The organism is Agromyces albus, from assembly GCF_004134825.1.
Classification (GTDB): Bacteria; Actinomycetota; Actinomycetes; order Actinomycetales; family Microbacteriaceae; genus Agromyces; species Agromyces albus.
On sequence record NZ_SDPN01000005.1, the window covers coordinates 1 to 55,280 of the forward strand.

The window sequence follows — 55,280 nt, forward strand, 5'->3', positions numbered from 1 at the left end:
TGGTGCGGGGGTGGGCTGGGGTGGGGTGTTGGCTGGTGCGACTAGCCCTTCGTCGCACCCAGGGTGAGGCCCTTCACGAAGTAGCGCTGGGCGAAGGGGTACGCGAGCAGGATCGGCCCGATCGTGATGACGGTCATCGCGAGCCGCATCTGGTACACCGGCGCTGAGACGGTCGAGCCGAGGTCGGCGGCGTTCGCGACGCTCGAGATCAGGTTCTGCAGCACCAACTGGAGCGGGTAGAGATCGGTGTCGCTGATGAACAGGAGCGCGTGGAACCACTCGTTCCAGAACGTGACCGCATAGAACAGGGCGATCACCGCGATGACGGGCTTCGAGATCGGCAGGACGATCTGGAAGAAGATGCGCAGCTCGCCAGCCCCGTCGATGCGTGCCGCGTCGAGCAGCTCCTGCGGCGTCGCCCTGAAGAAGCTCACCTGCACGAAGACGAGGAACGGGGCGATCACGAGCGGAAGGATCACCGCGAACAGCGAGTTGCGCAGCTGCAGCACCTGGGTGACCAGGATGTACATCGGCACGAGGCCGCCGGTGAAGAGCATGGGGATGTACGCGAAGATCGCGAGGGGGCGGCTCACGAACGCCAGCCCTCGCGCGATCACCCAGGCGATTCCGGATGTCGCGGCGACGGCGATCGCCGTTCCGACGATCGTGATGAACAGCGTCGCACCGTACGACAGCCACACCCGGTTGCCGCTGAAGATGGTGGCGTAGGCGTCGAACGACAGCGGATCGGGCCAGAAGGAGTAGCCGCGCTGCGACAGCGTCGACTCGGCGGTGAGCGAACCCGCGACCACCATCCAGAAGGGGATCAGGCAGGTCAGGCCGAATGCGATCACGCCGAAGTAGCTGACGACGGTGAACGCCTCGGGTCGCTGACGGCTGCGGCGCCGGGCCGGACCGCCGGTGGTGGGAGTGCCGATCGATGCGGGAGATGCCGGAGTGGCGGCATCCGTCGGCAGGGTCGTGGTCGTGAGCACGGTCGTCGTGGTCATAGGAGTGTCGTTTCCTTCGCGTAGCGCCGCTGCACCATGGTGGCGACGACGACGAGAACGAAGCCGACCATGGACTGGAAGAGCCCGATGGCGGCGGTGGTGCCGAAGTCACCGAACGTTCGGAGGGCTCGGAAGACGTAGGTGTCGATGACGTCGGTCGTCGAGAACAGGGTGCCGTTGTCGCCGACGATCGCGTAGATGGTGCCGAAGTCGCCGTAGAAGATGCGGCCGACACCGAGCACGAGCAGGATCGCGGCGGTGGGCTTGAGGAGCGGCGTCGTGATGCGCAGGGCCATCTGCGCCCGGCTCGCACCGTCGATCATGCCGGCCTCGTAGACCTCTTCAGGGATCGAGGTGATCGCCGCGAGGAAGATCACGCTCATGTACCCGCCGAGCTGCCAGACCTTCACGATCGTGAGGATCCAAGGCCACGGGCCCGGCTCGGTGTACCAGGAGACAGAGGGGAACCCGAAGACGTTGAAGAAGTCGTTCACGAGTCCCCCGCGCCCGCCGGGGCCGGCGAGGAACGCCTGCAGGAAGATGCTCACGACGATGGGCGAGACGAAGTACGGGATGAAGATGACCGACTGGAAGAACCGCTTCGTCACGCGTCCGCGGATCTCGTTGAGCATGAGGGCGAGCAGGATGCCGACGCCGAGCGTCGCGGCGAGGAACAAAATGTTGAGGAACAGCGTGTTCCAGAGGATGCGCCCAGCGTTGCCCGAGGTGAAGAAGAACTCGAAGTTCTGGAAGCCGGCCCACGGCGAGCCGAAGATGCCGTCGGCGATGTTGAAGTCCTGGAAGGCCACCACGAGGCCGGCCATCGGGCCGTAGGAGAACACGAGCAGGAGGATGACGGCGGGAGCGGCGAGGATGACGAGCCCGTAGTCGCGCCCCTGCCGAGTTCGGCGCCGTGCGGGTGTTCGGAGATTCACCACAGCCTCTTCCCCGTTGAAGTTTCGATTGGTACGTGAAGCACCGTATGTGCCCTGGATCTGAGATGTCAAGCCGGAACGGAAAGCGCGTTCCATTCGTCCCGAAATCCGTTCGCTCGGCAACACCGGCTCAATTGCCGCGAACTCTGGGACATGGAACCGGAGAACCGGTCGACCTGAGTTTCAGGAACGAAACGTCTGGAAACAGTTGTTGCAACGCTGCATGCGCATTCCAAATACGCACGGCCTCGGCGTCATCCGAGTGTCAGATCTCGGAGCCGGATGTCGGCCGCCGGTGGCAGGCTGAGCACATGGCGATCGAGGTGCGCCCCGCGACGGTGTTCGTCGACGTGAAGGCGATGGTCGGGCCCAAGCGGCCCGATGCCAACGTGTGCTGGTGCCTGAGCTACCGCATCCCCTCGAAGGAGAACCTCGAGCTCAGGGGCCAGGCGCGCGGAGAACTCGTGCAGCAGTTCGTGGGGCAAGACCCGCCACCCGGCGTGCTCGCCTACGACGGCGACGAGGTGGTGGGCTGGGCCGCCGTGCACCCGCGTGCCGACACGAGCTTCGCGCGCAACCGCAAGATCCCGCACGTCGACGACCTCGATGTGTGGTCGGTGTGGTGCATCCGCGTGCGACCGGGTCATCGCGGCGAGGGCATCTCGCACCACCTGCTCGAAGGCGCCGTCGAGTTCGCCCGCGATCACGGCGCACCCGCGATCGAGGGCTACCCGCTCGACAACGGCGGCAAGAAGATCGACCTCACGATGGCCTACGCCGGCACCCGCAAGCTCTTCGAGAAGGCCGGGTTCACGAAGGCGGCCGACACCGACTCGGTGCTCAACGGCTTCCCACGCGTGCTCATGCGGCTCGACTTGCGCTGACCTGCGCGACGCAGACCAACGCGGACCGGCGCGTCAGCCCTGGAAGTCCTCGGGATCCACCTCGTCGAGGAATTGCTTGAACTTGTCGACCTCTTCCTCTTCGGCCGGCTCGGTGAACTCGGCGGGGATCCCAGCCTCGTCGAACACCTGCTCGGCGACGAAGAGCGGCGCCTCGGCACGCACCGCGAGCGCGACGGCGTCAGACGGGCGCGCGTCGATGATGCGTATGCCCGAGGTCGTGGTGAGCGTGATCTCGGCGTAGAACGTGCCCTCCTCGATGCGGGTCACCTCGATGCGGTCGACCGTGGCATCGAGGGTGTCGAGCAGCGTCTTCATGAGGTCGTGCGACAGGGGCCGGGGCGCCTGCTCACCCTCGACGGCAATGAGGATGGAGGTCGCCTCCTGGGCGCCGATCCAGATCGGCAGTACGCGCCCGCCGACCCCATCGTCGAGCAGCGGCTTGAGAAGGACGATGTGCTGTTGCGCGGCATCGAGCGCAATGCCGAGTACTCGGACCTGGATCATGGCGACTCCCGTCGAAGGATCGGGCGTGACACCCATCGTAGATCGGGTCGCTGACGGCCGCCTCCTCATCGTTCACCGACTACCACAACGAGCGGGCGAGGTGCCGCGGAGGTCACCCTGCCGGAGCCGCGGGCGCGGTGCCCTCGAGCCATGACAGCAGGCTGGGCAGGGCTCGGTACGGGATGCGACCGTGGTCGGTGTCGTCGATCACCTCGCTCGTGACATCCGTGCCGAGGCCTCGCTGCAGGTCGACGAACGCCTGGGTCAGCTCTGGGCGTATGAGCGTGTCGGCAGCTCCTTGCGCGACGAAGAGCGGCGCGTCGAATTCGGCGGTGCCGGGCGTGTTCTCGGCGATCAGGCTCGCCCACGGCTCGGTCGACCTCGGGTCGGCGGCGAGGAAGCGGCCGACAAGGGTTCGGCTGAGGTCGTCGAGCTCGGTGTCCTGGTCGAAGGCGCAGAGCTCCGCCAGGCGGGGAACGGCCGCCGCGGCATCCGGAGTCAGGATCGTCTGCAGCTCGGGTGCCGGTGACGCCGCGTACACCGACGCGTAGGAATCGAGGGTGTAGGCCGCGAGCCTGAGGCCTGAGGGGTCGGCCACAGCCGTATCGAGCAGTGCCGCGAGGTCGATGGCCGGCGCCGCCACCGCGACCGCCTGCACCTCGAGCTCGGGAGCATACGGCTCGGCCTGCTGGGCGGCGAAGAGCACGGCGTGCCCGCCCTGGGAGTACCCCCACAGCGCGACGCGGTCGCTCGCTCCGATGTCGAGCTCGCGAGCCGCCCTCGCCGCGTCGAGCACGTTGCGTCCCTCCGTCTCGCCGACGAGGTACGAGTCGGGTCCGGGAGCGCCCATGCCGGCGTAGTCGGTGGCGACGACGACGTAGCCGGCGCGGACGAGCTCCTCAACCCCTGCGATGGTGCTCAGCGGCTCGGCGCTGAGCGACGGCCCGCAGCGCTCGGCGGCGCCGGTCGTCGGATGCCCCCACGAGACCACCGTGCGCCCGCCCGGCGGCGACGGCTCATCGGGTGCCGCGACCAAGCCGGAGACGACGATGTCGTTGCCGTCGAGATCCGTCGAACGATAGAGCACGCGCCAGGCCGCGATGCCCTCGGCCGCACCCTCGAGCCGCTCGCTGCGTACCAGTTCGCCGGGAGTCTCCGAGGGAGGCGGCGATGACGGCCCCGCGGTGAGCTCGCCCGCCCCCTGGCCGTCGTCGCCGAAGCTGCAGCCGCCGAGCGATCCCACCGCGAGTGTCGAGGCGACGGCGGCGGCGGCCATCCAGCACGCCACTTTCGGGCGGCGATCGGCGAGGGCTGGGCGAAGCAGGGACAGGTTCAGGCGATCCGTTCTCGTCATCTCGTCCTCTCCGTATACGACACCATCTCCAACGGTAGACGCGTGTCAGGATTCGTTCGAACGAACTGGTGGATGATGGTCATCATGCTCGAGTCCAGCCAACGCGAGTCCCGAGCGTCGCCGCGCGTGCTCGGGCCGGTCGTCGACGAGATGACGCGGTGCGTGCACTACCGCACCGAGGTCGACATCGTCGCGATCAGGTTCGCGTGCTGCAACGAGTACTACCCGTGCCACCTCTGCCATGCCGAGACGGCCGGCCACCCCGCCGAGCAGTGGCCGCTCGACCAACGCGACCAGGAGGCCGTGCTCTGCGGAGCCTGCGGCACCGAGCTCACGATCGCGTCGTACGTCACGACGAACGAATGCCCGACCTGCGGGTCTCCGTTCAACGAGCGCTGCCGCCTGCACACCCACCTCTACTTCGAGACCGCGGACTGACGGCCGGCGCCGGCGCCGGCGCCGGCGCCGGCGCTACGCGATCATGAATCGCGAGATGAGCCCATCGACGTCGAGCTGGAACGTGAACGTGCCGGGTCCGTTGTAGCCGTTGCCCGACACGGTCACCGTCAGCAGGTACTGGCGTTCGACCCTCCCCGGCCGGATGCCGTGCACCTCGAAGTGCGACTGCTTGCCGATGTTGTCGGTCTCGTTCCAGCTCGCGACGCCCTCGCGGCCGTGGAACTCTCGACCCCAGTCGTTGAGGTATGCGTCGGCGCTGAAGGCGGCGACGAACCCCTCGGAGTCGCCTCGGTTGGTCGTGTCGACGAACGCCTTTATGGCCGCCGGCATGCTCTGTTCGGACATGCTCGCCACCCTACTCAGCCGCCCAGTCATCCGTCGGTCACGAACCGAATGGTGCGTCGCTCAGCCCAGGCGGGCGTCGAGACGTTCGCGCCGGAACTGGCCGACGAGCACGAGGATCACGGATGCCGCGGCGAACACCCCGCACATGATCAGACCGAGCGGCCCGGCGATCCACGCCGCAGGGATGGGCGAGCCCGCCGCGACGAGCAGTGCGCCCATGCCCGCCGACGCGTTGAAGGCGCCGTGGCCGAACACGGCCGGCCACACCGAGCCGGTGCGCAAGCGGGTCCACCCGAGCAGTATGCCGAGCAGCGCGCACGAGGAGATCATGAGCAGCACGCCGGTTACGTCGGTGAGCCCGAAGTTGTATCCGAGCAGGATCAGCGGCGTGTGCCAGAAGCCCCAGAATGCCCCCGAGACCAGCAGCGCCGGCCAGGTGCCGAGGGGGCGCAGTGCGGGCAGCAGCCAGCCGCGCCATCCGACCTCCTCACCGAAGGCGAACGGTGCGTTGATGATCGCGGCGATCGGGATCGTGACGAGCTGCAGCGCCACCAGCAACCCGACCGGCGGCGCGAGTGCACCGGCCGGCACGTCGGCACCGACCTGCGCGGCGAAGCCGGAGAAGCCCACGAGGTCGAACTCGGCGAGTCCGAGGAGGCCGACCACGAGGAGCCCGGCCGCGACGAGGAGTGGCATCGCGATGATGGCGGCCACGGTGATGCCGACGGGGCGCCGGGCGGGCCGCAGCGGCCACATGCCCAGTTCGCGCAGGATGACGCGGACGCCGCGCCTTCCGAGCTGCCGCCGTTCAACGAGCAGCGCGGCGATCGTCGCGATCGCGGGAGTGAACATCATGACGACCGCGAAGACGAGCAGCAGCGGGTCGGACATCCCCTGGCCGCGGATCCAGAGCGGCGCGGCGACGAGCCACGCGAGGCCGCAGGAGGTGATCGCGAAGACGGCGACCGCCGCCCAGGGCACGTGCTGTGCACTCGCCCGTGCGACCTGCGCCGGTCCTGTGCCGGCCGTCGTCGACGTGGCCACGTCGGTGCGTTCATCGCTCATGGGAGCCAAGCTACCGGCGCGCGACCGGGCGCGGATCAGCCGGGCGACGGAGTCCACTCCCCCGTCCGGCGGATCAGTCCTGCTCGGAATCCTGCCCGGAATCCTGCACGAGACGACGGAGCAGGAGCGCGAGCGTCGCCTGCTCTTCACGGCTGAGCCCGCGCAGCTCCTCGGCCTCGCGATGGGCGAGTCGCCGCATGGCGTCGTCGACGCGCGTCGCCCCTTCGGAGGTGAGGCGAATGAGCACGCTGCGCCGGTCTGTCGGGTGAGGGAGTCGCTCGACGAGGCCGCGACGCGAGAGGTTGTCGAGTCGATTCGTCATCGCCGCGCTGCCGATCATCGTGGCCTCGATCAGTTGGGCGGGGCTGAGCTCGTGCGGCGATTCCGCCCTCCCGAGCGCCGCGAGCACGTCGAACTCCCAGGCCGCGAGCCCGGCCTCGCTGAAGGCGCTCGCCCGCAGCCGGCCGAGCCGATTCGCCACACGCCGGAGGCGCGACATCACGTCGAGCGGCGTCAGGTCCACATCGGGAAGACGTCGTGACCAGGCGTCGATGATCAGGTCGACCTCGTCATCGCGCTCACTCGCGCTGGGCGGCATACCTCGACGGTATCCCGATTCGGGTCGCGGGCGACGGTTCATGAGATCAGCCGCTGTCACGAGGAACCAGACCGCTTCCGCCTCGGACTCCGCCGCAAAGCCGACCCGGATGCCGCATATTCCGCGAGCCGACCGAACACGAGTGCCCAGGCGACCGAGAGGAACTCGGCCTGCGTGCGGTCTTCGGCGGCCTGGTGCACTTCGACGCGGCATCCGTATGCCGTCGGACGGAACCGCAGGTACCCCTCGAGCTGCCGGCCGGGAACCGGTACCGCCTGGTCTTCGAAGTCCCAGCGCAGTGCGATCAGCTCGGGCGGAACGACCACCTCGTAGGCACCACGCACCTTCGTGCCCCACTCGAGTTCGGTCGAGAACCGGCCGTCATCGATCGACACGGGCACGCCGAGGAACGCCGAGAACGTTTCGGGGTCGACGAACGCTTCGAACGCGGCATCCTGCGACAGCGGCACCTCGACCATGACGTTCACCCACGGCTGTATCGCCGCGTTCGCCAGCGTGCGCTCGGGGATGTCGTCGGCGATGGTCCACTTCTCGTCGGATGAGCCGAGGAGCGGCAGCACCGCTTCCATCGCCGTGCGGTCGGCACGGTAGCGGCGGAAGTTGCCGTCGCGACGCTGGATCACCAGCCCTGCGTCGCGCAGGACGGCGAGGTGGCTCGAGATCGTGCCGGCGGTCACGTCGAATGCCGCCGCGATGTCGCCGGCTGCGAGCTCGGCATCCCAGACCATCCACACGATCTCGCGTCGGATCGGCGACGACAGCGCATCGATGAGCGTCTGCGCGGATCCGTCGCCGGCGCTCCGGGGTGCCTTGGGCGTGCCCATGGAGTCATCCTCGCATCCTGCTCCGTTTTGGATTCCGACCCTTGAGGTGCGTCCACCGTCGGAGTATTTTGATCACCATCAAAATAGTGGATGGAGACACCGATGTCGAAATATCTGTTGCTCTACCGGTCGGCAACCTCTGCTGAAGACCAGATGGCGAACTCCTCACCCGACGAGGCTCAGGCCGGCATGGATGCGTGGACGGAGTGGGCGAACCGGGCCGGCTCTGCGCTGGTTGACTTCGGTTCTCCAACGACCGCGGTCGGTACGGTCGGTGAAGCGGGTTCAGCGGGCGGATCGTCGGGGTCGGCGGGCGGATTCGTCGGTGGCTACTCGATCATGCAGGCCGACTCGACCGACGAGCTCAAGAACATGCTCGAAAGCCACCCGCATCTCATGCTCGACGACTCGTCGATCGAGATCTACGAGCTGCTCGACCTGCCCGGTCAGGGGTGAGCGACTCCCGGGGATGCCGCATACGGCGATTGCTCGGCTGATCTGCGTCAGACTGGAAGCAGTCGCCCCGGAGATCCGCCTCCGCGTGCGGCATCCTGGGAGGAACCGTGACCCTCGACCGAACGACCGCCATCGACGAACTGCTGCCGACGACGCTTCGCGAGGACTTCCCGTACCTCGACCAAGAGCTCAACGGGCATCCGCTCGCCTACCTCGACTCGGGGGCGACCGCGCAACGCCCGATCGCCGTGCTCGATGCCGAACGCGCCTACCTCGAGCACTCGAACGCCGCCGTGCACCGCGGAGCGAGCACGCTCGTTGGCACCTCGACGAGCGCGTTCGAAGAGGCCCGTGAGACGGTGGCCGGCTTCGTCGGCGCCGGGCCGCGCGAGATCGTGTGGACCGAGAACGCCACCGATGCGATCAACATGGTCGCGCTCGGAATGGCGGATGCCGCGGCCGGCCTCGGCGGCCCCGAAGCCGACGTGTTCCGGCTCGGCGCCGATGACGAGATCGTGGTGACCGAGGCCGAGCACCACGCCGACCTCATCCCGTGGCAGCGGCTCGCGGCGAAGACCGGCGCGACGCTCCGCTGGATCCCCGTGCACGACGACGGCACGTGGAGCATCGACGACGCGGCATCCGTCATCGGGCCGCGAACGCGCCTCGTCGCATTCGGGCACGTCTCGAACGTCACGGGATTCGTGGCGCCCGCCGCCGAGGTCGTCGAGCTCGCTCACCGCCACGGCGCGCTCGTGCTGCTCGACGCGTGCCAGTCGGTGCCGCACCGGCCCACCGACTTCGCGGCGCTCGGGGTCGACTTCGCCGCGTTCTCGGCGCACAAGATGCTCGGGCCGACGGGCATCGGCGTGCTGTACGGGCGAGAGCACCTGCTCGACGCGCTGCCGCCGGCGCGCACCGGCGGATCCACGATCACGACCGTGACGATGGAGTCGGCGTCGTTCCTCCCCTCGCCGCAGCGGTTCGAGGCCGGCACGCAGCCGGTGTCGCAAGCCGTCGCGCTCGCCGAGGCCGTGCGTTATCTCGACACGCTCGGCATGGAGCAGGTGCACGCGCACGAGTCGGCGCTCGCCGAGCTGCTCGTCGACGAGACGGCGCGGATTCCCGGCATCCGCCTCATCGGGCCGGCTGCCGGCGTCGAGCGCGCGGCCCTCGCGAGCGTCGACGTGCCGGGAGTGCACGCCCACGACGTCGGCCAGTTCCTCGACTCGCAGGGCATCGCCGTGCGCGTCGGCCACCACTGCGCGCAGCCGCTGCACCGACGCCTCGGGCTTCGGGCGACCACGCGTGCGAGCGCCTACGTGTACACGACCACCGACGAGATCCACCGGTTCGCCGCGGCACTCGCCGAGGTGCGCAGGTTCTTCGGAGTCGACGCATGAGCGACCTGTCGGGCCTCTATCAAGAGCTGATCCTCGACCACTCTCGCCGCCGGCTCGGCGACGGCGAGCTCGCCGAACCGCACGCCACCCACCACGAGCTCAATCCCACGTGCGGCGATGAGATCACGATGGGCATCCGCCTCGACGCATCCGGAACCGTACTCGAAGCCATCGGCTGGACGGGCGACGGATGCAGCATCTCAATGGCCTCGGCGTCGGCCCTCACCGAACTCGCGACGGGCGCCGACCTCGAACGCGTGCGAACGCTCGTCGACGAGTTCCGCTCGATGATGCGCTCGAAGGGAGCGGGCGAGGCGAACGAAGAGCTCCTCGGCGACGCGATCGCCTTCCATGGCGTCTCGAAGTACGTCATGCGGGTGAAGTGCGCGATGCTCGCGTGGGTCGCGCTCGAGGCCTGCGTGGCGTCGGCGTCGGCGAGCGCCTCGGAGGCCGCGGAGCCGGCATGACGTCACTCGATCAGACGACTCGGCACGCGTTCGTCGAGGTCGGCGGCATCCGCACCTTCTTCCGCGAGGCCGGCCCGGTCGACGCGCCGGTGCTGCTCCTCCCCCATGGCTACCCCTGCTCCTCGTACGAGTTCCGCAATCTCCTGCCCGCCCTCGGCGATCGCTGGCGCCTCATCGCCCCCGACGCGCCGGGGTTCGGCTACTCGGGCACTCCGTCGGTCGAGCAGTTCCCGTACACCTTCGCGGCGTACTCGCGGTGGCTCGAGAGCTTCGCAGAGACGCTGGGCCTGTCGCGATTCGCCCTGTACCTCCACGACTACGGCTCGCAGTTCGGGCTGGAGCTGGCCGTGCGTCACCCCGAACGCGTGACGGCGCTCGTGATCCAGAACGGCGACATCTACGCCGACGAGCACGGACCGAAGTACGCGGCGCTCAAGGAGCACTGGGCGAATCCCACACCCGATGGGCGAGAGAAGCTCGCGGCGAACGTCACCGAGGAGGGCTTCCGCGACGAGTTCGTGGGAGAAGTCCACGCCGATCTGGTGGAACGGATCACTCCCGACCTCTGGACGCTGCACTGGTCGTTGATGAACACTCCGGATCGCCGCGAGAACGTGGTGCGCCTCTTCGAGGACCAGTCCACCACGCTCAACCGGTTCGGAGCCCAGCAGGAGTACTTGCGAACGCACCGCCCGCCGACGCTGATCCTCTGGGGCGTCGAAGACGGCTACATGCCCGAGGGCGCCGCTCGCGCATACCTACGCGACCTTCCGGATGCCGAGCTGCACCTCTTCGACGGCGGCCACTGGTTGCTCGAGACGCACTTTCCTGATGCGGCGGCGAGGATGCGGGACTTCCTCTCACGGGTACTGCCCAGCTGAACCCATCAGCGGCGCATAAGCTCGATCCACCGCATCCCACCCGAAGAGGAGCCCGCCTGCAATGAGCGACGCCGCCGCCCTGGACGTATTCGACCGCCGTGAGTCCGAAGTGCGCGGATACATCCGTGCGTTCCCCACCGTGTTCGATCGCGCGGTCGGCTCGACCCTGATCGACGCCGACGGCCGTGAGTACCTCGACTTCTTCGCGGGCGCCGGCGTGCTGAACTACGGGCACAACAATCCCGCGTTCACCCGCGCGCTCATCGAGTACCTCGAGCGCGATGGCATCATCCACGGGCTCGACATGGCGACGTCGGCCAAGAAGGCGTTCATCGAGACGTTCGAGCGCCTCGTGCTCGAGCCGCGCGGTTTCGACCACAAGCTGCAGTTCACCGGCCCCACGGGCACGAACGCGGTCGAGGCGGCGCTCAAGGTCGCCCGGCAGGCCACCGGCCGCTCGACCGTCGTCGCCTTCACGAACGCGTTCCACGGGCTCAGCCTGGGCGCGCTTGCGGCGACCGGCAACAGCCACTACCGCGGCGCGGCCGGCGTCGGCCTCGACGACATCGTGCGACTCCCCTACGACGGTTACCTCGGCCCCGACGTCGACACCCTCGACCTGCTCGAGAAGATGCTCGACGACCCGGGCAGCGGGCTCGACCTGCCCGCGGCCGTCATCGTCGAGGCGGTGCAGGGCGAGGGCGGCATCAACGTCGCGAGCGTGCCGTGGCTGCAGCGGCTCCGCGAGCTCACGGCCGCCCGCGGCATCCTGCTGATCCTCGATGAGATCCAGTCGGGCATCGGCCGAACCGGCGCCTTCTTCGCCTTCGAGGCGTCGGGCATCGTGCCCGACATCGTGACGGTGTCGAAGTCGATCTCGGGCTCGGGCCTGCCGATGTCGCTCGTGCTGCTGCGCCCCGACGTCGATGTCTGGAAGCCGGGCGCGCACACCGGCACGTTCCGCGGCAACAACCTCGCGTTCGTCTCGGCGCGCGTCGCGCTTGAGACCTACTGGGCCGACTCCGCGCTCGTCGACGGCGTCGCCGCGAAGTCGGCGCTGCTCGCCGCCGAACTCGAGCAGATCGCCGCCGCGCACCCCGAGCTCGGCTTCGTCGTGCGCGGGCGCGGGCTCATGTACGGCCTCGCGTGCGACGGCGACCGCGGCCTCGCCGGCCGCATCTCGGCCGAGGCATTCCGCCGAGGCCTCGTCATCGAGACCTCCGGCGCCTTCGACGAGGTGCTGAAGTTCCTGCCCGCGCTCACCATCACCGAAGACGAGCTCGCCCGCGGCCTCGCGATCGTGCGCGAGAGCCTCGACTCGGTACTCGCCGGCTGAGCTCCGCGGGGTGAGGAGAGGCAGATGCCGCAGCTGCAGCATCCGCAAATCCGACCTGCTCGCGCTTGCCATTGTCGCCTCTGGAAGCGGACCTCGTTCGTAACATTCCTGTCCCCCAAATGGGTACCCGGATCGTATACGATGCGCTGTGTCGCGTCACCGGACTCACTGTGAATGCGGGCGCGGCGTTGACGAGAGAGGACCCAAGCGAATGACTCTGCTCCCCCGCAGATCTCGATCGACCCCGGAGCGACATGTGAGGAAACGGCACTTCTCGCTGGCAGTGGCACTGGCACTCGCCGTCGCCATCAGTGCTCCGTCCACGGCAATGGCCGCTCCGGACAATGTGACGGTTCCTTCGGTCGTCGGTCAGCAGAAGTCCGCCGCCCGGGTGGCCCTGCAAGCCGACGGTCTGAAGTCCGCGAACAAGATGGTGACGTCGTCGCTGCCAGCGGAAAGCGTGGTCGCCACCGACCCCGCTGCCGGCACGATCGTGCCGGCAGGGACGCAGGTCCTCGTCTACTGGTCGGATGGAAAGGGGACGTCGGCGACCTCGAGCCCGACTCCCACGAGCAGCCCGACACCCGCGAGTAGCCCTACTCCCACGAGTAGCCCGGCTCCCGCGCCGACGGCATCTGCGGGCAGTGCAGCGACCAAGTCGGGCGGCTATGCCGATACGCGAGAGGGTGGGGTGACCGGCGGGGGGAACGCGGGTCCGATCACCGTTCGCACCGCATCCGAGATGCAGGCCGCGATCGACCGTTACGACGGCGCGTCCGGGCTGGTGATCCGCTACACCGGCACGTTCGACTTCGGAAGCATCTCGGATGTCTGCGCTCAATGGCAGAAGCCGGCCGGCACGATCGTGTCGATCAAGGGCAAGAGCAACGTGACGATCGAGGGGGCAAGCGGTTCCGCCGCCAACTTCGGGCTGAACGTTGCGGGGAACTCGCAGAACATCATCATTCGCAACATGACGATCGGTCTGCTTCCGGGATCCATCGACGCCATCGGCATCGAGGGGACCAGTTCCGGGAAGCCTGCTGACATCTGGGTGGACCACAACACCCTGTTCAGCGCACTCGTCAAGTGCAGCGGAGCCGGCGACCTCTCGTTCGACGGCCTCCTCGACGTCAAGAGAGGAGCACACGACGTCACCGTGTCGTACAACCACATCCACGACCACACCAAGGTGGGGCTCGTCGGGGCATCCGACTCCGACCTCTCCACCACGCACCTCACGTTCCACCACAACTACTACGAGAACGTGGGCGCCCGAACCCCGTTGCAACGGAGTGGCCGCGCGCACGTGTACAACAACCTCTACAGCGGTGTGAGCACGTCCGGCATCAACGTGCGAATGGGGGGCTACGCCCTCATCGAAGGGAACCACTTCGAGAACGCCACGAACCCGGTGACCTCACGCGACAGCCCGAAGGTCGGCTACTGGGAGCTGAACGGGAACAACATCACCTCCCCGTCCGATTTCGCGACCTACGGAATCAAATGGGGATCGTGCAGCGGGACATGCCTGAAGAACGCCACTGACTGGAAGACGACGGCGCAGTTCCCTGAGGCGATCCCATATGCCTACGTTCTCGCGAAGCCCGGCTGCGTCGAGCAGAGCCTGCCCGCGGTCGCGGGAGCCGGCAAGGGACTCGCCACGCTCAGCTGCGCGCCAGCACAGTAAGTCGCTTCGGCGAACCGGGACCCCGGTCGAGCACGCGTTCCGCACGCGTTGCTCTCGACCGGGGTCGCGGCCTGCGTCGAGGCCGCGTGCGGCGGCGCCGTTTCAATCACAGGACAGCACCGGCCGACAAGTGTTGTGCATGCACGGCCAAACCGGCGCACCCGGATCAGCACGAGACTTCCCCCGTCAGAGGACCGAGCTCGCACGAGTGAGCCCGGCATCAGCTGGAACGGATGTCCCTGCAGGGAAAGGCTCGAGAATGAGAAGAATGCACGTCCACGTGTCGGCGATGAGGCCGCGCATCGTGGCTGGAGCACTATTGCCGTTGGCTCTCACGGCAGCACTTGTTTCTGTCCCAACCGTATCCTTCGCGTCGTCGACCGCAGCTGCGGCGGCAGAGGCAGAGGGCTTGGCGGTGCCCGCCGCGGCACTGACGGAAGTCGATGTGCCCGGCACGACACCGCTCGGAGCCGCCGCCGTCGATCTGGCGGCACTGGGCTACACCGAGCGGGAGTTCTACGCGGACGGTGTGGCGAATCGCTATTCGGGTGCGGAGACCGGTGCGTTGCAAGCCGCGCAGATCATCGATGGAGACCGGCCGTACCGCACGCGCGTGCTGGTCAGGACGCCCCAGCCCGAGGACTTCAACGGCACCCTCATCGTCGAGTGGGCCAACGTGACGATCGGGCAGGACGGGGAGTTCCTGTTCGCCGAGGTGTACGAGCATCTGCTGCGCGAGGGATACGCGGTGGCCGCGGTTTCGGCTCAGCGGGTCGGTGTCGAACACCTCAAGCGATGGAGTCCGGAGCGGTACGGGAGTCTCTCAGTGGACGTCAACGCCTGTGGCACTGACGGAACATCCCTCTGCACGGGCGATCCCCTGTCGTGGGACATCATGTCGCAGGTGTCCAAGGCGCTCGCAGACAACGTCGGCGACGTCGAGCCGCTCCCCGGCCTCGAAGTTGAGAACGTCATCGCAGCGGGGCAATCGCAATCAGCGGCGCGCCTGACCGTGTACTACAACACGATCCAGCCGCTCTACGAACTCTTCGACGGCTTCGTCTACGAAGACGCGGCCGGCCAGTTGCGATCCGACCAGGCCGTTCCGGCGATCAGCGTCAACTCCGACGCATTCGCCTTCGGATTCCCGCGGACCACGTCGGAGTACACGCGGGTCTGGGAAGTCGCCGGCGGTACCCACGCGTCACTGTACGGGTCGCAATACATGGACGAGGTCATCGTTCGTGACCAGTCCCTGCTCGGCCCGAACGGACCGATCTCCTTCACCGACTGGATCGAGCCATCGTGCGTGGCACTTCCGGCGTTCAGCACGGTCGACACCGGCCTGGTCCTGAACGCCGCCATCGAGTCCGTTCGCGAGTGGATCCTGACCGGGAACCCGGCGGCGCCTTCGAAGCTCTTCGATCGGGATGCCGCCGGCGTACCCGTGCGCGACGCCGACGGAAATGCGCTGGGGGGAGTCCGGCTCGCACAGCTCACGGCTCCCACCGCCTTCCTCACGCCACGCAACGGGACGGCGTTCCCCTGCTCCGTGTCGGGCCAGCATCGCTACTACACCGACGAGGAGCTGAAGTCGCTCTACGGAACGCACGACAACTACGTCAAGCAAGTCCGCAGCACGATGCACGAGGCTCAGAATGACGGGTACATCCTGAAGTTCGATGAGAAGGCTGCTGTCGAGGCCGCGAAGGCCTCGAACGTCGCTCGCTGAGAACGTCGGGGCCCGATCCCGTCAGGCCAAGCGGGACTGCGCATCACCTCTCCAGTGGGAAGGTGGTGCGCAGTCCTCGACGCGTGTGGACGGTCGCTCAGATTCCGGTGACGAGGTAGCCGCCGTCGACCGGCAGTACGGCGCCCGTGATGAAGGACGCCGCATCCGAGGCCAGGAAGGCCACCGCGGTGCCGACTTCTTCAGGGTTGCCGTACCGCCCGAGCGGCGTCCGTGAGAGCAGCCGATCGCCGATCACCGGATCCTCCTTGAGTGGAGTGAGGAGCGGGGTGTCGATCCAGCCCGGAGCGATGGCGTTCACTCTCACGCCGTCGGCGGCGTAGACCTCGGCCAAGGACTTCGTCAGCTGCACGACGCCGCCCTTCGCCGCCGAATACGCGGCGATCGTGCCGCCACCGAAGTACGCGTACATCGAGGCGATGGTGATCACGCTTCCGCCGGCGCGAGTGAGCAGGGGATGAGCGAGCTGGATGGTGCGATACACGGCGAGCAGCTGGATCGAGACCACGCGCTGGAAGGCCTCCCATTCGAGCTCTCGCTCGCCCATGCTGATGCCGGCCGCTGGCACGAGGATGTCGAGGCGATCGAGGTGCGCGAACAGGTCGTTGAGCGCGTCGTCGTCGGTGACGTCGAGCTCCCGGACCCGGATGAGCGGATCCTCGAATATTCGAGGATCCGCTCCGAGGCCGACCGCGTGAACCTCGGCGCCCAACTGAGCGAGAACGCGTGCGGTCGCCGCACCGAGTCCCGATGTTCCTCCGGTCACCACGGCGACTCGGCCGGCGAACAGCCCCGGTCGGAAGGTCATGTCACTCACGTGAGCGGAGGCCATATCGCGATCATGGCTAGCCGTTGATGATCTGGGGCACCGCGACCGACTTGAGCCCCTCGACGCCGAACTCGAGCCCGTACCCGGATGCCTTCACGCCACCGAACGGCGCCATCGGATGCAGTGTGCCGTGCTGGTTGATCCACACCGTTCCGGCCTCGAGTCGGGCGGCGACGTCGCGGGCCTCGGCCGGGTCCGCAGACCAGACGGATGCACCGAGCCCGGTGTCGAGGCGATTCGCGCTCGCGATGGCGTCCTCGACATCCGAGTACCGGATGACCGGGAGAGCCGGACCGAACTGCTCCTCGTCGACGAGCGGGTCGCCGTCGTCGAGGTCGGCGATGATCGTGACCGGGTAGAACAGGTCGCCGAGTTCCGTGGCGGCGGTGCCGCCGGTGATCACTCGGCCTCCGCGGGCCTTTGCGTCCTCGACCAGCCCCGACACGATGTCGAACTGCTTCTTGTTCTGCACCGGGCCGAGCACGTTCGACTCGTCGAGACCGTTGCCCATCGGCATCCGTGCGGTCACGTCCTTCAGTGCAGCGATCACCTCTTCATAGATCGAGTCGTGGACGTAGAGGCGCTTGAGGGCCGCGCACGTCTGACCGGTGTTGATGAAGGCGCCCCAGAACAGGTTCTCGGCAATCGCCGCCGGGTCGGTTCCGGGCAGCACGATTCCGGCGTCGTTGCCGCCGAGCTCGAGTGTGAGCCGGGCGAGGTTGCTCGCCGAGCTCTTGATGATCTCCCGTCCGGCAGCGGTGGAGCCGGTGAACATGACCTTGGCGATGTGCGGATGCGCCGCAAGCCGAGCACCGACGTCACGGTTGCCGGAGATGGCGACGAGCACCCCGGGTGGCAGCACCTCGTTCATGATCGAGACCATCGCCAGGACGCTGAGCGGCGTGAACGACGACGGCTTGACGACGACGGTGTTCCCCATGCGCAGCGACGGGGCGATCTGCCAGATGCCGATCATCAGCGGCCAGTTCCACGGGCCGATGGCGCCGACCACTCCGAGCGGCTTGTAGGTCAGTTCGGCTTTGGTCGCCCCGTCGTCGACGACGACCTCGCTCTCGAGCACGGTCGCCGCGGTGGCGCGAAGCCACGCGGAGCAGGCCCCGACCTCGAACCGCGCGTTGGGGCCGTTCAGCGGCTTTCCCTGCTCGCGTGAGAGCAAGTGCGCGAGCGACTCGGCCTGCGCATCGATGCGATCGGCGGCGGCGTTGAGCAGTTCGCTGCGTTTCGCATGCCCGAGGGCCGCCCACGCGGGCTGCGCCGCCTTCGCGGCGGCGATGGCCCCTTCGAGGTCCTCCACCGTCTGCTCTCGGACGAGACCGATGGTCTCGCCGGTCGCGGGGTCGGTGACCTCGCGGCCCGCGCCGGCGGGCGCCGCGACGCGGGCCAGCAGCTCGACGTATTCCGACATGACTTCCTCCTCGATGAGTGCGCGTGATGCAGCCATCCCAGCTTCACGAGGAGGGAGGGAAATGCGGTTGACCGTGGGCGCACGCCGTGTGTCCCTCAGCGCAGGCCGGGAGGGCTGTGCGCCCTCGGGCAAGCCCTCTTCGCCTCGGAACAACAGCCTTTCGATGTCACGGATCGATCCTGAGAACTGCACCGCACATCGGCGGACCTCGCCCTGAGCAGTTGCCCGTCTCCGTGACGCCCGTACGAAGGAGTACCACGACATGAGTGCAATCACAGCCAAGAGCGCCCTCGCGCTCGCCACCGGAATACTGCTCGCCGCAACGCTGAGCGCATGCGTCGCCGACGAGGGCGGCGGCGCCAATGCCGGTGGCAATACGAGCAAGGACGAACTGCAGTGCGGGCTCGCGACCGGCGAGCCCGCGACCGGCGACCCGATCAAGGTGGGGGCCATCGCGACCGCCAGCGGCGGCGTCGACTTCTCGTCTGCACCGAAGGCGGCCGCGGCCTACTTCGACTGCGTCAACGAGAACGGCGGCATCAACGGCCGTCCGATCGACTACTCCTACCAGGACGATGCGCTCGACCCGACGAAGACGGCCCAGCTCGCGGCAGGCTATGCGGCAGACGACAGCGTCGTGGGGCTCGTGGGCGATGCGACCTTCATCGGCTGCGACGTCGCAAACGCCGAGTACGCCAAGGCCGACCTCTACTCGATCACGGGCGTCGGCGTGCCCCAGGCCTGCTTCACCTCCAGCAACATCGCGCCGGTCAACGCCGGACCGCGACAGAGCGCGATCCAGCTGTTGCAGTGGCTCGAGCAGGAGGGCAAGGCCGACGCCGTCTTCCAGGTCGGTCTCAACACGCAGGGCAACGGCGACTGGGTTGCCGCGGGCATCCTCGAGTACGCGGAGGCCAACGGCATCAACATCGTCGGCACCGAGCTCACCGATCCCACCGAGACCAACTGGCTCCCGCTCATCCAGAAGATCAAGGACTCCGGCGCCACATCGGTGATCATCGTGGACCCGGGCCCCATCACCGCGGCGATCCTCGCAGCGGTCGAGCAGCAGGATGCCCGCGGCGACATCATCTGGACGTGCACGGCCTCGTGCTACGACGCCCAGTTCGGATCGCAGATCGGTGCGTACTGGGAGGGCTTCGTCGCGAACTCGGAGCTGCAGCTCGTCGACGCCGACGGCGAGGACAACGAGCTCTGGAAGTCTGTCATGGACGCGTACGCTGCTGGCGACGCGCCCCGCGACACGTTCAGCCAGGCCGGATTCCTCGCAGCCAAGATGTTCACCACCGCAGTGCTGGAGCTCGACCCTGAGAACATCACGCGGGAGTCGGTGTCGCAGGCGATGCTCGGCATCAAGAACGCCGAGTCCGACCTGCTCTGCCGCCCCTGGTACTACGGCGAGGCCGACGAGCACAACGCCAACCACTCGACCCGCACGGCCGAGATCACGGACGGCGTGTTCACAAAGCTCACCGACTGCATCGATTCCGGTGATCCGGCGCTCGCGTCGATCCTCGAGAACGAGCAGTCCCTGGGCCTGGTCGGCTGACCATCCGAGTGAGAGAGTCGTTGCTCCCGTGATCCTCCCCTTCATCGTCGCCGGGCTCGTCCTCGGTTCGCTGTTCGCACTGAGCGGCGTCGGGATGCTCGTGCTGTACCGCACGACCGGCGTGCTCAACTTCGGCTACGGCGCACTGGGCGCGGCATCCGCGATGCTCGCCTGGCAACTCGTCGAGCTCAGGTTGCAGCCGGTGCTCGCGTACGCGATCGGAATCCTGGCCGCGACGGCTCTCTCACTCCTGTTCGGTTTCCTTGCCGGGCCCTTCCTCGCCACGGTGAACACCCTCACCAAGGCGACGGCGACCCTGGGCCTTGCGCTCTTCATCCTCGGGATCATGCTCTTCATGTGGGACGACAAGGCCCGCACCCTGCGCCTGCCTACCGACACGATCGGCTTCAGCATCGGAACGCGCATCACGGTGACGCAGCTCATCTGCCTGGCTCTCGCGACGGCGATCGTGATCGCCACGTCGATCTACCTCCAACGCAGCCCAACCGGCACGGCGATGCGTGCCCTGGCGTCAGATCGGGAGCTGGCTTCGATGCTCGGCATCCGAGTGCGGCGCGTCGAGCTGCTCGCGTGGGCGGTCTCGGGAGCCCTCGGCGGCATCTCGGGCTTGCTGCTCTCGAGCCAGACCCGGCTCGAGCCCGTGTTCCTGACGTTCATCGTCATCCCGGTGCTCGCGGCAGTGGTCGTCGGGCGTTTCCGATCCCTCGTGGGCACCCTCGTCGGGGGCTTGGTCATCGGCGTCGTCCAGGCGGTCTCGTCGGCCTTCCCCTCGACCTCGCCCTTCAGCAACGCCACACCGTTCGTCGTGGCCACTCTCGTGATCCTCTACCTTCAGCGCCGCAAGGTCGTCACCATCGAGGTCGCCCGATGACCGCCGTGCCGCAGCGGTCCAGCCGGATCGCCGTGTGGAGAGCCGAGAAGCTCTTCACGGTGCGGAACGTCGCACTCGCGGTCGCGCTCATTGCGCTGTTCACCGCCGGGCCGCTGGTGCTCGGTGCCTACTGGACCCGCATCGTGACGGTCTCGATGATCTTCGCGATCGCCGCGGCCGGCATCGCCCTGCTCTATGGCCGGCTGGGTCTCGTCTCGCTCGGACAGGTTTCGCTGATCGGGGTGGGCGGGTGGATCACCCTCCGCGTCGGCCATGCGACCGAGCTGCCGTTCGAGCTGGTCCTCGTGGTCGCCGCGATCGGCACGGGTCTGATCGGAGTACTCGTCGGCCTGCCGGCACTGCGCCTGTCGGGTCTCAACCTCGCGATCGTGACGCTCATGCTCGCGGGCGCCTTCGAGGTCGTCTTCAACGTCACCGGCTTCCCGAACGGCGGCGACGGATTCCTCGGTCGCGCACAGGGCGGGGTGCTGCAGCAACCGCTGCCCCGTCCGGTGCTCGGCACGACGGATCCCGACTACTTCCGCTACGTGCTGGTCGTCTCGATACTCATGTTCCTCGTCATCGCGCTGCACCTGTCGAATCGTCCAGGGAGAGCGTGGGCGGCGATCCGGCAGAGCGAGGCCGGTGCCCTCGCGGCCGGCATCGGCACGGTGCGGTATCGCCTGTGGGCCCTCGCGGTCGTCTCCGCCACCACGGGCGTCGCGGGCGGGCTGCTCGCCGCCAATGCGGGGCTCCTCGATCCGATCTCGTTCAAGGCGTCGCAGTCCATCCTGCTCTTCGCGACGGTGCTCATCGGCGGCGCGTTCTCGCTCCTGGGCGCGGCGATCGCCGGGTTCCTCTCCCAGGGGCTTCCACCCCTGCTGGATGCCTGGGGCGTCAACGGCAACCTCATCTTCGTGATTCTCGGGCTCGGCATGATCCAGGCGATCACGACCGCCCCGCAGGGGATCGCGGGTCAGTTGAAGGGGCTCGCCACTCGCCTCCGGAATCGGTTCACTCAAGGGAGGTCGCGATGAGCGGCGCGCTGCTGGTGGAAGGGCTCACCGTGCAATACGGCGGAGTGAAGCCACTCGACGAGGTATCCCTGACCTTCGAAAGCGACGTGTGCGGCCTCATCGGCCCGAACGGCGCAGGAAAGACCACCTTCTTCAACGCGCTGTCGGGGTTCGCAGCTCCGGCATCGGGGTCGCTCACCATGGCGGGAACCGACCTGCTGGCGATGAATCCGGCGAAGCGCGCGCGCTGGGGGCTGCGGCGAACGTTCCAGCAGGAGCAGGTCATCCACACGCTGAGTGCGTGGGACAACATCCGCCTGTCCTCCGAGCACACCGGAGGGGGCCGCACTGCCGTCGAGCGCGCGGTGGACTTCGTCGGACTCGAGGGTCTGGATCGAGCCGGTTCAGCGCTCTCCATGCTCGAGCGGCGGCTCGTCGAGATCGCCAAGACGGTGTGCGGTGAACCGCGACTCATCCTGCTCGATGAGCCCGGTGCCGGGCTCGATGCCGGCGAAACGGAGCGATTGATCGGATTGATCCGTCGGATCCCCGAGGAGTTCGGTGCGCTCGTGATCCTCGTCGACCACGACATGGACCTCGTCTCCACCGTGTGCGGCACGACGGCCGTGCTCGACTTCGGCCGCGTCATCGCGGTGGGTGTGACGGCGGAGGTACTCGCTTCCGCCGAGGTTCGCCGAGCCTATCTCGGCACCGTCGAACTCGAGGAGACCGCGTGAGCAACAACGGACGACTGGTCATCGAGGGGATCGCGATCGAACGCGGCGGCCGCGAGGTCGTGCACGGGGTCGACCTCGTGGCGGAACCTGGCGCCATCACGGCGCTCCTGGGGCCCAACGGTGCAGGCAAGTCCTCACTCGTCCTGGCGCTCGCCGGCACCATCAAGGCCTCGCGCGGATCGGTCCGACTCGACGGCGCCGACCTCGTCGGCAAGAGCCCGACCGCCATCCGAACTGCTGGGATCGCGACCGTGCCCGAAGGCCATCGCGTGCTCAAGGACATGACCGTTGCCGACAACCTGCGGGTTGCGTCCCTTCTCGTGCCACGCATTGAACGCCCAGCCGCCGTGGATCGCGTCGAGTCGCTGTTCGAGGAGCTCACCCCGCTGCGCGGTCGCCTCGCCGGATCGCTGTCGGGCGGACAGCAGCAGATGCTGGCGATCGGCCAGGCGCTCGTCTCGCAGCCCCGATACCTGGTGGTCGACGAGATGTCGCTCGGACTCGCCCCGATCATCGTGCGCCGGCTCGTGCCGGCGCTGCGCCGCATCGCGGCGGCCGGTGTCGGCGTGATCCTGATCGAGCAGTTCACCCAGGTGGCGCTCGATCTCGCGAGCGACGCGTACGCGATGGCACAGGGCCGCGTGGTCGTGCACGCTCCGGCCGCCGAGCTGAGGGAGGCGCCGGAGCGGCTCGAACAGGCATACCGCCTTGCTTGAGCCGCATCCGTCGAGGGTGGTCAGCGCATCGCCACGAGAACTTCAGCGGTGTCCGTGATCTGCTCGAACTTTACGGCCCTGCCGTCTTGCACCCGCCAGACGTGCGCGACGCGAGTGCTGACCGACTTGCCCGTCGCCTTGTTGGTGCCGGTATAGGTGCCGAGTCCGACCACGGTCTCCCCGTCGACCACGAGCTCGTCGATAGCGACCGACCAGCCGTCCCATTCCCTGGCGAGGGCGATGAACACGTTGTCGCGCACGGAGTCCACGCCGACGTAGGTGCCGGCGACCGGGAAACCGGCGGCTTCGGTCCAGACGATGTCCGCTGCGAAATCCGCCATCATGCCGGGCAGGTCTCCTCGCTCTCCGGCGGCGTAGTGCGATTCGATGACCTCGCGGGGGCTCTTCATGGCGACTCCTTGGGATTGATGGGATGCGGCGCGTCAGTCGGCGAGGACCAGCACGGCCTTGATGACGTCGTCGCGCTTCTCACGCACGACGTCGTACGCGTCACGCACCTGCTCCAACGGGAACCGGTGCGTGACGAGAGCTGCATACGGATAGGCCGCGTCGGCGAGCGCGGCGATCGCGGGCTCGTAGCCGCCCGCCGAGAGGAACGAGGGCAGCACATCGATCTCGCGGGTGAGCAGGTCGCGGTCGGCACCGAACGTCACGTCGGCCCCCCACCCGCACGCGCCGGCCAGCACCACTCGGCCACCACGGCGCACGAGCGTCACCGCGAGCGATTGCGCGGCGGTGACTCCGGCGATCTCGATGACGACATCGGCCAGTCCGCCGAGTTCCTCGGCGACGGCGTCTCGCACATCGTCGACCGACCGGGAATCGATGGTCGCGTCCGTGCCGAAGCGGCGAGCGAGGTCCAGCCGGTTCGGTCGGGTGCCGACCATGACGACGCGCGCCGCACCGGCGATCTTCGCGGCGGCGGAGATCAGCAGGCCGACCGGCCCGGGCCCGATGACGACCACCGTGTCGCCTTCGGCCACGCGACCGCGTTGCACCGCCCGGAACGACACGGCGAGCGGCTCGACGAGCGCGGCGGTGTCCCACGGAATGGAATCCGGGAGCCGATGGACGATCGCTTCCGACGGCACGTGCAGATAGTCCGCGTAGCCACCCCAGAGGCCAGGTGCTGCCGTGCGCGGGATGTTGACGCCGTACTCCCGGCCGACCGGCGCTCCGCCCGCCGGATCATCGCGATCGCACAGGTTGTACCGGCCCTCCGCGCAGCGCGAGCACGCTCCACACGGCAGCAGCATCTCCACGGCGATGCGATCGCCGACCGCAAGCCCACGCCGACGCGCGGCTTCGCCACCGATCGCGGCGACCTCGCCCACGAACTCGTGGCCGGGCACCAGGGGGAACGGATCTCCGATGTGCCCCTCGAGGAGGTGCAGGTCGGTGGCGCAGATGCCCACCCGCCGTACTCGCATGAGCAACTGGTCGGCTGCCGGCGACGGCACTTCGATCGTGGTCACCTCGATCACACCCCGTTCGGGGAAGACGGCTTGCCGGGAGATCGTCGGGGCGGCGGCAGTGACCATGGAGTGCTCCTTCACAGCGTGCAGCGCGGGCTCGCGTCGGACGCTGCTCCCAGCATTCCCAGTCGCGGTCCCGGCGCGGTTGTCGCGGGCCGAACGCCCGTTGACTCAGAGTGAACGGAGGCCCGTTCCGCATGGTGGTCACCTCGAGCGCCGTGGCACTGTCGTGCCATGGAAGAAAGACCCGATGTCATCGTGGTGGGTGGCGGCTCCAGTGGAGCCGTCATCTGCCGTCGTCTCGTGGATGCCGGGCGGCGCGTGTTGCTCCTCGAAGCGGGCGGCCCCGATGAGAACCCCGCCATCCACGATCCCGCTCGCCTCGGAGAGCTCTGGCACAGTCCCGATGATTGGGACTACTTCACCGTGCCGCAGGTCCACGCGGCCGATCGACGACTTCACCTGCCGCGCGGCAAGGTGCTCGGGGGATCGCACTCCCTCAACGCGATGATCTTCGTGCGCTGCGCGCCACAGGACTACGACCACTGGGAGTCCCTAGGCAACCCGGGCTGGGGTTGGAAGGACGTGCTCCCGGTCTTCACGGCGATCGAGAACTACGACGGTGCCCCGTCGGAACTTCGCGGCACCGACGGTCTGCTCGACGTCACGGTCGACTACGAGCTGCACCCCATCCAGCAGTCGATCATCGACGCATCGGCGGAAATCGGGATCGAGCAGAATCCCGACTACAACGGCGACCAGCTGGATGGCATCTCGAAGATGCAGTTGAACATCCGGGATGGCAAGCGGCTGAGCACCTGGCGGGCCTATGCGGAGCCGGTGCGCGAGTCGCCGCTCTTCACGGTGCTGACCGGCGCCTGGGTGCACCAGTTGTTGCTCGACGGCACGCGCGTCACTGGCGTCGAGGTCGAGGTCGAGGGCCGGATCGAGCGGTTCGAGGCCGACCAGGTCGTGCTCGCGGCCGGCGCGCTCGACTCGCCTCGCATCCTGATGCGCAGCGGCATCGGACCGGGCGCCGCGCTCCGCGACCTCGGGTTCGAGGTCGTCGTCGACCTGCCGGGCGTCGGGCAGAACCTGCACGACCACTTCCTCTCGCCCGTGATCTTCGCCACCGATGCGCGCCCCATCGACCCGCCGGCGCCCGGTACGGGCATCACCCAGACCCACTCGTTCTGGCGGAGCCGGCCGGGACTCGAGGTCCCCGACACCCAGCCGATCAACTTCAGCGTTCCGATGTACGAGCCGTGGATGACCGGGCCGGCATCGGGCTTCTCGCTCATGGCAGGCATCGTATCGCCGAAGAGTCGTGGCAGTCTCACGCTGGCGGGCGATGACCCGCACGCTGCGCTGCTCATCGATGTCGCCGCCCTCGCCGAAGAAGAAGATCTTCAGGCGCTGGCGGCGAGTGTTCGGCAGTGTCGTGAGATCGGCGGTGCATCGGCACTCGCCGACGGCTGGGGTGCGCGCGAGCTGTACCCCGGTCCCGATGTCGACGACGACGCTGCGCTGCTCGACTATGTGCGTCGCACCGTCATCACGTACCACCACCAGGTGGGCACCTGCAAGATGGGCGTCGATGACCTCGCCGTGGTCGATCCCACCTTGCGCGTGCATGGCGTCGAGGGACTCATGGTCGCGGATGCCTCGATCATGCCGCGCATCACGACCGGCAACACCAACGCGCCCACGATCATGATCGGCGAGAAGGCCGCCGGATTCCTCCTGCACTGACCGATTCGAGAGAAGAGAAGGAAGACGATGATGTCTGAACAGAACCCCGGAACCATACTCCGTGAGGAGTCACCCCAGTGGCTGAACATGGACGACTTCTCAGCCGGCATCGATGCCAACCGGGTCGCACCGAGTCATGACCTGGCGGGACGCTCGCTCGTCATCCGCGGCGCCGATGGCGCACTGAGCCTCGCGTTCGGCGATGACGGAACCGTGACGTGGAGCGCCGAGGACTTCACCTGGGCGGGCTCGGGCACGGACCCCTATGAGGAGGTTCCGGTCGGCGAGGGCGCCTACTGGATCGACTTCTCGCTCGGAGAGCGACGCGTCGAGACCCTCACCGTGGCGCTCCACCCTGAGCGTGGGTGGGCGCTCATCGTGCACTCGCGCATCCACGACGAGGGTGCGGATGTCGAGACGCGCGTCATGCAGTCGTTCCATGCCGCACAGGTGGAAGGTATCCCCCGCTCGACCGCGACACCGGCCCCGACTCGCGATCTGATCGGGAAGCGCACGCTGTTCCGCTACAGCCCGAATCACCTCTACGAGCACATCTACCTCAGCTCGCGGCGATTCGTGTGGCAGAACCTCGTCGGCGAACAGCGCGGCCACGCCGCCGCTGAGCTCGCCACGACGTACAAGCTCGACGACGGTCTCTACCTCTTCACTTGGCGCGAGGAGAAGATCCCGGTCGGCACGGTGTTCGTGTTCGACTACGCGGGCGGCCGCTCCACCGGCAAGTTCATCGGGCTCGAGGGCGACGGCACCGTGGCGAACTCGCCCGGCGGCGCGCTGATCATCCCGTTCGGCGCGTCCGACTACTCACAGCACCAGGAGCCGGTCTGATCCGATAGAGCCACACGCTGCGAGCGCTCAGTTGCCCACGCTGCGCGCTCGCAGTTCGCTCGGCGACATCTCGTAGGCGGCCTTGAACACGCGCGAGAAATGCGCCGCCTCGACGAATCCCCAGCGTGCCGCGATCGCACCGACGGAGAGGTGGGCGTTGAGCGGGTCGATGAGCTCGCGTCGGCAGTTCTCGAGCCGTCGTTCGCGGATCCACGTCGACACGGTGGTGCCCTTCTGCCGGAAGAGTCCGTGCAGGTGTCGCGTCGAGATGTAGTGTGCGGCGGCGATCTCCGTCGGGCTGAGCTCGGCCGAGCCGAGATTCGCCTCGATGTAGTGGCGGATCTGCTGCATGAGCAACTGGTGGCTGTCTCGCGGGTCCGCCTCGAGGTCGAGTTCGTTCGCGAACATCGTGGTGATGAGATCGATCGCGGTGCGCACCAGCCGCGGTCCGGTGAGGCCGCCGACCTTGTCCAGGTTCTGCGAGACGTTCTGCAGGAACGGGATGATCATCGCGCCGAGTCCGGTGGCGCTGGAGAACCGGTGCGCGGTCAGCTGTCGCATCATGTCTGACGGCAGGCCGAGCTGCTCGCGAGGGAACATGAGCACGAGCATCCGCATGTCCTGCTCGAAGACCACGGAGTAGGGGCGGGCGGTGTCATAGATCGCGAGATCGCCCGGCTGCAACAGAGCCTCGCGGCCGTCTTGGATGAGCAAACCCGTGCCCGACAGCTGAAGGCTCGCCTTGTAGAAGCGCTGGTCGCTGGCGGCGACGAGCTCCTCGGTGCGCTCGACCATGTGTTGCGAGGCGGTCACCTCGTGCACGTGTGCGTCATCGAAGTCGACACTGCGCAAGCGCCCCCAGAAGGGGTCGGCGCTCACGCGAGAGACGTCGAGCGGGACGAACGAGTTGACGACGGCCTGTCGGTAGTCGCGGAAGCTGTGCGACACGGAGGTGTGCACCCGGCCGGCGGGCTCGGGGGGAAGGCGAACGTCCACGTATTACCACCTTGTAATAGCGAGAAACTCTCGGGTCGCGGGGATCGACTCGGTGAATGGAAGCATACCTACCGCTTGCCATTCCCCTAGATTGTATATGATTTCAGATACCGGGCTCAACGAAGGAATCTCCCTTCGGTGAGCTCGGCAGACCGGGCAGAGCGGATGCCGCAGCATCCGTCAGCCTCTAAGGCGTCCACCACGGTCGCAGCGGCAGGTCGCCGGCACCGGCACCGGCGCCGGCCTCGCCGCCGTCACCAGGCTTGACCGCGAGCACCTGGTGCAACTGGATCCCGCCGGTCTCGAAGGCGAGCCGCGACCCGGCCATGTAGAGACCCCACACCTTCGCGGTGGGCAGCCCGACCTCGGCCACCGCTTCATCCCAGTGCTCGACGAGGTTGGCGCACCAGTCGCGCAGGGTCATCGCGTAGTGGGGGCGCAGGTTCTCCTCGTGCAGCACCTCCAAGCCGGCATCCTGGGCCTCGCTGATGATGCGGCCCGAGCCGGTGAGCTCGCCGTCGGGGAAGACGTAGCGGTCGATGAAACCGCGCGTCGACGGTTCCGACCGGTTGTCGGGTCGGGTGATGCAGTGGTTGAGCAACAGCCCGCCAGGGCGCATCCGAGACTGCAGGAACGTGAAGTACGACGGATAGTTGCGCACGCCGATGTGCTCGAGCAGCCCGATCGACGACACCGCGTCGAAGCCGGACTCCGCGATGTCGCGGTAGTCGCCGAAGCGAACCTCGGCCAGATCGCTGAGACCCTCCTCGGCGATGGCCTCCTGCGCCCACGAGGTCTGCTCCTCCGAGAGCGTCACGCCCGTGGCCCTGACGCCGCGTCGGGCGGCGTAGCGCACCATGCCGCCCCAGCCGCAGCCCACGTCGAGCAGTCGGTCGCCCGGCTTCAGCCGCAGTTTCTCGAACACGAGGCGGTACTTGTTCTCCTGCGCTTCGTCGAGGGATGCGTCGGGGCGCGGGTAGCACGCGCACGTGTACGTCATCGACGGCCCGAGCACCCACTCGTAGAAGGTGTTCGAGACGTCGTAGTGGTGGTGGATCGCCTCGGCGTCGCGGGACTTGCTGTGCCGCAGACCCGTGGCGATGCGGCGCCAGCGGGGCGGCACCTCCTCGGGCGGCGGCGCGATCGGCCGCAAGTGCTCGACGCCGATCGACCGGAAGATGTGTGCCATCACCCGCGGCGACGGCAGCTTGAAGACCAGGTCGCCCGAGAGCGCCTTGAGCAGCTCGTAGGGGTCGCCGGGGTGCACGCCCTCGGCCTCGAGGTCGCCGGCGATGTACGCCCGGGCAAAGCCGAGGTCGCCACGAGCGGTCGCGAGGTAGGTCGTTCCGCGCGGCGTCTTCAGGTCGAGCCCGAACGGGGCGTCGGGCGGTCCGGCCGAGCTCCCGTCGTAGGCCGTGAACCTGAGCGGGAGTCGCCCGGCGGTGAGGATCTCGAGGATCTCGGCGAGGGTGAGCTTGCCCGCGGCATCCGCTCGCTCGGAAGCATCCGCCTCCGCCGTCTCCGCTTGTTCCGCGCGTTCCTTGAACGAGGTCATCGTCGTTGCACCGCCTTCGCATAGAGGTCGAGGAGTCGTGAATCGGGGTCGTACCGCTGCTTCACGGCCCGATAGGTCTGCCCGCCGTAGAGCTCGTCGAATTCCTCGGGCGAGTAGTAGGAGTCGGAGTAGAGCGACTTGTGCCCGTCGACCTCGCCGACCTTGCGTTCGATCAGCCGGTTCGTCTCCCCCGGTGTCGATCCGACCGGCACCGTCGACCAGAAGCCGACGTTGACGTACGCCTGCTGCGGACGCATCGGGTAGAGCGGCCAGCCCTCGTCGTCGCGCAGGCGCAGCGGGCACAGCCAGATCGGCTCGATCGGCACGTTGGCGAGGAACCAGTCGAGGAACTCGGCGCACCGCTCGATCGGCACCTCGACGTCTTGGATCACGCGTTCCCGTGGCGGGCGGCCCTTGAGCTTCTCGAGGCGATCGCCGAGGTCGAATCGCCGTTCGAAACGCATGAGCTTCGAGTACGAGCTGCTGCGCCGGTACCGCCGCGGCCAGAGCCTTCGGATCAGCGGATGCTGGGCACCGAACGCTTCCGAGCACCAGAACCAGTCGGTGTCCCACCGCCACAGGTAGTCGTGAATCGTGAGCCGGTCGTGCGTGGCACCATCGTCGTGCTGGATCGATCGGTAGTAGATCTGCTGGCCGGTGTAGTCGCTGACGGGACCGGATGTCGCGGTCTGCACGCCCACGCACAGGTAGCTCTCGTCGGCGCTGAACACCACGCCGTCGAGGTAGTCGACGGGAACGTCGTGCAGGGTGCCGCTCTCGATGATGCGGTCCATCGTGGCCATCAGGTCGGTGAGCGAGTGGAACCGCAGATGCGTGAGCGCGACGAATGGCTTCACGGCCTCGAGTTCGATGCGCAGGCGCACCGCGTAGCCGAGCGAGCCGTAGGAATTCGGGAACGCGCGATAGAGGTCGGGGTGCTCGACGCGCGATGCGGTGAGCACCTCTCCGGCGCCGGTGAGGATGTCGAGCTCGAGCACCGACTCGTGCGGCAGGCCGTTGCGGAACGAGGTCGACTCGATGCCGAGGCCCGTGACCGCGCCACCGAGGGTGATGGTCTTCAGTTGCGGCACGACCAGCGGCGCGAGCCCGTAGGGCAGCGTCGCGGCGACGAGATCCTCGTAGGTGCACATGCCGGCCACGTCGGCGGTTCGCGCTTCGGCGTCGATCGCGATGACGCCCGTCAGGCCCGAGGTATCCAGACCCGGCGCGTCGGTCTTCGCGCGCGAACGGAACAGGTTCGACGTGGGCTTGGCGAGCCGGACCGAGGCCGTGGCGGGCACGGCCCGATAGCTCTCGAGAAGGCGCTGCACGCCATCGGCGTGAGCGGCCCGTGCGTCAGTCACAGGAACGGACACGTCTCAACGGTAGTCCGCAGAGATCCGTCCCGGAATGGATGTCACATTTCCGGTGTCTGCGGTGTCTTAACGAGTGAAGGCCCAAGGAGGTTTCCATGCCCGTCGAGCAGAACCAGCGACGCACCGTGAGCGATCGGCTCGCGACGCACCTGGCAGCGACCGAGTTCGGACGACGATCATCGCGCGTGTGGGAGGAGTTGCGCCGCCGGCCCGTGCCGAACCACTGGACCAACCTGTTCGGCGTCGTCACCGCCGCGTGCGTCTTCGTGCTGTTCATCACCGGCCTCGTGCTCATGTTCTTCTACACGCCATCGAACGACGTCGTGACGTATGACGGCTCGTATGCCCCGCTCCGCGGCGCCGAGGTGTCGAAGGCGTTCGACTCGACGATGCTCGTGACCTTCGACGTGCCGGGCGGGCTCCTCGTGCGACAGGCGCACCACTGGGCGGCACTCCTGCTCCCGGCATCCGTGATCCTCCAGATGCTGAGCATCTACTTCACCGGCGGATACCGCAGACCGCGCCGCCTTGCCTGGGTGCTGCTCTTCCTCGTGTTCGTGTCGGCGCTCGCCGCCGGCTGGAGCGGTTACGCGCTTCCCGACGACATGCTGTCGGGCACGGGGCTTCGCATCGTGGAGGGAATCGTGCTCGCCATCCCGTTCATCGGCACCGACGTGTCGCGGCTGCTCTTCGGTGGGGCGTTCCCGGGCAACGTGCTCGCGAACATCTACCCGCTGCACCTCGCGGCCTCGGTCGCTCTTCTGGCGCTCCTCGTCGTGCGGGCGGTCGTGTGGTTCCGGCAGCGGTCGCCGCAGTTCCGGGGCTCGGGCCGCACCGAGACCCGCGTCGTCGGCGTGCCGCTCGTGCCGAACGCCGCGCGCAGGGGCATGGGCCTCGGGCTCCTCGTGAGCGGCATCCTCGTGCTCATCTCGGCGACCGTGACGATCAGCCCGATCTGGCTTTATGGGCCTTCGTCGCCGGCGGATGCCTCGGCGGGCAGCCAGCCCGACTGGTACACGGGATTCCTCGACGGGGCCCTCCGGCTCGTTCCGCCCGGATGGGAGTTCGTCTGGCTCGACCGCACGTGGACGCTCGCCCTGCTCGTTCCCCTCGCCGTCATCACGCTGGCGTTGGCGATCGTGGCGGTGTATCCCTTCCTCGAGGAGTGGATCGCCGACGACCACCGCGACCACCACGTGCTCGACCGCCCTCGTGACACCCCGACGCGCACCGGGATCGGCGTGGCCGGGCTCATGTTCTTCGGCGTGCTGTGGCTCGCCGGCAGCGCCGACCTCGTCGCCGTCGCCTTCTCGCTCACCATCGAGGGCGTGATCGCGACGCTGCAGCTCCTCGTGCTCGTCGGACCGATCATCGCGTTCGAGCTCACCCGTCGCGTCTGCCTCGGGCTGCAGCGGAAGGACCGCGAGGTCGTGCTCCACGGGTTCGAGACCGGCCGCATCGTCCGCCTGCCTGGCGGCGAATACATCGAGGTGCACCGGCCGATCAGCGACGACGAGCGGGAGCGGCTCGTGGGCGTCGTCGACCAGGTGCCGGCGGTGCTCCGTCCCGACGCTCGGGGCAGGCTGGCGCCGGCGCGACGATTGCAAGCTCGTCTCTCGCGGTTCTTCTTCGAAGACCGGATCGCCCGCCCGGCCGCAGCGCCGCTCGAGGCGCCGGCTCAGCCGCCCGCCGTCAGTCGCGCCCGGTGAAGAACTCCACCGCGGCCTGCCGGAAGACCCGCGAGCCCGGCGCGTTGAAGTGGTGCCGATCGGGAAGTTCGACGAACACGCCGTTCGGCGTGGCATCCGCAAGCCCCTTCGATCGCTCGAGGATCGCGTCTTCACTGCCGGTGGCGAACAGGATGCGCTGCATCGGCGGATGCTCGGGATCCGGGTCGGCGTCGCCGATGCGCATGCCCCCGGCGAGCGCGACGAGCGCACGGATGTCGTTGCCCGCGACTCGCTCGGCGAGGGTGACGTAGTTGCGGGTGACGGGGTCTTCGACCGGCGTGCCGTGCTCCGCATAGGCGCGGGCCTGCTCGATCTGCAGGCGCGCGAGCGGACGCCCATCGGGGATGCCGCCGAGCACCGCGCGCTCGATGCGGTCGGGCACCTGCACCGCGACCTGCCAACCGACCCGCGCGCCGAGCGAGTACCCGGCGTACTGCACGGTGTCGAGCAGGTAGGTGTCGAGCACCGTGACGAGGTCGTCGACGAGCGCGTCCATGCTGAACGCGGATGCCTCGTGCGGCTTGTCGCTGGCACCGTGGCCGCGCTGGTCGACGCCGAGCACCCGGAAGCCCGCGCGAGTGAGGTCGCGAACCCACCCCGTGCTCACCCAGTTGTCGCGGCAGCTCGACGCGAACCCGTGCACGCACAGCACCGTCGGCGCATCCTCGTCGCCCCACAGGTACGTGGCGATACGGCGCCCGTCGGCTGACATCACGTACTGCGGCGCGGGCATGTCCGTCAGGGCTGAAACGGCGGCAGTCATGCGGCCATTCTTCCGGGCACATGGGTTCGCGCGCTGCTAACGGTGATATTGGTCAACGGATGCTCCGAATGGTTCGATCGAGAGCGTGAGCTCGTGGCGCCGACTCCAACGGCCGCGGAGCCCCCGTTGGATCCAGGTACGTCAATCCGAACCCCACCGTCTCGGATGCGACAGCACGAACGGCCGCGGCGAGTGGAGCCCTCAACGGATTCGCGTTGCGCGGGTTCCACGCGAGGTAGGTGCGGCGGAAGTCCTGCGCGGTCGCCGACCTGCGTACGCCCGGCGAGGGGTCGGAGACGCCGAGCGCGGGCAGCAGCGCGATCACGAGTCCCGCGGCGATGAGACTGCGCATCACGGCATGATCGGGTGGGCGGTGGGTGACCGTCGGTGCCGGCAGCCCCTGCGCGAGGAAGAGCTGGTCGACGAGCGGCGGGGATCCCTTGTGCCCTAGCGCCGAGGAGAAGTCCTCGCGCACGAGACGCGACAGGTTCGTCGGGTCGGAGTGGAGGTCATCGCGATCGGGCGCGGTGACGAGCACCAGGGCTTCACTGAACAGCGGCGACGTCTCCATGCCGGCAGCTTCGGGGTGCGGAAAGCCCCAGACGATGCCGAGGTCGATCTCGCCGGAAGCCAGCTGGTCCACGACGTCCTCGCTCAGGGCGAACTCGGTCGTCACCACGCGCGCGTCCGGTCGCTCACGCGCGAACTCGACGATCGACGGCGGCACGATGGTCGTGGCCGCAGCCCGGAAGAAGCCGAAGCGAACGACGCCATCCCGGCCGAGGGCGACCGCAGCCGCGTCGCGATCGAACTGTGCCGCCTCCTCGAGCAGGAGGGTCGCCCGGTCCGCGAGCACGCGCGCGGCCATCGTCGGCTGGATCGCCCGCCCGGTTCGCTCGAACAATGAGATGCCGAGTTCGCGTTCGAGCGCCCCCAGGTGCCGCGAGACGACCGATGCACTGTAGCCGAGCTGCCTGGCTGCGGCAGACACCGAGCCGGTGCGGACTGCCGAAACGAAACTCGCCAGCACGTTCAGATCACGCATGCGAGAAACTCCTCGCCCAGTCGGTTGTGGAGGCGACGACCACGACCGAGATCACCGCCGCAATGCCGACCATCGCGGCGAAGCCCCATTCCGAGGCTGTCTCGGCACGGATCCAAAGTGCCGACGCAGGACACAGCGCCGCGATGGCGGTCGTGAGGTTGAAGGCGAGCGATCCCGAGCTGACCCGAATGCGGCGCGGGAAGAGCGAGGCCACCGCGACATACGCCGGGACGGCATAGACCCCGAGTGGAATCGCGAAGACGGCACCGCCCAACAGGGCCAGGTGAGCGGAACCCGACACGGCGAGGGGTGTCGCAAGCGGAGCGGCCACGAGCATTCCGATGGCGCCGACGAGCAGCGCGGCGTGGCCCGGGATCCGGTCACCGAACCATCCTGTGACGAGGATCGAGCAGACGAGCGTACCGACGATCACCGCGTTGACTCAGACCGCTTCCGCGGGCGCGATCCCGTTCAGCACCATGAGGTTCGTGTATCCCGCCAGTGCGAAGGAGACGCCGACGTTGAACGCCACTCCGATTGCGAGATACCTGCCGACTGCTCGCTTCTGCGATCGGATGACCTCGACGATCGGGAGTCGGGGGACCGCATCCGCCTCCGCCCCAAGTGCCGCACTGGGTTCCACGATCGAGCGGCGCACCCAGACCGCGACGAGCCCGAGCGGAAGAGCAAACAGGAAGAGGACGCGCCAGCCCCACTCGACCATCGCCTCCTCGGAGAGCGAAGCCGCAATCGCGGAGGCCAGGAGCGAGCCGCACAGCAACGCCGTGAACGTGCCGGCGGCGAGCCAACTCGACGCCCGAACACGATTTCCCGGACGTGTGTTCTCGTACACGAGGGTGACGGCCGATCCCATCTCGCCGCCCACGGCGAACCCCTGCACCAGCCGCAGTCCGACGAGGAGCACCACTGCGAGCACGCCGACGCTGTCGGAGCCCGGCAATACTCCCATGAGGAAGGTCGCGCCGCTCATCAGCGTCACGCTGGCGAAGAGCGCCGCTCGACGGCCATAGCGATCGCCGAGGTGCGACAGCACCACTCCTCCGAGTGGACGGATGAGGAACGCGGCGGCGAAGGCGCTCCACGTGCCGAGGAGCGCGATGCCGAGGTCGTCGGACGGAAAGAGCGCTCGGGCGAGATACACGGCGACGACTCCGTAGACGCCGAACTCGTACCATTCGATGGCATGCCCCGCCAGGGCCGCCAGCACGGCCCGCCCCGCGCGCCCGCCGGTCGCGGGCTCTCTCGTGAGTGGGCGGTCGATCACCATGCCCTGAGGGTATGGCGACCCTGTTTCAGGCGCGTGTCCGCATGCACCCGCATGACTTCAGATGACCTCGGATGACCAGCACCGCGTGTCGATGTCATGGCCGATCGGTTACGTCGCCGTTGCCGCAATTGAAGCCGAACCCCCTCGAGCATGCGGATGTCGCATGCTCAGCATCGGCGTCGTCGCACGTCGACCCCGATCCAACCAACAGAAACCCATCCTGACCAGCGGTTCGTGATGTCCAACCGGATGACCGCTGTGCCGTGCGATCCGTGTCGCCGATGGGCGAGCTGCCTAGGTTGACGACTGCCAAGAGAAGGCCCATCCACCCCGCAGAGAGGTAGACGAATGCAACAGTCCACGAGTCTCATCCGGCCAGGCCGGCGGCGGCGCATCAGCTTCGCCGCCGCAGCGGCAATCGTCGGCGGAGCGATCGTCAGCGTTCCAACCCTCGCTGCCGCCGCGACGCCCGCGACCGCCATCCGGCCCGCCGCGTACAGCGTGCCGGAGTATCCGATCACCCCGATCGGCCCCGAGCGCGACAAGGACAAGCCCGACATCGTGGTCATCGACGCCGGTGGCACGCTGACGTCGCGGGCGCGCGACCGGATCAGCTACCTGCACTACTCCGGGAGCGTCGACGGGGGTGTGCAGACGATTCTCCAGGACATGTACCCCGAGCTCGCGCAGGTGGCGAACCTCGAGGTCGTCGCGGTCGGCGGCCTCGGGTCGTCATCGCGGGTCACCAATGAGACGCTCTACAACGTGTCCCGCACGGTCGACGCACAACTCGCCCGGAACGAGGTCGATGGTGTCGTGGTGACGGCGGGCACCAACGTGCTCGAGGAGGACGCGTACTTCTTCGACCTCACGGTGCAGTCCGACAAGCCGGTGGTGGTGACCGGGTCGATGCACCAGTACGGAACCTTCACGTATGACGCGTACACCAACCTGTTCAGCTCCATCCGCCTCGCGGCGAGCGGCAAGACCACGTGCTTCGGCACGGTCGTCCTGCTGAACGACCAGTTCTTCTCGGCGCGAGACGTCACGAAGACCGATGGCTACCGGATGGACACGTTCGAGACCCGGGCGTACGGCGCCCTCGGCGTCGTGAACGAGGACAACATCCGTCCCATGAAGGCACCGGCGCGAGTCATGAACTGCGGTACCGATGCGTGGAAGCCCCCGTTCGACCTGAGCAAGACCGAACCCGCTGCGCTCGCACGTGTCGACATCGTGAACGGGTACGTCGAGGCGTCGGCCGAGACGATCTCGGGGCCGGTCGCGGGTGGGGCCCAGGGAATCGTCACCGCCGGACACGGCCCTGGAGGACTCTCCTACCTGCAGTCGCCCGCACGCGATGAGGCGATCAAAAACGGCGTGCTCTTCGTCTCGGCGACGCGCACCGGCGGTGAGGGCACCTACGACACCGGCGAGGGCGTGATCGGCGCCGGCGACCTGCTGCCGCAGAAGGCGCGCATCCTGCTCCAGCTCGGACTCACCTTCAGCGACGACTCTGAGCAGATCCGCGGATGGTTCTCGTCGCTCGGCAACGCCGAGTTCGACATGAGCGACGTCGGTGGCGTCAATCGCGGCAACGGCGACGGCGGGAGCAGCGAGCAGGCGCCGCGCGGACCGCGTAACGGCTAGGACACGGCGGAGGTGGGCGGTCACGCCGCCCACCTCCGCCGTGAGGCACAGCAGATGCCTCAGCGCGACGGCGTCGTCGTCAGCCCTACCCTTCGACGTCTGGGCCGCTCACCTCGACGTCGACGTAGTAGGAGATTCCGATGAATCCACCCTGCTCGGCCCAGGAACGCTTCAGCTCGTAGGTCCGCGGCACATTGCCAGCAGGCGGGGCTTGGCGGATCACGTCCTCGAACGCGTCGGCGAAGTCGGACTGTGATGATCCTCGTACCAGCATTGCGACTACGTTCCCAGTACGACCCGACGAGCGGCGATCCCTAGGGCGAACCTACGCCGCCCCACTCTCAGCAGGGACCCCCAGAACGTGGGTAGAGGGTCGCCTACGAACGCTCGACGCTGATCGAGCGCAGCTCGTACTGCCGCACTCGCACGAACCGGGTCGCCGCGCACGTCGACAGCAGCGGTTCGGACGGGGCCTCGTCGAGCTCCACGACGACGACACCGTCGGCGCCCTCGAGTCGCACGCGCCATCCGGTGCCGGCCGCCTCCTCGGCGAGCGGCGGGAACGACTCGATCCGATCGTCGCCGAACGCCTCACGCGCATAGTGCTGCGCAGCCTGCAACGGATGCGTCAGCGAGCTGCGCCCGCGGTATCGCTCCGGCACGATGCGACCGTCGTCGAACGCGTCGGCGATCCGCACGGGGTCGCCGTCGTCGGCATACCCGTAGTAGAGCCCGTGCGGGAAGACCACCATCGTTCCGGCGAAGCGGTCGCCGCCGAGGTGGGAGCACTCCCACGTCTCCTCGGGGTGCGCCTCGGCGAGCGCGGTGACGACGCGGCGTCCGCGCACGGCGCAGCACTGGTCGTGACGGGCGTGCGTGCAGACGCAGTAGAGCGGCCGCGACGACGGGATGCCGGTGGACCCGTCGAGCGGCACCTCGAGCAGTGCCGCGGCATCCGTCACCTCTCCCCACACCACGCTCTCGTGACCCGGCCGCGAATCGACGATCGCCCACCGCTGCGTCGACGGAGCTTCCCGGCGGCCCGTGCGACGGATGGCGAGCGGTCGCATGCCGGCGCCCTCGATGCGCCGCACGAGGGTGCGTCCGAGCGTGCGGTCGAACGGCTCGTTGAGCAGGGCATTGTGCCCCCAGCTCGCCGCGACCTCGATGAGGAACCAGCGGAGCCCGCGCGAGCCCGTGCCGACCAGCGGATCGCCTCGCTCGCGGGCGCGATCGCTGCACGGTGCCCAGTGCTCGACGGCGAGAGTCACGCGGGCGCCACCACGAATCCCTCGCGCACGAGCCGGCGCACCACCACCGCGGCGCTCTCGGCGTCGAGGCCGGGCAGCTCCCGCGCCGTGACGACGTCGCCCGCGGCGAGTCGGCGCACTGCCTGTTCGGCCTCGATCGGCAGCGACAACGTCTTCGTGCGCGCCACGATGCGCACCCGATCTTCGACCGTCGTGATGTGCACCGAAAGCGACTCACGCCACCGCACCGGGGTCGACGCATCCAGCGTCGCGAGCGCTTCGAGCGTCGCGAGCGGAGCGACCGGCTCGGCGCGTGTGGCGGCGTCGAAACGGCTGCTGAGCGTCGCGGTCGGCTGCGAGGCATCCGTCTGCTGCAGTGTCTCGATGAGTGCCTGCACGGTCTGCTCGACGATCGGCGCAAGTGCCTCGGGGTCGCGCAGGTCGAGGCCGAGCGGCAGCGACGCGCGCAAGGCGGCGTTGTCGCCGACCTGGCTCAGCAGCGCATCGACGAGGTCGGCTCGGGTGTAGGCCGACATGCCCACGGTCAGGTGCACGGATGTCGAGCCGAGCGCGGTCGCCGAGTGGATCCACCCGCGCGGAAGGTACAGGGCATCGCCCGGTCGCAGCACGACGTCGATCACCGGATCGTGCGTCGCCGCGCGGGCGACGGCAGCGCGGTGCTGGTCCCACGGCTGCGAGCGCAGCGGGTCGACGAGCACCGGGGCGTGGATGCGCCAGTGCTTCTCGCCCGAGATCTGCAGCACGAAGACGTCGTGGGTGTCGTAGTGCGGGTCGAATCCCTGCGACGACGGCGGGGTCACGTAGGCGTTCACTTGCGCCGGGTGGCCGAGGTCGTCGACGAGTTCGCGCGTGAAGTCGATGATCGGCGGCCATAACCGGTGCAGTCCCTGCAGCACGATGGTCGCGCCGGCGGCGAACTCGGCGAGCACCTTGTCGCTCGAGACCTGGTCGGCGATCTCAGCACCGAAACCACCTGGAGCGGTGTAGGCGGATGCCGCGAGCACCGAGCCCTCGTGAGCCATACGGATGAACGGGGTGCGCACGCCGCGCCGGGTGATGAGCTCGTCGACCGCCGCGGCTGAGAAGAGGTCGTCGAAGCCGTAGGCGAGTTCGTCGGCCGTCGAGAGGAGCGGCTCCTGGCCCCAGTACCGTTCGGCGAACTCGTCAGCCGACACCCGGATGCAGCGCGAGAGCGCGGGCCGACCTTCCGGCCCGCGCTCCGAACGGGTCATTACGCCGAACCGTCGGCGCCGCCGTCGTGGCCCTCGGGGTTGGCGCCGCCGTCGGCTACGCCCTCTCCCTCAGCGGCGGATCCATCGGCGCCGCCATCGTGGCCGCCCGGGTTGGCGCCGCCGTCGGCGACACCTTCGCCTTCAGCGGCGGATCCGTCAGCGGCACCATCGTGGCCACTGGGGTTTGCGCCGCCATCGGCGACGCCCTCCCCCTCAGCGCCCGGCTCGAGGGTGATGTCATCATCGTTGATCGTCATTGCATGTCCTCTCGTTGCGTCCTTGCCCAGCGTATCGAGGGGCACCGCCCGAGGAAATGGCTTGACGCCGGTCGAGCTGCACTGCGATCGACGATTTCGGGCCCGTCGCCTATTGGGCCATCAACCAGTCGAGGATGACCCCGTTCGTGTAGGTGGGGATCCACGAGCCGTGGTCGAAGAGCGGCGTGGTCCCCATGGGGAACGTCGTGAAGATGTGCTTGCTGTCCGTCGCGGCGGCACGATCTCGAGCTTCTGCTGCGAACGCCTCCTGATCCTCGTCGGGAGCTGTTCCGGCCCACTCGCTCCACGTCACCGGGTTGCCGACTGCTTCGAGCGCCGTGAAGATGCGGTAGTCCGACCCGGCGGCGTCGTAGGCCACGACCGAATCATCGATGGAGTGCAACGCCCAGATCGGGAAGTCGCCGAGTGCGGCCGCAGCTGCAGCCTCGTCGCCCGCGCCGCAGACGAGCAGCGCGCCCGCGAACAGATCCGAGTCGGCGGGAAGGAGTCCCCACGAGCCGTACGAGCCCATCGAGAGCCCGGTCAGATAGACACGGTCGGGATCGATCGCCGGATTCTCCGCGATCGTCTTCTTCACCAACTCGACCACGCCCGCCTGCATCTCCGCCATCCACCACCCACCGTTGCCTGGGTCGCCAGGACCCGCCTGGGGCGAGAGCACGAAGGCAGGGTTCCGCTCTTGTCGCGCTGGATCCGCGAAGGCGACGGAGATCTGGTTTCCGGCGATCTGGCTGAAGTTGTTCGTGCCGCTCTCGCCGTAGCCGTGCAGCGTGACGACGAGCGGGTACTTCTCCCCCTCGTTCATCTCCGGGGTGAAGAAGCGGAACGGGAGGGTGGCCCCCGACGCGGCGGAGTAGGTGCCGGCGTCGTACTCGTCGACGATCAGGTTGCGGATGCCGCTGTTGGAGATCTTGCGTTCGGGATGAGCCCGCACCGTCTGGCTCTCGCCCACGATCGTATTCACTTGCGCGACCTGGTAGGCATTCGTCAGATCGTAGAAGCGGGTGTACTCGTCGTTGTAGGTTCCGGGTGCCATCGGGTCGTTCTGATCCAGCTCGAGAATGAGGTAAGTGCCGGGTTCCGATTGCCCGTCGATGGCGATGTCAGCCGACGTATAAGCGTCGACGACGGTCCTCGTGCCGGTGAGGGGCTCCACGCCCGGACGGCTCAGGGTCACACCGACAGCAAACGAGCTCGTGTCGATCTCGGTCGAGCCGAAGTCGAGCGGGCCGCTGTACTCGATCGCGAGGCCGGTCACCTTGTAGCCGATCGGCGTGACCTCGGCGATGACGGTCGAGTCGATCGCCTTGATCTGCGGGTCTTTATCCGGTGCGGCATACGCGGTGCCTACACCGAGCGTCGTGGAGGTGAGGGCTGTGGTCGCAGCGACGGCGACCCGGAGTGTCGTGTTATTGGCCATCAGTTCGCTTTCTCTTCGTTGAGCGGGTGGCGAGCCTGACCGTTGCCGGCCAGGCAACGTGCACCCCCGCCACAACTTAGTCCTCGCGGCGGTTCGGCCTCGCTCGACACCGCGCACGCTCAGGTGCCGTCTTCGGTCCGATCCTCGTCGTAGAGTTCGTCGAGCAGCTCGGCTGCATCCTGATTGCCGCCCGCCGCGAGGCGCCGAAGCTCGGCGACATCGCCCTTCTCGGCCGCGAGCTGCACGAGCTCGTCCATCGCGTCGGTGTTGCCGCTCTCGGCGAGCAACCGCAGTTCGTACGCGTCCTCGCGCTCGCCGGCCAACTCCACGAGCTGCGCAGCTGCGTCCTCGTCCCCACTCGCGGCTCGTTCCCTCAAGTACGCGAGCTCGGCATCCGACATGACGTCCCCTTCCTTGCCTCGATTTCCTTGCCTCGATGGGGTCAATGTAGCGCTCGGATGCCCCGGGCCGCATCGGTCTCTTCGGGCCTCTTTCGCGCAGTCGCATTGACGGGGGCTGCTGGCAGACTCAGGTCATGACCACGAGCATCGGCACGCCGGGCGGCACACCCGAGCGGCCCTCCGTCTTCTTCTCCGGGCCCGAGGAGTTCCGCGCCTGGCTCGAGGCAAACCACGAGACCGAGACCGAACTGTGGATGGGCCTGTACAAGAAGCACGTGCCCGATCGCGGGCTGACCTGGGAACAGGCGGTGCCCGAGGCACTGTGCTTCGGATGGATCGACTCGGTCTCACAACGCATCGACGACGATTCGCGTCGCCAGCGCTGGACACCGCGCAAGCCCTCGAGCAACTGGTCGAGCGTGAACATCGCCCTCGTCGAGCGGCTCACCGCCGAAGGACGCATGCGCCCCGCCGGCATCGCCGCGTTCGAGCGGCGGCGCGAAGATCGCTCTGGCGTGTACTCCTTCGAGAACCCCGTTCTCGAGCTGCCGCCCGAGGCCGCTGCACAGTTGGCAGCGGATGCCGCGGCATCCGCGTTCTGGCAAGCCGCGACCCCCACCTACCGCCGCCAGGTCACGCACTGGGTGCTCTCGGCCAAGCAGGAGGCCACGCGCGAACGACGGCTCGCGCAGGTCATCGAAGACAGCGCGGCGGGTCGGATGGTGTCCTTCCAGCGTTACGGCGAGACGCCGAAGTGGGTGGAGAAAGCCGCGGCTGCCGCGGCTGCCGCGGCATCCGGTGCCCTACCCGGCTGATGTCGCGAACTGGAGTGCGAACCGCGCAACCTTGTCGACGTAGTCGTTGTCGTGGTTGTAGGAGAACACCGCTGCCCGCCACCCTTCGGGGCTCGTCATCGACCCCGACGCGCAGAGGTACCGTGCCGCAGCCTGAGCGGCGTCGTCGATCTGGTGAGGGTCGGCTACTCCGTCGCCGTTCCCATCGCTCGCCCACCTGGCCCAGGTCGACGGGATGAACTGCATCGGTCCGACGGCCCGGTCCCATGTGACGTCGCCGTCGAGGACGCCGCCGTCGGTGTCCTCGATCGTGGCAACACCGTCGCCGTCGAGGGCCCGTCCGATGATCGACGGCCAGGCATTGCCGTTCTCGTCGAGCACCGAATCGCCGTAGCTCCCATGACCCGACTCGATCGCACCGATGGCGGCGATCGTGGCCCAGTCGAGACCGCACGCCGGATCCTCCGTGGCGATCGCGAAGTGCGACCGCGCGTACGCCGTCAGGGCTCGCTCGGGGATGCCTGTGGCCGACGCGATCCGCACGATCCAGGCGGAATCGACCACCAGCATCGGCGACGCCGGGCCGGATTCTGCCGTCGGCTCCTCGATCGCCTTGGTCTGACCGTCGACCTGCGCGTCCTGCGCGCTCTGCCCAGCCTGCTCGGTCCCGCTCTGCTCGCTCTGCTCGGCTTGCGTGGTGACCGGTGGCAGGGCCACATTCAGCCCGTTCGCGGCCGGTGCCTCGAATCCGCCGGGGTTGGCGGCGAGCCCCACGACGTTCACCGCGAAGATGACGCCGACCACCAACGCGACGGCCAAGGCGACGGCCCCGGCCACGAGGCCGGCATATCCGGCAACTCGGCTGGCGAACTGCCTTCCCGTGGCTCGGGCTGGGCGACGCTCGCCGTACTCGTCGGCGTCGGAATCGTCATCCCAAGACATCGGTGGTCGCTCCGTTCGGGCGTTGGTTCATGGGTTGCCCGCCGGGTCGACCGTCGCCCGCTCGTTGGTTCTGCGTCGATGACCCGTCCCCTCAGATTACCCGCACGCCCCGGCACCTGTACACGAGCACTTCTCATGTTTGTGGTTCGGAAATGGTTCATTGCCGCGCGTACACCACCGCGGCAATCGACCCTCACCGTGGTGCGACGACCAGGATCCCGTAGGCGCGCACGGCATCTGCCTGCCGGTCGTCGTAGGTGACGAACCCATCGAGTTCGTCGCCGAGTTCGAGGGCTGCGGCGACGTGCAGCGCGTCGAAGGAACGCAGTTCGACGGGTTCCATCCGTGCCGCCGCGTCGAAGGTCGACGTCGCGAGGGTGAGTACCGTCAGCACCTCGAGCACCTGTGTCGCCGCGACGGCCTGCTCGGGCGCCCAGCGGCGAACCGAGCGCAATAGTTCGGTCCTTGCCACATCGGATGTCACGGGCTCGCGTTCGGCAGAGGTAAGCCAGGCGGCCAGAGCTGCCGACTCGGCCTCCTCGATGACGAGCTTCACGAGGGCTGACGTGTCGAGGTAGTGCGCCACCGGTGTCAGTACCGCTCGTCGGCTCGGGCTCGGCGCAGCTCTGCACCGACATCCACCTTGACGGGTCGCCGGGGCGGCAGATCGCTCAACCCTCGCCGCGGTGCGCGAGCGCGTCCTGATTCGACGAGCGCTGCCAATCGCCCACCGCCAAGCGGAACGAGCCGGGCAACGGGCCGCCCCCGGTCGGTGATCGTCACCGACTCGCCAGCGGCAGCCACCGCCACTACCTGTGACGCATTCTGCTTCAGCGCCCGGATCCCCACCTCGCCCATGTTCTACATGGTAGCACTTTGCGGCGATGATCCACCGGTTGATCGCGGACGCCAAAGAGGTGGGCGTCTGTAGCCACCACGAACACGCTGCGAGCCATAACGCGGCGGAACAGCTCCCCCATAGGATGTCTCGGTGCCTCTTTTCGACCATCTCGGCATCTCCGTCGACGACCTGCCTCGCTCGATTGCACAGTTCGATCCGGTGATGCAGGCGCTCGGCTGCACGCGGCAAGATGCCGACGACTCGGTGTCGTGGTACCTGGGCGAGGAGGAGCTGATCCTCTTCCCCGCCCGCGATGCAGGCAACGGACCGCACCGGCACGGCCGGGTCGGCTGGCAGCACCTCGCGTTCGCCGTCGATTCGCGCACGGAGGTCGATCGTCTCCATGCCATCGCGCTCGACGCTGGTTGGACGGCAGTGCGCGAGCCGAAGCTGTACCCGCGGTTCAACGACCGCTACTACGCCTCCTTCGTCGAGGACGACAACGGCATCCGCTTCGAGTTCATGCACAACCCGCCCCGAGAATCATCCGCCGACTGAACCTCATGCTGACCGACCTCGCACGAGAATTCCTCTCGGAGCACCACCTCGCCACGCTCTCGACCCTCGACAGCCGTGGGCGCATCCACTCGGTGCCGGTCGGCATCACCTACCTCGACGGAATCGTCCGAGTGATCGGCAGCCGCGGCTCGCAGAAGTTCGTCAACGCCGAGCGCAGCGGCCGCGCCAGCGTCAACACCGTCGACGGACGGCGCTGGATCAGCTTCGATGGCCCGGCCCGCGTCCGCACCGATCACGAGTCGGTCGCCTTCGCCGTTGAGCTCTACGCCGCCCGCTACCGGCAGCCGCGCCCTAATCCGAACCGGGTCGTGCTCGAGATCACGGTCGAGCGAGTGCTGGGCTCGGCCGGGATGCGCGCGAGCGACGGCTGACGCCCTTGCGTCCGGCGAAGCTGCGCCATGGGAACGAAGCCTGACTGACGATCGCTCTGACCACTATGCGGGCGACGCGGGCGCTGGGGCATCCAGTGCCAGCTTCACGCCCACCGCGCCAAGAAGCGTTCCGGTGACCCAGCGCTGGCAGCGAATCCATGTGGGCTTGCGCTGGAGGAACACCGCGATCGACCCCGCCGCGAGGATGATCGCCCCATTCACCACCATGGCCACCGCGATCTGGATGGCTCCCAGCTGGAACCCCTGGGCGACCACATTGCCGGCGGCCTGATCTACGAACTGAGGGATCAGCGCCAGGTACATGAGGGCCGCCTTCGGATTCAGCAGGTTCGTCACGAGCCCCATGCGGAAGAGCTTGCCCGCGGAATCTCGGGGAAGGTCTCGGGTCTCGAACAGCGCCATGCCACCCGGGCGGAGCGTCTTGTACGCCAGCCAGAGCAAATACATCGCACCGGCTACCTTCAGCGCGGTGTAGAGCCAGGGAACCACGATGAACACGGCAGCGAGTCCGAGGTTCGCCATCGTCATGTAGACAACGAACCCGACTGCGGTGCCGGCCATCGACACCATGCCGGCGCGCCACCCCTGGCTGACACTGCGGGAGACGAGGTAGACCATGTTGGGCCCGGGAGTGAGTGCCATCCCCAACTCGACAAGGGCGATGCCCAAGGCAGCGGCAAGCGTGATCAAGACGGCCCCTTCGGTTCGTACTTGTTCCCGTGCGTCTCGCGGATCGGGTGAGTGTCATAGATGAGGTCGAGGTAGATGACCTTGTCGCTCTCTGGTGCGAATGAGAACAAGTCCATCACCTTGAAGGTGATCAGAGATCCGTCTCTGACCGTCCAGTCGTACTGGAAGTACGCGACGGCGCGCGTCGTGTCGCCTTCGCTGAGAAAGACGTCGATGGGTGTGATGACGTTCGTCTCCGACGCCTGGCCGAGCCGGTCGAAGAAGGGCTCGGCGGGCATTTCACCCAAGAAGGGGGACCGCACGATCCCCTCGGGCGCGAACAAGCCCACGATGGTCGCGTAGTCGCTTCGACCGAGCGCTTCCATGTAGGTGTGCAACACGTTCGCGTATGTCTGCATGACCACGCTCCTTTGAAGTTCGGATCTGCCACTGTACTCATGGTGCCGTGCCCTCACCGAGTCAGCCTCGAGGCGTCCACCCGAACGGCAGCGGTCCGTCGATCGCCGCCCGCTCCAGGTCCGCCTGCGCGGACCATCCCTGTGCAGCATCCGTCGCATCGAAGCCACCACGCGCGACGCGGAACCCGACGTCTTCGTGATGCATCCGCGGTGCACCGCCTCGCCGGGTCGACGCCCTGACACTCCAGGCGTCATCGGCGAACCCGCCGCCGCGGAACACGCGGTAGGCGTCGTAGCGGGCGGGATCGAGCAGGTCCCAGCACCACTCCCACACGTTGCCGAGGGTGTCGAAGAGCCCATTGAGATTCGGATGCTTCCCGCCGACGTCTTGCGGTGCGGTCACGCCGTCGGCGCTCGTCCAGGCGACCTCGTCGAGCGGGCCGTAGTGCGGACGCGTCGACCCCGCCCGGCACGCGAACTCCCACTCCGCCTCGGTCGGCAGGCGGTATCCGTCGGCGTCGACGTGCCACGTGACATCCTCGCCATCGAAGGTGTAGACGGGGTCGAGCCCCTCCCACTCGGATGCCGCATTGCAGAACCGGATCGCACGCAGCCAACTCACATCGGTCGCCGGCCGGCGCGGGTGCGACGCCGTCTCGCCGATCATCTCGGCGAGCTGCTCTTGCGTCACCGGGTACACCCCGATCTCGAACGGCTCGAGTTCGACGCTCCACCGCACCTTGCGGCGGGCGTCGTGGAGGGTGACGGCGCCGGCCGCGATCCGCGCGAGCTCGATGTCGGTCGTCATCGGTGCAGTCTCGCACGGCGCTCCAGGGCTTCGATGACGGTCGCGGCGATGTCGATGTCGTAGAGCCTCTCGACGCTCTGGAACCCGCCGGGACTCTCCGCGTTGATCTCCACCACCTGGTTGCCGATCACGTCGATGCCCACGAGGAACATGCCATCGGCGACGAGCTTGTCGCCCATCGCTTCGACGATGCCGAGCTCGGTCTCACCGACCTCGAGGGGCACCGACCGACCGCCGGTGCTGATGTTGGCGCGCGGGTCGTTGCCGGTGGGGACGCGTCGGAAGGCGGCCGGCCTGCCGTCGCGCACGAGGATGCGGCCCTCGAGCAGGAAGATTCGGGCGTCGCCGTCCTCGCCTCCGTCGATGAACTCCTGGATGATGGCGTAGCCGTCCTGCAGGACCGCCTCTGTCATCTGCGAGAGGTTCGTCTCTCCCGGGCCCTCGATCATGAAGACGTTGCGTCCCTTGGCTCCGTACAACGGTTTGACGACGCAGTGGCCGACTTCGTCGACGAACCGCTCGATCGCCTCCGGATTTCGTGTCACCAGCGACCGTGGTCGGATCTTCTCGGGGAACTCCTCCAGGTAGAGCTTGCTGGTCGCTCGACGGAGGATGTTCGGGTCGTTGACCACCGTCACACCTCGGTCCGCGAGCATCTGTCCGAACACCACGCCCATCGGGCTGGCCCACGGGCGCTCCTGCAGGTCGTCGATCGACTCGTTACGAAGGAAGAGCGCATCCAGGTCGTCCATGATGATCCGCTCGGCTTCCCGCGCCTTGATCCTCTCCATGAAGCTCGCGAGGGTGTCGTCGCTCTTCCACCTCGCGGCGCGAGCCATGGCCGCGAACCGACCTTCGCTGCTGCCGAGCTCGAGGTCCCCGACGCCGACATACCAGGTCTCGTGCCCGCCTCTGGCTGCCGCTCTGGCGAGTCGGGTGGTCGCGTACTCGTCCAGCTCGGTGTCGACGTCGTTGACGAGAAATGCGAGTCTCATGCCGCCATGTCTCCTTCGTAGAGGTCGGTGACCGTCGCGCCCGCGCGCAGCCTCTCCAGGCGCTCTTGTGCACCGGGCACGTCCAGCCAGCGTGGCCGAACCCACGGCGCGTGGAGCACGTCGCGGTCGAGCAGGTCTTGCACAAGGGGGATGTGGTCCAACGCGAGCTTGCCGACGAGCAAGACGTCGAGGCCGCTGCCCTCGGCGAGGGCGTCGAGGATGCGGGTGATCCCGCGCAGGTAGATCGCGTCCTTTACCGAACCGCCCCCGACGACGACCCGGATGGCGATGGACCACGCGGTCCGTGCTGGTATGCGGTGGTCAGCCCGCAACGACTCGAAGATGTCCAGGAAGCCGGCGCCGTCGAGCATCTTGCCGACCGCGACCACTCGCGCCGCGAGCACGCGCAGCCGCCGCGGGTCCAATCCGCCGGTCAGGTACTCGGCGAGCACGGCGAGGCCCTCCTGGGTCTCGTCGTAGCCGGGCAGGCCGATGGTCAGCAGCGTCAGTGGCTGCCGGGCACCGTTCTGGTAGGTGACCACGTGGGTGCCGACCTCGTGGTGCAGCAACGCCTCGATCCGGTCGGCCCGGAACGCGGCGGACTCCGGGATGAGTAGGCGGCCGAACGACACCATCAGCTCGGAGATGTCGTCCCGCACCTCGACGCTGACCGGGAAGTCCGGGTACACGGCGCGGTAGCGCTCGAACTCCGCACGGGCCGCGTCGGCGAACGCCCCGGCCGTGACGGTCTGGGTGCTGGGCGCCTGCGGGGGGATGATCTCGAGCAGCTTCTCCGCCGCCGCGGCCAGCGGAGGGGCCACCGTTCCGTAGAGCTGGAGTGACCCGTAGAGGAACCGTGACGTGTCGCGGTCCTCCAACGCGGTGATCTGCCGGGCGATCTCGTCCCTCTTCGCCCGGAAGAGTGTGTGCAGCGCCGGGTCGTCCACGTTCTCGATCTCGAGGTCGTACAGGTCACGCTGCGCCAGGTCGGGGTCGAAGTCCAACGGCCGCAGCCGCAGCGTGGGGGCGGTGCCGAAGTCACTGCGTTCGAAGTCCGCCCACGCCTCCGCCGCGTTGAGTGGCGTGACGTTGACGAGCAGGTTCACGCGGCGCTCGATCTCGGTGAGCCGGGCGTCGATGTCGAGTGCGGGCGCCAGCTGCTCGGTCGGTGATGCCATTTCACGAACATACATACCAGCACGATGTGGGCCCAACCCCTTGCGCGGTCCGAGCTTCTTCGTCCCGCGGGGGGCGACCGTCATTCACTCTCAGAGCAAACCGGCGGCACGGCGCAGGTTCCCGTCTTCGGACTCCGACCACCGATCGATGATCCGTCGTGCGCGCGTCGCGTCGGGTTCCTCCAGCCGATCGAGCAGCGGACCGACCACGTCGATGGCGAGTGGGTCGACGAGCTCAAGCACACGCGCGTCACGAAGGAACTGCTCGACCCGGGTGAGGTCGCTCCCTTGCAGCACCGCCACAAAGCGCTGCAGGAGCACTATCGCCGCGAGCCGGCGCTCGTACACCGGCTCCGACCACAACTCCGAGGCGAGCGCCGTGACCTCGTCGTGCGACATCCCCGGATACCGCCGATCTGCGTCACGAATCGCGCCGCGCACCGCTCCGACCGAGGCGCCGTAGAACTTCAGGCCGACCCCGATCCGGTCGGCGTCCGCCTCCGCCCGCTCCTCGGTGCCCTCGGCCTGGAGGGTGCGGTCGATGAACTCGGCCGGTTCCGTCATCCTTCGATTCTCGGTCACTCCACTGGGCGAATACGCGCATGCTGTTCATGCGACGAACCCGCGCATATCGCCCGCATATCGAAACCTGCATACGTGCTGGCAACACCGCGCGGCCTTGACTGGCAGCATGAATCGAAATCGACGTCCACAACGAACAGCGGCTCGCGGGGTTCGTGGGCTCCTCGTCGTCGGCGCCCTGGTCATCGTCATCGCGGCGACCACCGCCGCGATCTCCTCCACGCTGCCCAGCTCCTCGTCGGCGGCGCCGTCCTTGACCTTTTCGGATGCGCCAGCGCCTCCTCGCAGTGAGGACCGCGGGGTGCTCGACGAGACCGGCCGGGTGGGTGACGGCGTCACGGTCTTCGATGACGGGATTCCGGCTCTCACCAACCTCGACCCGGTTCTCCTCGAGGCCCTCCGTCAGGCTGCAACGGATGCCGCGAGCGACGGAGTCGTATTCGTCCTCAACAGCGGTTGGCGCTCCCCCGAATACCAGGATCAGCTCCTTCGCGAGGCCATCTCCGAATACGGCTCGCTCGACGAAGCTGCCCGATGGGTCGCCACCGCGGCGACATCTCCTCACGTGTCGGGAGATGCGGTCGACATCGGGCACGTCGATGCGACGGCGTGGCTGTCCGAGCATGGTGCCGAGTACGGACTGTGCCAGATCTACGACAACGAGCCCTGGCACTACGAACTGCGCCCCGAAGCCATCGAGCACGGCTGCCCTGCCACGTATGCCGACCCCACCCAGGATCCGAGGATGCAGCAGTGACCGCCGGCGCAGGACTCCGCATCCCGCCGTCAACGCACGAGCAGCCCGCGGCTCTCCACTCCTCCCGGGTGCGCGGGCGTGGCGTGCTGGTCGCGCTGTTCGTGGCCTACCTCGCGCTCCTCACCTGGATCGTGCTGTGGAAGCTCCAAGTGCCGTATGTCGGCGAGGGCGCGCTGCGCCACATCAAGCTCGTCCCGTTCGTACCAACCGCTGAGGATGGCGCCAGTGACCCCCTCGAGGTCGTCGCGAACGTCGTGCTCTTCCTCCCCTTCGGCGTCTACCTCGGCCTCCTCGCGCCGTTCTGGCCCTGGTGGAAGCTTGCGGGCGTGGTCGCCGGGTCTAGCCTCGCGCTCGAGGTCACCCAATGGCTCCTGTCGGTCGGAAGTTGCGACATCACCGACCTCGTCGTCAACACCGCCGGGGGCCTGGCCGGTCTCGGCCTACTCGTCCTGACGCGCCACCGGCTCCGGCACAGGACCGGCACCGTCATGACGCGCGTGTGCTCCATCGGAACCGTGATCTTCCTCCTCGCGGCTGGGATCTTCATCGCCTCTCCCGTGCACTACGCGCCCATGCGGGACGTCGACGTCCGGCTCGGCTCGACGCCCTAATGCCTCCTTCGGACGTGGGCGGCTCACGGCCCTCGCGCGACGAGACCGCCGACTTGCTGGCATCGGATAGCGCCGAGACCGTGGGCGCCGCTCCCTGCAGCGCGCCATCCGCGACACCATGACCGAGCACCCCGGAGTGGTGCGCGACGAAGCCGGCCTCCTCGCCGGACAGCAAAGCTCGACGCAATCGAGGGCCCGCGTGGGCGACATCAGGCGCCCACCCCGACGTCGCCGGCTACAAGGACCTGACGCACGCGTTCGACCTCAAGTCGGCCGCCCTCGCCGCACGCGCCACCCGGAGGTAGTTCTTGAATTGCGCGAGACCCGCGGATTCCACCACCGCGGCGACTACCCCCGAACTCGACGAGTCACTGCAGTGAATGCTCAATTCGATCCGGTGGTGCAGGCGCTCGGCTGCGCGCCTCGATGCTGGACAACGGAGTGTCGTGGTACTAGGGCGTGAGGAGTTGATTCTCCATTCCGTCCCGCGAAGCCGGCAGCGTACCCCACGGAGTGATATGCATGACAGATAATTGTGGCGCACCGAGGATCTCGGCCTCCGCGGACATCAAATTGGAGTGGGGGCATGGATGCGGCAAGCCTGGCGGGTGATTCGCGCGAATCACCCGGAGCTCATCGAGGACGTTGCAGACGGCAAGCGGTTTGTTTGGCTCGGCTCAGGAATCTCTCTCGAGCAGGTGCCCGATGTGGTGGAGCTGATTGCACGCGTTCTCCGCTTCCTGCGGGACCAAGCCGCGTCGGGCGAGGCCGATGCGGAACACCATCGAACGGCGCTGCTGGAAATCCTGGACGAGCACCTACCGACGGAACGCGCCCGGTACGAAAATGACCGAGGTAACTGGGAACCAGCGGGGCTGGATCACCTCCGTGACAAATACAGCCGGGTGCTCGGTGTCGGTGTCGAAGGGAAACCAACCGACTATCTGCTGATCGATGGAGCTGGCCTGCCAGAGCTATACGGAGACCCCGACCTTGGTCCTGGGCCAACCCATAGGCTCCTCGCGATGCTCATCTCCGAGGGCGTTGTGACCCACCTTGCATCGGGAAACTGGGACACTCTTGTCGAGAAGGCCCTCCTCGAAATCTCAGCGACCGACTCGCTTCTGGATGTGTACGTCGATGTGGACGATCCGCGCACCGCTCGAGGCCACGCCGAGATAGCCAAGTTTCACGGGTGTGCGGGCCTTGCACGAACAGATCCAGATCGATACCGCGACAAGATAATCGCTACCACCGCCCAAATCAGCAAGCTTCATGGGGACAATTCGTATGCCCACATGACAGACCACCTCCGAGATCTCACCACCCGAATGCGCTCGCTGGTACTGGGCCTATCGGTGCAGGACAGCGATCTGCTCGCCATCTTCAGGAGCGCGGCAAGTCGGAGTCCTTGGAAATGGGAGTCGAATCACCCCGCGTACTTGTTCGCGGAGCCATTCGTATCGCCGAGTCAGAGGGACGTCCTCGAGGTCGCGTACGGCGAGGATTTCGGCCGCGAACGTACCAGCATCGTTCGGCGATCAGCTATCGGTGCATATGCCGGTCCTGTGGTCGCGGCGATTCTGATCGAAGTGCTCGCCGCGAAGCTTGGGGTCGCGATTCAACGCCATCAAGGGCTGCCAGGTGGCTTCGAATCGCAACTCAAGCTCGGAATTCGTCGCTTTGTCTTGCGGGTAGTTGCGGCATTCGGTGGAGACGAAGGATCCCTGGCCGACTTCCTTTTGACCGGATACTCGGACTTCCTACGCACTTACCTTGGGTCAACGGCTGTCGGCGAAGCGAGTTACCTTCCGTTCGCGCGCGGGACGACGAACACGCTTGCGACAGACATCTCGGTGATCGGTATGGGTATCGACCGGCTCGCCATCGCGATTGGATTGCTTGGATTCGGCGAGGATCGGGGACGGTGGCGCGCCGCCCTCGTGGACGAACAGAAGGGTAGCCGCATTATGGTGTCGCGTACGAGAAACGCGACGGGTCCAACGTTGGTTGTGGTGCGCGGCGCTCGGGAGGCTGTTGCCACGATGACTAGCGACGACTGGGTCAGCGGTCACGGCAACATGGTTCTGCTGCAAATGGAGCTCGGTGGGGTGTCGTCGACCCGCTCACCCGGGGGCAGAATCGGGCGAGGAAGGGGTGCAAGATCGCGTCGTCAATTGATGTGGGACGATATCTCCGACTCGGTCCACAGCCTGGAGGAGCTAATGGTTCGATTTGAGACTGGAGTCGCGCTGTGACACGGCCCTCGACTGCGGACGCACTCAGATCAGAAGCGGCCGACTTGCTCACGGAGAACGGGTATATCGAGGTGTCCTCGCCAATCACCATCGGCGACATCCAGCTTGAGGTACCGGGGCTCTGGGAAGGCCCGCCGGACAGTCTGGACCTATCAGTGATAGCGGATCGACCCGCTTCACGGGAAGCCGCGTTGCGGCTCTTCTGGCTCGTGCAACGGCTGGTCCGCGCGTTGGACGCCGCGGGTTCACGCCGGACGATGACTGTCATCTTGGTCGGGTTCCAATCATCTCCTCAGGGCATGGGCGAACTCTTAGAGCTTGCGCGCGTGCTGGTAGTTGACGGCTCGCTGCCAACCGAACGAATGTTAGGCCCCCTCCTGCGTCTGCGTCTGCCGAGTACCGCCACAGCACAACTGGATGGCATCGCGGAGGTCGCTGAGGCGATCAGCAAGAAGCGCGCTGCCCGCGAACTTCATAGGCTCGTCCAGGCGGCGAGCGCGGGCGCAACCGTGGTCAGCGACCGGTACAAGGCGTGGATCGATGAGTCGTTCGCAAGTCCTCGGAGCACAGATGCCTGAGCCCCGCCTTCAGGAGATAGTCGTCGAGAACTTCCGTAGCATTTCGGGGAAGTGTGTGATTCCGTTAGACGGTTCCATCACTCTTATCCATGGCGCGAACGGGGCAGGAAAGACCAGCCTTCTCAGCGCGATTGAGCTTGGTGCAACGGGCCGTGTTGGGTTCCTCGACGAACAGATCGGGGATGCACGTGCGCTTCTGCGCAATCATGACTACCCGCTCGGTCGAGTTCGATTATCTATCGCTGACGGAGGCACGGGCAGCCGGGTAGGAGCGTTCGAGCTGAATGCCGACCAGGTATCTGGCGAAGCAGCACTGAACCCAGCGGAGCAGGTGTACTTCTTGGAGCGCAGCTTCCTGCCCCAGACTGCGTTGGGGCGGCTGCTGGAGTCTTATACGGAGACGGGCAAACAGGTAGATACCGCGCTCGTGCGGTTTGTGAAGTCACTTGTGGGTCTCGATGATCTGGACGCGCTGATCGATGGACTCCACGCGTCGGGCGATTTGAGGAGAAGCCGAAAGGCCGTTCCCGCATGGGCTCGCACGTCGGAGGAGGTCGAGTCCATCCAACGAAGGCGACGTGAGATTGCG

60 protein-coding genes (1 of these 60 running past the window's edge) are annotated in these 55,280 nt (G+C 67.6%); 26 read left to right on the top strand and 34 right to left on the bottom strand.

All coding sequences use genetic code 11. From position 1 onward, the window contains the following. Positions 1-41: 41 nt before the first annotated feature. Complete coding sequence (locus tag ESP51_RS03945) at positions 42-1,010, bottom strand: carbohydrate ABC transporter permease (RefSeq protein WP_129519596.1); 969 nt, start codon at positions 1,008-1,010, stop codon at positions 42-44. Continuing rightward, entirely contained in the window at positions 1,007-1,945 is a 939-nt protein-coding gene (locus tag ESP51_RS03950; protein WP_206737196.1) for an ABC transporter permease, read from the bottom strand. Before ESP51_RS03950 ends, ESP51_RS03945 begins: the two co-directional genes overlap by 4 nt. A 311-nt stretch (positions 1,946-2,256) precedes the next feature. Here ESP51_RS03950 and ESP51_RS03955 point away from each other — a divergent pair, with 311 nt between their 5' ends. Next, the gene (locus tag ESP51_RS03955) at positions 2,257-2,829 is read left to right on the top strand and encodes a GNAT family N-acetyltransferase (protein ID WP_129519598.1); all 573 of its coding nucleotides are present in this window, start codon (positions 2,257-2,259) and stop codon (positions 2,827-2,829) included. Positions 2,830-2,862: 33 nt separating this feature from the next. On the opposite strand, the gene ESP51_RS03960 is transcribed toward ESP51_RS03955, so the two are convergent. Both ESP51_RS03960 and ESP51_RS03965 read right to left on the bottom strand, forming a co-directional pair. After that, positions 2,863-3,354, bottom strand: coding sequence for a bifunctional nuclease family protein (locus ESP51_RS03960; protein ID WP_129519599.1), 492 nt, complete (start codon positions 3,352-3,354; stop codon positions 2,863-2,865). 112 nt (positions 3,355-3,466) lie between these two features. Further along, on the bottom strand, positions 3,467-4,708 hold the full coding sequence (locus tag ESP51_RS03965) for a lipase family protein (protein ID WP_129519600.1): 1,242 nt from the start codon (positions 4,706-4,708) through the stop codon (positions 3,467-3,469). Positions 4,709-4,750: 42 nt separating this feature from the next. Between ESP51_RS03965 and ESP51_RS03970 the strand changes: the two genes are divergently transcribed. Continuing rightward, positions 4,751-5,146, top strand: a complete 396-nt coding sequence (locus tag ESP51_RS03970) for a CHY zinc finger protein (RefSeq protein ID WP_338420336.1) — start codon at positions 4,751-4,753, stop codon at positions 5,144-5,146. A 33-nt stretch (positions 5,147-5,179) separates the two neighbouring features. Here the strand turns inward: ESP51_RS03970 and ESP51_RS03975 are convergent, their stop codons facing one another. The 4 genes from ESP51_RS03975 to ESP51_RS03990 all read right to left on the bottom strand — a co-directional run bounded on the left by ESP51_RS03975 (position 5,180) and on the right by ESP51_RS03990 (position 8,020). After that, positions 5,180-5,512: a nuclear transport factor 2 family protein gene (locus ESP51_RS03975; protein WP_129519601.1), complete on the bottom strand. Its 333-nt coding sequence runs from the start codon at positions 5,510-5,512 to the stop codon at positions 5,180-5,182. A 60-nt stretch (positions 5,513-5,572) separates the two neighbouring features. Then, a complete protein-coding gene (locus ESP51_RS03980; RefSeq protein WP_129519602.1) occupies positions 5,573-6,577 on the bottom strand; it encodes a CPBP family intramembrane glutamic endopeptidase in 1,005 nt (334 codons plus the stop codon). A gap of 73 nt (positions 6,578-6,650) precedes the next feature. Continuing rightward, positions 6,651-7,175 carry a MarR family winged helix-turn-helix transcriptional regulator gene (locus ESP51_RS03985; RefSeq protein WP_129519603.1) on the bottom strand — a complete coding sequence of 175 codons (525 nt, stop codon included), beginning with the start codon at positions 7,173-7,175 and terminating at the stop codon, positions 6,651-6,653. Positions 7,176-7,231: 56 nt separating this feature from the next. Beyond that, positions 7,232-8,020, bottom strand: coding sequence for a metalloregulator ArsR/SmtB family transcription factor (locus tag ESP51_RS03990; protein ID WP_129519604.1), 789 nt, complete (start codon positions 8,018-8,020; stop codon positions 7,232-7,234). 102 nt (positions 8,021-8,122) lie between these two features. On the opposite strand from ESP51_RS03990, the gene ESP51_RS03995 reads away from it, so the two are divergent. The 7 genes from ESP51_RS03995 to ESP51_RS04025 all read left to right on the top strand — a co-directional run bounded on the left by ESP51_RS03995 (position 8,123) and on the right by ESP51_RS04025 (position 15,985). Further along, positions 8,123-8,476 (top strand): YciI family protein, encoded by a 354-nt coding sequence (locus tag ESP51_RS03995; RefSeq protein WP_129519605.1) that lies wholly within the window; start codon positions 8,123-8,125, stop codon positions 8,474-8,476. 107 nt (positions 8,477-8,583) lie between these two features. Next, a complete protein-coding gene (locus ESP51_RS04000) occupies positions 8,584-9,879 on the top strand; it encodes a SufS family cysteine desulfurase (protein WP_241842964.1) in 1,296 nt (431 codons plus the stop codon). Beyond that, positions 9,876-10,346, top strand: a complete 471-nt coding sequence (gene sufU, locus ESP51_RS04005) for a Fe-S cluster assembly sulfur transfer protein SufU (protein WP_129519607.1) — start codon at positions 9,876-9,878, stop codon at positions 10,344-10,346. The genes ESP51_RS04000 and sufU overlap by 4 nt, the downstream gene beginning before the upstream one ends. Further along, on the top strand, positions 10,343-11,227 hold the full coding sequence (locus tag ESP51_RS04010) for an alpha/beta fold hydrolase (protein WP_129519608.1): 885 nt from the start codon (positions 10,343-10,345) through the stop codon (positions 11,225-11,227). The genes sufU and ESP51_RS04010 overlap by 4 nt, the downstream gene beginning before the upstream one ends. Before the next feature lie 61 nt (positions 11,228-11,288). Next, entirely contained in the window at positions 11,289-12,563 is a 1,275-nt protein-coding gene (gene ectB, locus ESP51_RS04015; protein ID WP_129519609.1) for a diaminobutyrate--2-oxoglutarate transaminase, read from the top strand. A gap of 256 nt (positions 12,564-12,819) precedes the next feature. Continuing rightward, positions 12,820-14,253 carry a polysaccharide lyase family 1 protein gene (locus ESP51_RS04020; RefSeq protein WP_164990394.1) on the top strand — a complete coding sequence of 478 codons (1,434 nt, stop codon included), beginning with the start codon at positions 12,820-12,822 and terminating at the stop codon, positions 14,251-14,253. 445 nt (positions 14,254-14,698) lie between these two features. Further along, positions 14,699-15,985 carry an alpha/beta hydrolase domain-containing protein gene (locus ESP51_RS04025; protein WP_206737197.1) on the top strand — a complete coding sequence of 429 codons (1,287 nt, stop codon included), beginning with the start codon at positions 14,699-14,701 and terminating at the stop codon, positions 15,983-15,985. Positions 15,986-16,082: 97 nt separating this feature from the next. On the opposite strand, the gene ESP51_RS04030 is transcribed toward ESP51_RS04025, so the two are convergent. Then, on the bottom strand, positions 16,083-16,811 hold the full coding sequence (locus ESP51_RS04030) for an SDR family NAD(P)-dependent oxidoreductase (protein WP_129519612.1): 729 nt from the start codon (positions 16,809-16,811) through the stop codon (positions 16,083-16,085). A 37-nt stretch (positions 16,812-16,848) separates the two neighbouring features. Next, entirely contained in the window at positions 16,849-18,258 is a 1,410-nt protein-coding gene (locus ESP51_RS04035; RefSeq protein ID WP_129519613.1) for an aldehyde dehydrogenase family protein, read from the bottom strand. 262 nt (positions 18,259-18,520) lie between these two features. Here ESP51_RS04035 and ESP51_RS04040 point away from each other — a divergent pair, with 262 nt between their 5' ends. The 5 genes from ESP51_RS04040 to ESP51_RS04060 are packed head-to-tail and all read left to right on the top strand — an operon-like array spanning position 18,521 to position 23,189. After that, on the top strand, positions 18,521-19,828 hold the full coding sequence (locus tag ESP51_RS04040) for an ABC transporter substrate-binding protein (protein WP_129519614.1): 1,308 nt from the start codon (positions 18,521-18,523) through the stop codon (positions 19,826-19,828). Between the two features lie 28 nt (positions 19,829-19,856). Continuing rightward, positions 19,857-20,720, top strand: coding sequence for a branched-chain amino acid ABC transporter permease (locus ESP51_RS04045; protein WP_164990395.1), 864 nt, complete (start codon positions 19,857-19,859; stop codon positions 20,718-20,720). Beyond that, positions 20,717-21,757: a branched-chain amino acid ABC transporter permease gene (locus tag ESP51_RS04050; protein WP_129519616.1), complete on the top strand. Its 1,041-nt coding sequence runs from the start codon at positions 20,717-20,719 to the stop codon at positions 21,755-21,757. The genes ESP51_RS04045 and ESP51_RS04050 overlap by 4 nt, the downstream gene beginning before the upstream one ends. After that, positions 21,754-22,473 carry an ABC transporter ATP-binding protein gene (locus tag ESP51_RS04055; RefSeq protein ID WP_129519617.1) on the top strand — a complete coding sequence of 240 codons (720 nt, stop codon included), beginning with the start codon at positions 21,754-21,756 and terminating at the stop codon, positions 22,471-22,473. The genes ESP51_RS04050 and ESP51_RS04055 overlap by 4 nt, the downstream gene beginning before the upstream one ends. Then, positions 22,470-23,189, top strand: a complete 720-nt coding sequence (locus tag ESP51_RS04060) for an ABC transporter ATP-binding protein (protein ID WP_206737199.1) — start codon at positions 22,470-22,472, stop codon at positions 23,187-23,189. Before ESP51_RS04055 ends, ESP51_RS04060 begins: the two co-directional genes overlap by 4 nt. A gap of 20 nt (positions 23,190-23,209) precedes the next feature. Here the strand turns inward: ESP51_RS04060 and ESP51_RS04065 are convergent, their stop codons facing one another. Together ESP51_RS04065 and ESP51_RS04070 are read right to left on the bottom strand one after the other, a co-directional pair. Continuing rightward, the gene (locus ESP51_RS04065; protein ID WP_129519619.1) at positions 23,210-23,599 is read right to left on the bottom strand and encodes a nuclear transport factor 2 family protein; all 390 of its coding nucleotides are present in this window, start codon (positions 23,597-23,599) and stop codon (positions 23,210-23,212) included. Positions 23,600-23,632: 33 nt separating this feature from the next. After that, positions 23,633-24,751 (bottom strand): zinc-dependent alcohol dehydrogenase, encoded by a 1,119-nt coding sequence (locus tag ESP51_RS04070; protein ID WP_129519620.1) that lies wholly within the window; start codon positions 24,749-24,751, stop codon positions 23,633-23,635. A gap of 168 nt (positions 24,752-24,919) precedes the next feature. On the opposite strand from ESP51_RS04070, the gene ESP51_RS04075 reads away from it, so the two are divergent. Together ESP51_RS04075 and ESP51_RS04080 are read left to right on the top strand one after the other, a co-directional pair. Then, positions 24,920-26,437: a GMC family oxidoreductase gene (locus ESP51_RS04075; RefSeq protein ID WP_129519621.1), complete on the top strand. Its 1,518-nt coding sequence runs from the start codon at positions 24,920-24,922 to the stop codon at positions 26,435-26,437. 30 nt (positions 26,438-26,467) lie between these two features. Next, positions 26,468-27,283 carry a MoaF C-terminal domain-containing protein gene (locus ESP51_RS04080; RefSeq protein ID WP_129519622.1) on the top strand — a complete coding sequence of 272 codons (816 nt, stop codon included), beginning with the start codon at positions 26,468-26,470 and terminating at the stop codon, positions 27,281-27,283. A 27-nt stretch (positions 27,284-27,310) separates the two neighbouring features. Here the strand turns inward: ESP51_RS04080 and ESP51_RS04085 are convergent, their stop codons facing one another. The 3 genes from ESP51_RS04085 to ESP51_RS04095 form a co-directional block, all read right to left on the bottom strand. After that, on the bottom strand, positions 27,311-28,279 hold the full coding sequence (locus ESP51_RS04085; protein ID WP_129519623.1) for an AraC-like ligand-binding domain-containing protein: 969 nt from the start codon (positions 28,277-28,279) through the stop codon (positions 27,311-27,313). Positions 28,280-28,466: 187 nt separating this feature from the next. Then, positions 28,467-29,834 carry a class I SAM-dependent methyltransferase gene (locus ESP51_RS04090; protein WP_129519624.1) on the bottom strand — a complete coding sequence of 456 codons (1,368 nt, stop codon included), beginning with the start codon at positions 29,832-29,834 and terminating at the stop codon, positions 28,467-28,469. After that, positions 29,831-31,210, bottom strand: coding sequence for an FAD-binding oxidoreductase (locus ESP51_RS04095; RefSeq protein WP_129519625.1), 1,380 nt, complete (start codon positions 31,208-31,210; stop codon positions 29,831-29,833). Before ESP51_RS04095 ends, ESP51_RS04090 begins: the two co-directional genes overlap by 4 nt. A 95-nt stretch (positions 31,211-31,305) precedes the next feature. Between ESP51_RS04095 and qcrB the strand changes: the two genes are divergently transcribed. Continuing rightward, positions 31,306-32,919 (top strand): cytochrome bc1 complex cytochrome b subunit, encoded by a 1,614-nt coding sequence (gene qcrB, locus ESP51_RS04100; RefSeq protein ID WP_129519626.1) that lies wholly within the window; start codon positions 31,306-31,308, stop codon positions 32,917-32,919. On the opposite strand, the gene ESP51_RS04105 is transcribed toward qcrB, so the two are convergent. Genes ESP51_RS04105 through ESP51_RS04120 form a run of 4 tightly spaced genes read right to left on the bottom strand, consistent with a single transcriptional unit; the run spans position 32,903 to position 36,036 of the window. Continuing rightward, positions 32,903-33,703, bottom strand: coding sequence for an alpha/beta fold hydrolase (locus tag ESP51_RS04105; protein ID WP_129519627.1), 801 nt, complete (start codon positions 33,701-33,703; stop codon positions 32,903-32,905). The genes qcrB and ESP51_RS04105 overlap by 17 nt on opposite strands. 52 nt (positions 33,704-33,755) lie before the next feature. Beyond that, a complete protein-coding gene (locus ESP51_RS04110; RefSeq protein ID WP_129519628.1) occupies positions 33,756-34,748 on the bottom strand; it encodes a LysR family transcriptional regulator in 993 nt (330 codons plus the stop codon). Continuing rightward, on the bottom strand, positions 34,741-35,181 hold the full coding sequence (locus tag ESP51_RS04115) for an MFS transporter (RefSeq protein WP_129519629.1): 441 nt from the start codon (positions 35,179-35,181) through the stop codon (positions 34,741-34,743). The genes ESP51_RS04110 and ESP51_RS04115 overlap by 8 nt, the downstream gene beginning before the upstream one ends. A gap of 9 nt (positions 35,182-35,190) precedes the next feature. Next, positions 35,191-36,036, bottom strand: coding sequence for an MFS transporter (locus ESP51_RS04120; RefSeq protein ID WP_129519630.1), 846 nt, complete (start codon positions 36,034-36,036; stop codon positions 35,191-35,193). Positions 36,037-36,384: 348 nt separating this feature from the next. Here ESP51_RS04120 and ESP51_RS04125 point away from each other — a divergent pair, with 348 nt between their 5' ends. Beyond that, positions 36,385-37,686 carry an asparaginase gene (locus ESP51_RS04125; protein WP_129519631.1) on the top strand — a complete coding sequence of 434 codons (1,302 nt, stop codon included), beginning with the start codon at positions 36,385-36,387 and terminating at the stop codon, positions 37,684-37,686. 85 nt (positions 37,687-37,771) lie between these two features. On the opposite strand, the gene ESP51_RS04130 is transcribed toward ESP51_RS04125, so the two are convergent. From ESP51_RS04130 to ESP51_RS04155, 6 genes are all read right to left on the bottom strand, one after another. Further along, the gene (locus tag ESP51_RS04130) at positions 37,772-37,960 is read right to left on the bottom strand and encodes a hypothetical protein (protein WP_129519632.1); all 189 of its coding nucleotides are present in this window, start codon (positions 37,958-37,960) and stop codon (positions 37,772-37,774) included. 103 nt (positions 37,961-38,063) lie between these two features. Further along, positions 38,064-38,957, bottom strand: a complete 894-nt coding sequence (locus ESP51_RS04135; RefSeq protein WP_129519633.1) for a sucrase ferredoxin — start codon at positions 38,955-38,957, stop codon at positions 38,064-38,066. After that, positions 38,954-40,189 (bottom strand): cupin domain-containing protein, encoded by a 1,236-nt coding sequence (locus tag ESP51_RS04140; protein WP_129519634.1) that lies wholly within the window; start codon positions 40,187-40,189, stop codon positions 38,954-38,956. Before ESP51_RS04140 ends, ESP51_RS04135 begins: the two co-directional genes overlap by 4 nt. Further along, positions 40,189-40,446 (bottom strand): BatC protein, encoded by a 258-nt coding sequence (locus ESP51_RS04145; RefSeq protein WP_129519635.1) that lies wholly within the window; start codon positions 40,444-40,446, stop codon positions 40,189-40,191. Before ESP51_RS04145 ends, ESP51_RS04140 begins: the two co-directional genes overlap by 1 nt. 109 nt (positions 40,447-40,555) lie before the next feature. Next, the gene (locus ESP51_RS04150; RefSeq protein ID WP_129519636.1) at positions 40,556-41,887 is read right to left on the bottom strand and encodes a hypothetical protein; all 1,332 of its coding nucleotides are present in this window, start codon (positions 41,885-41,887) and stop codon (positions 40,556-40,558) included. Positions 41,888-42,006: 119 nt separating this feature from the next. Then, a complete protein-coding gene (locus ESP51_RS04155) occupies positions 42,007-42,288 on the bottom strand; it encodes a hypothetical protein (RefSeq protein WP_129519637.1) in 282 nt (93 codons plus the stop codon). A gap of 134 nt (positions 42,289-42,422) precedes the next feature. Here ESP51_RS04155 and ESP51_RS04160 point away from each other — a divergent pair, with 134 nt between their 5' ends. Further along, positions 42,423-43,103: a YdeI/OmpD-associated family protein gene (locus tag ESP51_RS04160; RefSeq protein WP_129519638.1), complete on the top strand. Its 681-nt coding sequence runs from the start codon at positions 42,423-42,425 to the stop codon at positions 43,101-43,103. Here ESP51_RS04160 and ESP51_RS20945 read toward each other — a convergent pair. From ESP51_RS20945 to ESP51_RS04175, 3 genes are all read right to left on the bottom strand, one after another. Next, a complete protein-coding gene (locus tag ESP51_RS20945) occupies positions 43,092-44,024 on the bottom strand; it encodes a lytic transglycosylase domain-containing protein (protein WP_241842965.1) in 933 nt (310 codons plus the stop codon). The genes ESP51_RS04160 and ESP51_RS20945 overlap by 12 nt on opposite strands. A 193-nt stretch (positions 44,025-44,217) precedes the next feature. Continuing rightward, positions 44,218-44,610, bottom strand: coding sequence for a type II toxin-antitoxin system VapC family toxin (locus ESP51_RS04170; protein WP_129519639.1), 393 nt, complete (start codon positions 44,608-44,610; stop codon positions 44,218-44,220). Positions 44,611-44,615: 5 nt separating this feature from the next. Next, positions 44,616-44,882, bottom strand: a complete 267-nt coding sequence (locus ESP51_RS04175) for a type II toxin-antitoxin system Phd/YefM family antitoxin (protein WP_129519640.1) — start codon at positions 44,880-44,882, stop codon at positions 44,616-44,618. Positions 44,883-45,015: 133 nt separating this feature from the next. On the opposite strand from ESP51_RS04175, the gene ESP51_RS04180 reads away from it, so the two are divergent. Together ESP51_RS04180 and ESP51_RS04185 are read left to right on the top strand one after the other, a co-directional pair. Further along, entirely contained in the window at positions 45,016-45,423 is a 408-nt protein-coding gene (locus tag ESP51_RS04180) for a VOC family protein (RefSeq protein WP_129519641.1), read from the top strand. Positions 45,424-45,428: 5 nt separating this feature from the next. Next, entirely contained in the window at positions 45,429-45,815 is a 387-nt protein-coding gene (locus tag ESP51_RS04185; protein ID WP_129519642.1) for a TIGR03618 family F420-dependent PPOX class oxidoreductase, read from the top strand. A 63-nt stretch (positions 45,816-45,878) separates the two neighbouring features. On the opposite strand, the gene ESP51_RS04190 is transcribed toward ESP51_RS04185, so the two are convergent. The 6 genes from ESP51_RS04190 to ESP51_RS04215 form a co-directional block, all read right to left on the bottom strand. Further along, the gene (locus tag ESP51_RS04190; RefSeq protein WP_129519643.1) at positions 45,879-46,526 is read right to left on the bottom strand and encodes a LysE family translocator; all 648 of its coding nucleotides are present in this window, start codon (positions 46,524-46,526) and stop codon (positions 45,879-45,881) included. After that, a complete protein-coding gene (locus tag ESP51_RS04195; RefSeq protein WP_129519644.1) occupies positions 46,523-46,924 on the bottom strand; it encodes a nuclear transport factor 2 family protein in 402 nt (133 codons plus the stop codon). Before ESP51_RS04195 ends, ESP51_RS04190 begins: the two co-directional genes overlap by 4 nt. Before the next feature lie 61 nt (positions 46,925-46,985). Then, complete coding sequence (locus ESP51_RS04200; RefSeq protein WP_129519645.1) at positions 46,986-47,732, bottom strand: formylglycine-generating enzyme family protein; 747 nt, start codon at positions 47,730-47,732, stop codon at positions 46,986-46,988. Continuing rightward, entirely contained in the window at positions 47,729-48,727 is a 999-nt protein-coding gene (locus ESP51_RS04205; protein ID WP_129519646.1) for an ATP-grasp domain-containing protein, read from the bottom strand. Before ESP51_RS04205 ends, ESP51_RS04200 begins: the two co-directional genes overlap by 4 nt. Continuing rightward, positions 48,724-49,989 (bottom strand): peptidase MATCAP family protein, encoded by a 1,266-nt coding sequence (locus ESP51_RS04210; protein ID WP_129519647.1) that lies wholly within the window; start codon positions 49,987-49,989, stop codon positions 48,724-48,726. Before ESP51_RS04210 ends, ESP51_RS04205 begins: the two co-directional genes overlap by 4 nt. Before the next feature lie 6 nt (positions 49,990-49,995). Further along, positions 49,996-50,469: a DNA alkylation repair protein gene (locus tag ESP51_RS04215; protein WP_129519648.1), complete on the bottom strand. Its 474-nt coding sequence runs from the start codon at positions 50,467-50,469 to the stop codon at positions 49,996-49,998. A 127-nt stretch (positions 50,470-50,596) separates the two neighbouring features. Between ESP51_RS04215 and ESP51_RS04220 the strand changes: the two genes are divergently transcribed. The 5 genes from ESP51_RS04220 to ESP51_RS04235 all read left to right on the top strand — a co-directional run. After that, a complete protein-coding gene (locus ESP51_RS04220; protein WP_129519649.1) occupies positions 50,597-51,244 on the top strand; it encodes a M15 family metallopeptidase in 648 nt (215 codons plus the stop codon). Further along, the gene (locus ESP51_RS04225) at positions 51,241-51,855 is read left to right on the top strand and encodes a VanZ family protein (RefSeq protein ID WP_241842966.1); all 615 of its coding nucleotides are present in this window, start codon (positions 51,241-51,243) and stop codon (positions 51,853-51,855) included. The genes ESP51_RS04220 and ESP51_RS04225 overlap by 4 nt, the downstream gene beginning before the upstream one ends. 608 nt (positions 51,856-52,463) lie before the next feature. After that, the gene (locus ESP51_RS04230; RefSeq protein ID WP_164990396.1) at positions 52,464-54,113 is read left to right on the top strand and encodes an SIR2 family protein; all 1,650 of its coding nucleotides are present in this window, start codon (positions 52,464-52,466) and stop codon (positions 54,111-54,113) included. Between the two features lie 44 nt (positions 54,114-54,157). After that, a complete protein-coding gene (locus ESP51_RS20515; protein ID WP_164990397.1) occupies positions 54,158-54,691 on the top strand; it encodes a hypothetical protein in 534 nt (177 codons plus the stop codon). Next, on the top strand, positions 54,684-55,280 hold the beginning of the coding sequence (locus ESP51_RS04235; RefSeq protein ID WP_164990398.1) for an AAA family ATPase. Its footprint extends 1,809 nt past the window's final position; only the first 597 of its 2,406 coding nucleotides appear in the window; it begins with the start codon at positions 54,684-54,686; its stop codon lies off the right edge, out of view. The genes ESP51_RS20515 and ESP51_RS04235 overlap by 8 nt, the downstream gene beginning before the upstream one ends.

What these genes read in the sequence shown, in the direction of transcription:
- ESP51_RS03945 (WP_129519596.1), bottom strand. Translation starts at nt 1,010, where the DNA reads ATGACCACGACGACCGTGCTCACGACCACGACCCTGCCGACGGATGCC.
- ESP51_RS03955 (WP_129519598.1), top strand. Translation starts at nt 2,257, where the DNA reads ATGGCGATCGAGGTGCGCCCCGCGACGGTGTTCGTCGACGTGAAGGCG.
- ESP51_RS03960 (WP_129519599.1), bottom strand. Translation starts at nt 3,354, where the DNA reads ATGATCCAGGTCCGAGTACTCGGCATTGCGCTCGATGCCGCGCAACAG.
- ESP51_RS03965 (WP_129519600.1), bottom strand. Translation starts at nt 4,708, where the DNA reads ATGACGAGAACGGATCGCCTGAACCTGTCCCTGCTTCGCCCAGCCCTC.
- ESP51_RS03975 (WP_129519601.1), bottom strand. Translation starts at nt 5,512, where the DNA reads ATGTCCGAACAGAGCATGCCGGCGGCCATAAAGGCGTTCGTCGACACG.
- ESP51_RS03980 (WP_129519602.1), bottom strand. Translation starts at nt 6,577, where the DNA reads ATGAGCGATGAACGCACCGACGTGGCCACGTCGACGACGGCCGGCACA.
- ESP51_RS03985 (WP_129519603.1), bottom strand. Translation starts at nt 7,175, where the DNA reads ATGCCGCCCAGCGCGAGTGAGCGCGATGACGAGGTCGACCTGATCATC.
- ESP51_RS03990 (WP_129519604.1), bottom strand. Translation starts at nt 8,020, where the DNA reads ATGGGCACGCCCAAGGCACCCCGGAGCGCCGGCGACGGATCCGCGCAG.
- ESP51_RS03995 (WP_129519605.1), top strand. Translation starts at nt 8,123, where the DNA reads ATGTCGAAATATCTGTTGCTCTACCGGTCGGCAACCTCTGCTGAAGAC.
- sufU (WP_129519607.1), top strand. Translation starts at nt 9,876, where the DNA reads ATGAGCGACCTGTCGGGCCTCTATCAAGAGCTGATCCTCGACCACTCT.
- ESP51_RS04010 (WP_129519608.1), top strand. Translation starts at nt 10,343, where the DNA reads ATGACGTCACTCGATCAGACGACTCGGCACGCGTTCGTCGAGGTCGGC.
- ectB (WP_129519609.1), top strand. Translation starts at nt 11,289, where the DNA reads ATGAGCGACGCCGCCGCCCTGGACGTATTCGACCGCCGTGAGTCCGAA.
- ESP51_RS04030 (WP_129519612.1), bottom strand. Translation starts at nt 16,811, where the DNA reads ATGACCTTCCGACCGGGGCTGTTCGCCGGCCGAGTCGCCGTGGTGACC.
- ESP51_RS04035 (WP_129519613.1), bottom strand. Translation starts at nt 18,258, where the DNA reads ATGTCGGAATACGTCGAGCTGCTGGCCCGCGTCGCGGCGCCCGCCGGC.
- ESP51_RS04040 (WP_129519614.1), top strand. Translation starts at nt 18,521, where the DNA reads ATGAGTGCAATCACAGCCAAGAGCGCCCTCGCGCTCGCCACCGGAATA.
- ESP51_RS04050 (WP_129519616.1), top strand. Translation starts at nt 20,717, where the DNA reads ATGACCGCCGTGCCGCAGCGGTCCAGCCGGATCGCCGTGTGGAGAGCC.
- ESP51_RS04055 (WP_129519617.1), top strand. Translation starts at nt 21,754, where the DNA reads ATGAGCGGCGCGCTGCTGGTGGAAGGGCTCACCGTGCAATACGGCGGA.
- ESP51_RS04065 (WP_129519619.1), bottom strand. Translation starts at nt 23,599, where the DNA reads ATGAAGAGCCCCCGCGAGGTCATCGAATCGCACTACGCCGCCGGAGAG.
- ESP51_RS04070 (WP_129519620.1), bottom strand. Translation starts at nt 24,751, where the DNA reads ATGGTCACTGCCGCCGCCCCGACGATCTCCCGGCAAGCCGTCTTCCCC.
- ESP51_RS04075 (WP_129519621.1), top strand. Translation starts at nt 24,920, where the DNA reads ATGGAAGAAAGACCCGATGTCATCGTGGTGGGTGGCGGCTCCAGTGGA.
- ESP51_RS04080 (WP_129519622.1), top strand. Translation starts at nt 26,468, where the DNA reads ATGTCTGAACAGAACCCCGGAACCATACTCCGTGAGGAGTCACCCCAG.
- ESP51_RS04090 (WP_129519624.1), bottom strand. Translation starts at nt 29,834, where the DNA reads ATGACCTCGTTCAAGGAACGCGCGGAACAAGCGGAGACGGCGGAGGCG.
- qcrB (WP_129519626.1), top strand. Translation starts at nt 31,306, where the DNA reads ATGCCCGTCGAGCAGAACCAGCGACGCACCGTGAGCGATCGGCTCGCG.
- ESP51_RS04105 (WP_129519627.1), bottom strand. Translation starts at nt 33,703, where the DNA reads ATGACTGCCGCCGTTTCAGCCCTGACGGACATGCCCGCGCCGCAGTAC.
- ESP51_RS04110 (WP_129519628.1), bottom strand. Translation starts at nt 34,748, where the DNA reads ATGCGTGATCTGAACGTGCTGGCGAGTTTCGTTTCGGCAGTCCGCACC.
- ESP51_RS04120 (WP_129519630.1), bottom strand. Translation starts at nt 36,036, where the DNA reads ATGGTGATCGACCGCCCACTCACGAGAGAGCCCGCGACCGGCGGGCGC.
- ESP51_RS04125 (WP_129519631.1), top strand. Translation starts at nt 36,385, where the DNA reads ATGCAACAGTCCACGAGTCTCATCCGGCCAGGCCGGCGGCGGCGCATC.
- ESP51_RS04130 (WP_129519632.1), bottom strand. Translation starts at nt 37,960, where the DNA reads ATGCTGGTACGAGGATCATCACAGTCCGACTTCGCCGACGCGTTCGAG.
- ESP51_RS04140 (WP_129519634.1), bottom strand. Translation starts at nt 40,189, where the DNA reads ATGACCCGTTCGGAGCGCGGGCCGGAAGGTCGGCCCGCGCTCTCGCGC.
- ESP51_RS04145 (WP_129519635.1), bottom strand. Translation starts at nt 40,446, where the DNA reads ATGACGATCAACGATGATGACATCACCCTCGAGCCGGGCGCTGAGGGG.
- ESP51_RS04150 (WP_129519636.1), bottom strand. Translation starts at nt 41,887, where the DNA reads ATGGCCAATAACACGACACTCCGGGTCGCCGTCGCTGCGACCACAGCC.
- ESP51_RS04155 (WP_129519637.1), bottom strand. Translation starts at nt 42,288, where the DNA reads ATGTCGGATGCCGAGCTCGCGTACTTGAGGGAACGAGCCGCGAGTGGG.
- ESP51_RS04160 (WP_129519638.1), top strand. Translation starts at nt 42,423, where the DNA reads ATGACCACGAGCATCGGCACGCCGGGCGGCACACCCGAGCGGCCCTCC.
- ESP51_RS20945 (WP_241842965.1), bottom strand. Translation starts at nt 44,024, where the DNA reads ATGTCTTGGGATGACGATTCCGACGCCGACGAGTACGGCGAGCGTCGC.
- ESP51_RS04175 (WP_129519640.1), bottom strand. Translation starts at nt 44,882, where the DNA reads ATGGGCGAGGTGGGGATCCGGGCGCTGAAGCAGAATGCGTCACAGGTA.
- ESP51_RS04185 (WP_129519642.1), top strand. Translation starts at nt 45,429, where the DNA reads ATGCTGACCGACCTCGCACGAGAATTCCTCTCGGAGCACCACCTCGCC.
- ESP51_RS04195 (WP_129519644.1), bottom strand. Translation starts at nt 46,924, where the DNA reads ATGCAGACATACGCGAACGTGTTGCACACCTACATGGAAGCGCTCGGT.
- ESP51_RS04200 (WP_129519645.1), bottom strand. Translation starts at nt 47,732, where the DNA reads ATGACGACCGACATCGAGCTCGCGCGGATCGCGGCCGGCGCCGTCACC.
- ESP51_RS04205 (WP_129519646.1), bottom strand. Translation starts at nt 48,727, where the DNA reads ATGAGACTCGCATTTCTCGTCAACGACGTCGACACCGAGCTGGACGAG.
- ESP51_RS04210 (WP_129519647.1), bottom strand. Translation starts at nt 49,989, where the DNA reads ATGACGGTCGCCCCCCGCGGGACGAAGAAGCTCGGACCGCGCAAGGGG.
- ESP51_RS04215 (WP_129519648.1), bottom strand. Translation starts at nt 50,469, where the DNA reads ATGACGGAACCGGCCGAGTTCATCGACCGCACCCTCCAGGCCGAGGGC.
- ESP51_RS04220 (WP_129519649.1), top strand. Translation starts at nt 50,597, where the DNA reads ATGAATCGAAATCGACGTCCACAACGAACAGCGGCTCGCGGGGTTCGT.